This is a genomic window from Pseudomonas flexibilis (assembly GCF_000806415.1).
Lineage (GTDB): Bacteria > Pseudomonadota > Gammaproteobacteria > Pseudomonadales > Pseudomonadaceae > Serpens > Serpens flexibilis.
Window position 1 is genome coordinate 222,289 of sequence record NZ_JTAK01000002.1, and the last position, 57,265, is coordinate 279,553.

Genomic DNA, 57,265 nt, shown 5'->3' on the forward strand with positions numbered 1-57,265 from the left:
GCAACCGGCTCGCGCCGCGCTACGCGCCGGGGCGGCTCAAGCAGTGGCTGGGTATGCTGACGCGCGGTTACCCGGAGGCCGTGGGTCTGTTCGAGCGGATTCGCCGCGAGGAGGACTGTGACCGTATCGAGGACCTGTTGCGTGCCGAAGAGAAAGACGTCCTCCTTCGGGCGGGCTGACTTGCCGCTGCGCTATACACGACTATCGTGACAAAACGGTTACGACGCAGGTTCGCTGGTCGCATGGATGCACTCGGGTAGTACGCTGCGGGAGGGGAGGTCGTGCCGGCAAGCCGGAAGCGTGGGTGCCGCACCGGGATTCGTTGCCTGCGGATTGCCCGCGTCGCCTGGAAGCCCCCATGTCATTCCTGAAGCCTCTGCTGCTGCTCGCCTATCTTCTTTCCGGCCATGACTATTACCGGGGGCGCCTGGCCGAGCTCGAGGGGGTGGGCGCCACCGTCCTGTTTCTGGGAATGTTCGGCTTCCTGGTCGCTTGCCTGTTCCTGGCTGCCTACTGCCGGCAGGCGGTGCTGCGCTGGGGATACGCGCTGGCGCTGTTCGGCGCCGCGGTGTTCTTCGACGCCTACCACCGCGTGACCGTCGATTACCTGACCTACCCGCAGTTCGTTTCACTGCTGCATTCACATGCCTTCATCGACGAGGCGTACCATCAGTTTCGCGACAGCATCCTGCATGCCGGAGCCACCGGTGTGCTGCTGCTGCTCGGCATCGGTCTGAGGCCGGCTTCCGCGCCGGTACCTAGGTGGGTGGCGGGTGTCGCGCCCTGGGTGGGTCTACTGCTGCTGGCCAGTGTGCTGTTCGTGCGTGCCGGTGCAGGCGCCCGTGGCCTGCCGATGATGTATACGCCGCTGGCCTATCTGGGGCTGTACAGCTATGAGGCGCTGGGCGACACCGTGGGCGAGCGTCAGCCGGTCTCGCTGCCGCGCAGCGGCCGGGTCGTCGATCACGACATCGTGCTGATCATCGACGAGAGCGTGTCCGGCCATTACCTGGATATCAACCACCCGCAGGGAGTGACCAGCGGTCTGAAATCGCTACCATCCGGGGTGAGCCTGTTCAACTACGGTTATGCCGCCTCGATTGCCAATTGCAGTGCCGACACCAATGTCACCCTGCGCTACGGTGGCACCCGTGACGACTACCTGCGCATCAATTCCACCATGCCGTCCATCTGGCAATACGCCCGGCAGGCGGGGCTGCGTACGGTCTACATCGATGCCCAGCGTACCCATGGCGCCCTGCAGAACCTGATGACCAAGGACGAAGTGCTGGAGCTGGACGCCTTCATCCAGTACGACGACGTGCGGGTGCGCGATCGCGACATGGCGGTGGCCGACAGCCTGGTCGAGCTGCTCGGCAACGACCGGCCCGAGCTGATCCTGGTCAACAAGATGGGCGCGCATTTCCCGGTGCACGACAAGTTCCCTGACGAATTCCTGCGCTACCAGCCGGCGTTGCCGCGCGGCCGCTACCTGGACATCGGCGATACCGGCGAGCGGGACGGTTTCGATGGTCGGGCCGAGGACTGGCTGCGCTACCGCAACGCCTACCGCAACACCTTGCTGTGGAATGTCGGGGAATTCTTCTCGCGGCTGCTGGCACGGGCCGACCTGAGTCGCGCCGTGGTGTTGTATACCTCGGACCATGGCCAGGACCTGCACGAGCGCGGTAACCCGGGCCTGAATACCCATTGTGGTGGCGACCCGGTGGTGGAGGAGGGGCTGGTGCCGCTGGTTGTCCTGCAGGGCAGCAATCTGCAGACCCTGGACTGGGCGGCGGCGCTGGAAGCCAATCGCAACAATTCCAGCCACTACAACCTGTTCCCGACGCTGTTGCAGCTACTCGGCTACGAGCTGGAGGCGATACGGGTCACCTACGGCACCCCGCTGAGTCTGCACAGCGACGACGAGTTCACCTTCAATACCCGCTTCAATGCGCGCCTGGGTGCGGAGCCCGCCTGGAAGCGCATCGAGCTCGACGAGGTGGTGTCCCCGGACCTGTGACCTGACCCCGTTTTTGGCTTTTTTTGTAGGAGCGGACTTGTCCGCGAGCTCTTTCGTGCAATCCCCAAGAGCTCGCGAATGAATTCGCTCCCACGGGTGCGCTGGCCTTCGCCCTGGCAGTCGCCTTTGCCGTCGAGCGGCAAGCGGGTGCCGCCTGCCGCGTTTCTCGTCCAGGGTCATTGCTCTAAGTGCCTGAAATCAAAGGGTTTGGTCGGCTGGCACAGTGCTTGCTTTCCTTTGGGCAGGCAAGGCGACCGGCAACGGCGCCCGGCAAACGATTCGAGGAAGTGCACATGGCTATCAGTTTCGACAAGGCGCTGGGGATTCACGAGAAAGCTCTGAACTTCCGCGCGCAGCGGGCCGAGGTGCTGGCGAACAACATCGCCAACGCCGATACGCCGCACTACAAGGCGCGTGATCTGGAATTCTCCAGCGTGCTGGCCAGCCAGACCAGCAAGAACGGCACCTTCAACCTGAACCGCACCAGCGCCCGGCATATCGAGGGCGAGGGCGTGTCGTTCAGCGCCGAGTCGCTGCAGTACCGCACCCCGCATCACCCGTCCATCGATGGCAACACCGTGGACGCGCAGGTCGAGCAGGCCGCCTACACCAAGAACGCGGTGGATTTCCAGGCCAGCTTCACCTTCCTCAACAGCAAGTTCAAAGGCCTGATGTCGGCCATCAAGGGGGAATAAGCCATGTCGCTGACCAACGTATTCAACATCGCCGGTAGTGGCATGAGCGCCCAGAGCACCCGCCTGAACACCGTGGCGAGCAACATCGCCAACGCCGAGACCGTGTCCTCCAGCCTGGAAGAGACCTACCGCGCCCGCAAGCCGGTGTTTGCCACCGTGCTGCAGGAGCAGGTCAATCCGGCCGGCCAGTCGCTGTTTGCCGAGCAGGACGCCGCCGGTTACGGCGTGCGCGTCGCCGGCATCGTTGAGGATCAGGCCGAGCTGCAGGCCCGCTACGAGCCGACCCACCCGGCGGCGGACAAGGACGGCTACGTCTACTACCCGAACGTCAATGTGGTCGAGGAAATGGCTGACATGATCTCCGCCAGCCGCGCCTTCCAGACCAACACCGAAATGATGAATACCGCCAAGACCATGCTGCAGAAGGTGCTGACCCTCGGTCAGTAAGGTGAAGGATCATGAGCACCGTTAATACCAATACCTCGCAATCCATTCTCGACCAGTACCAGCTGAAGCAGAAGCCGAGCACCACCGGCGACAGCGCCCTGGGCAAGGATTCCTTCCTGCAGCTGCTGGTCGCGCAGATGGAAAACCAGAACCCGCTGGATCCGCAGGACAACACCCAGTTCGTCGCCCAGCTGGCGCAGTTCTCCAGCCTGGAAAGCATGAACAACCTGAACTCGACGGTGGAGTCCTTCATGGGCAGCTACCAGTCGTCCCAGGCGCTGCAGGCGTCCTCTCTGGTCGGTCGCTCGGTGATTGTCGAGACCGACAAGTCGCTGGTCGACACCAGCAGCAGCCTGACCGGCAACGTGATGATGCCGGCCAATGGCAGCAACCTGACGGTCAAGGTCTATGACGACAAGGGTAACCTGGTGAAAACCCTGCCCATGGGCGACTGGAGCGCCGGTACCGTCGATTTCATCTGGGATGGCGTCAACGAGCAGGGTGAGAAAGTGCCCTCCGGCAATTACAAGTTCGTGGCGGAAGCCGAAATCGACGGCACGCCCACCGCGCTGTCCACCTTCCTGCCGGCCACCGTCAACAGCGTTACCCTGGCGGGCGGCGAAATGTACCTGAACCTTGCAGGCATGGGGCGCTTGCCGCTCTCCAGCGTCCTGACCATTGGCCAATAACCGGATTCTGAAAGGAGTTTCACCATGTCGTTCAACGTCGCCCTGAGCGGTCTGGCCGCGGCCAACAAGGATCTCGCGGTTACCGGCAACAACATCGCCAACGTCGCCACCACCGGCTTCAAGGGTTCGCGCGCCGAATTCGCCGACGTCTACTCGGCCTCCATCCTCGGCACCGGCGGCAAGGTCGCCGGTTCCGGTGTGCGCACCGCTGCCATCTCCCAGCAGTTCACCCAGGGCAATATCAACCACACCGGCAACAGCCTGGACCTGGCCATCAACGGCAATGGCTTCTTCGCGTTGAGCGCCCAGGGGCAGATGATGTACACCCGTGCCGGTGAGTTCGGTACCGACAAGGATGGCTATATCCAGAACAGCTCCGGCTTCCGCCTGCAAGGCTACGAAGTGGGTGTCGGTGGGCAGATTCTGCAGGGCAAGAAGACCGATCTGCGGGTGGATACGTCCAACGTTTCGCCCAAGGCTACCAGCATCATCAACGAAACCATCAATCTGGACTCGACCGCCTCGGTGATCGATCCTGCGGTGCATCCCTTCGATCCTGCGGACCCGAATACCTTCAACTGGTCTACTTCGGTGCCTGTGTATGACTCGCTGGGTAACGTCCATACCCTGACCCAGTACTTTGCTAAGCGCAGCGGTAATGAATGGGAAATGTTGACCCAGATCGATGGCCTGAACCCTACGGTGCCGGTAGTTCCGAACGACTTTAGTGCCATGAGCACCACTCTGACCTTCAACTCGGCCGGCACCTTGGATACGGCACTGCCGAGCCCGACCAGTATTGATCTTACCGCCTGGGAGCCGGCTGAGCTGAATCCGGCCACAGGTGCCTGGCAGTCCAACGGCTCGGTCGCCAGTGCCACCGGGGTGCATGTCGACTTTAGCAACATGACTCAATACAACGCCGTCTCCGCCGTCACCAGCCAGAACCAGGATGGTTACGCTACAGGCCAGCTCTCCGGCCTGAACATCGACGAAACCGGCAACATGTTCGCCGCCTTTACCAATGGCCAGTCCAAGCTGATCGGTCAGGTGATGCTGGTGAACTTCTCCAACCCGCAGGGTCTGAAGCCGGTCGGCGGTACCGCCTGGGTGGAAACCTATGCCTCGGGCGTACCGATCGAGGGCATGGCCAAGACCGGCACCTTCGGTGCCATCCAGGCCGGCGCGCTGGAGGAATCCAACGTCGACCTGACCGCACAGCTGGTACAGCTGATCAAGGCGCAGAGCAACTACCAGGCCAACGCCAAGACGGTCACCACCCAGACCACCGTCATGCAGACCACCATCAACATGACCTGATGGTTGCGCGAATAAGGAAACGGGAGCCTGCGGGCTCCCGTTTTTTGTTTGGCCCGATGTAGGGTGGACAGCGCTATTCCTGTCCACCATCGCGCCGGCATGGCGCGCTCGGTGGATCGGTGAAGCGCGATCCACCCTACGATGCTGCAGCCCCCAAAAAGAAGCGTCGCGGCTAAAGCCCCTCCTACAGGTCATGTGCGGTACTTCGCATCTGGCACGATGCTTGCTCCTTCTCTGGCAAAGCCCGCAAGGGCGGCAAGAACCTGCCGGAGGATTGAAGTGGACAAGATGCTTTACGTGGCGATGACCGGTGCCAGCCAGAACACTCTGGCTCAGCGCCTGCACGCCAACAATCTGGCCAACATCTCCACCAGCGGCTTTCGCCGCGATTTCGAGCAGGCGCGTTCCATGCCGGTGTTCGGCGACAGCCTGCCGGCGCGCGCCTATGCCATGACCGAGCGCCCCGCCACCGATTTCACTCCCGGAGCGTTGCAGGAAACCGGTCGCGAGCTGGATATCGCCATCGAGGGTGACGGCTGGATCGCCGTGCAGACCCCGCTGGGCGAGGAAGCCTATGTGCGCACGGCCAGCCTGAAGATCGACTCCGTGGGCATCCTGCGCGCCGGCAACGATTTGCCGGTGATGGGCAATGCCGGCCCGGTGGTGATTCCGCCGGAGCAGAAGGTCGAGATCGGCCGCGACGGCACCATCAGCGTCCGCGCGCTGGGCGAGAACCCCAATGTGATGGCCGTGGTGGACCGCATCAAGCTAGTCAATCCGGACCCCGCGAACCTGGAAAAGGGCCTCGACGGCCTGATCCACCACGCCGGCGGCCCCGTTGAGGCCGACGCCAATGTCCAGCTGGTTTCCGGTTTCGTGGAGACCAGCAACGTGAATGCCGTGGCCGAGATGACCTCCATCCTGGCCCTGTCCCGCCAGTTCGAGCTGCAAGTGAAGTTGATGCGCACCGCCGAGGAAGATGCCACGGCGATGACCAAGGTCATGCAGATCAGTTGATTCGAGACGGCGCCAGGCGGCGCCGAATGAAGGAGATTTCCAATGCTTCCGGCCCTGTGGGTAAGTAAGACCGGTCTGTCCGCCCAGGACATGAACCTGACCACCATTTCCAACAACCTGGCCAACGTCTCGACCACCGGTTTCAAGAAGGACCGTGCCGAGTTCCAGGACCTGCTCTACCAGGTTCGCCGTCAGCCGGGTGCCAATACCACCCAGGACACCGAGCTGCCCTCCGGCCTGCAACTGGGCACCGGTGTGCGCATTGTCGGCACCCAGAAGAACTTCAACCCAGGCAGCCTGCAGACCACCGACCAGCCCCTGGACATGGCCATCAACGGTCGGGGTTTCTTCCAGATCCTCACCCCGGACGGCACCGTGGCCTACACCCGCGACGGTACCTTCCACCTGAACTCCGAAGGCCAGGTGGTGACCGCCAGCGGCTATGCGCTGGAACCGGCGATTGTCGTGCCGCCGGAAACCCAGACGTTCACCGTTGGCGAGGACGGCACCGTGTCCATCACCGTTGCGGGTGACGCCGCAGTGCAGGTGATCGGCAATATCCAGACCGCCGACTTCATCAACCCGGCCGGCCTGCAGGCGGTGGGTGGCAACCTGTTCCTGGAGACCGCAGCCAGCGGCGCGCCGCAGGTCGGTCAGCCGGGCGTGAACGGCCTGGGCAGCGTGCTGCAGGAAACCCTGGAGAACTCCAACGTCAGCACCGTGGAAGAGCTGGTGAACATGATTACCACCCAGCGCGCCTACGAGATGAACTCGAAGGTGATTTCCACCGCCGACTCCATGCTGGGCTTCGTGACCCAGCAGCTGTAAGGCTTCTCGCGGTTAGCGAGTTCCAGAGGTCGTATCCATGTTCCGGCTGCTACTGTCCCTGATGTTCCTGGTCCTGCTGAGTGGTTGCATGTCGCCGCCGCCCAAGCCCGATGAGCCGTACTACGCGCCTGTGCTGCCACGTACGCCGCTCCCGGTGGAGCAGAACAACGGGGCCATCTACCAGCCGGGCTTCGGCATGAACCTGTTCGATGACCGCAAGGCCTACCGGGTCGGCGATATCATCACCATCACCCTCAATGAGAAGACCCAGGCCAGCAAGAGCGCCAACTCCCAGTTGCAGAAGGACAGCAGCGCGAGCATCGGCCTGACCTCGTTGTTCGGTGGTGCGGTCAGCACCACCAACCCGTTCACCGGAGGTCGCATGACGCTTGGCGCCGAGTACGACGCCGAGCGCGACACCAGCGGCAGCAGCAAGGCCGGGCAGAGCAACAGTCTCACGGGCTCGATCACTGTCACCGTGGCTGAGGTGCTGCCTAACGGCATCCTGGCGGTGCGTGGCGAGAAGTGGATGACCCTGAATACTGGCGAGGAGCTGGTGCGTATTGCCGGCCTGGTGCGTTCCGAGGACATCGGCACCGACAACACCGTGCCCTCGACCCGCGTGGCGGATGCGCGCATCACCTATTCCGGTACCGGCGCCTTTGCCAACACCAGCCAGCCCGGCTGGCTGGACCGCTTCTTCATGAGCCCGCTGTGGCCGTTCTGATGAGGGCGGGTAGGCGCGGCGTTGGGCAGTCAGCGCTTTCCCTGGCCGCCAACGGTACGCGCGGAGTTCACCGGGATTGGTGGACAAGAAAAACGTTGTCCACCCTACGCCTTTCCACGGCGTGGTGGTGGTCACAAGGTAGGCAACAGGACGTAGGGCGGTCAGCGTTTTCCTGGCCGCCGACGGGAGTCGGCTCAATGATCAAATACCTGCTTCTCGCCCTTGGCCTGGTGGCCAGCCTGACGGCCCAGGCCGAGCGCCTCAAGGACATCGCCAGCATCCAGGGTGTGCGCAGCAACCAGTTGATTGGCTACGGCCTGGTGGTGGGCCTGAACGGCACGGGTGACCAGACCACCCAGACGCCGTTCACCCTGCAGACCTTCAACAACATGCTGACCCAGTTCGGTATCAAGGTTCCGGCCAACATAGGCAGCGTGCAGTTGAAGAACGTCGCCGCCGTGTCCATCCATGCCGACCTGCCGCCGTTCGCCAAGCCGGGCCAGACCATCGACATCACCGTGTCGTCCATCGGCAACGCCAAGAGCCTGCGTGGCGGCAGCCTGCTGCTCACGCCGCTCAAGGGGATTGACGGCAACATCTACGCCATCGCCCAGGGCAACCTGGTGGTTGGCGGCTTCGATGCCAGCGGCAACGACGGCTCGCGGATCACCGTCAACGTGCCGTCCAGCGGCCGCATCCCCTCGGGGGCTACGGTGGAGCGTGCGGTGCCGACCGCGTTCAGCCAAGGCAACAGCCTGACCCTGAACCTCAACCGTCCGGACTTCACCACCGCCAAGAACATCGTCGACCGCGTCAACGATCTGCTCGGCCCGGGCGTGGCCAACGCCATCGACGCCGCGTCGGTGCGCATCAGCGCACCGCTGGATCCCAACCAGCGTGTCGATTACATCGCCATCCTGGAAAACCTGGAGATCGATCTGGGCCAGGCCGCCGCCAAGGTCATCATCAACTCGCGCACCGGCACCATCGTCATCGGCCAGAACGTGCGCGTGGCGCCGGCGGCGGTGACCCACGGCAGTCTGATGGTCAGCATCAGCGAGGACCCGATCATCAGTCAGCCGGCGCCGTTCTCCGAAGGCGAAACCGTGGTGGTGCCCAACTCGCGCATCAAGGCCGAGCAGGAGCGCAACCCCATGTTCAAGTTCGCTCCGGGCACCACGCTGGATGAGATCGTTCGTGCCGTGAACCAGGTGGGCGCGGCGCCCAGCGACCTGATGGCTATTCTCGAAGCCCTCAAGCAGGCCGGCGCGCTGCAGGCCGAGCTGATCGTGATCTGACGGAGGCGCCATGAAGTCCCGAGTGCCCGGGGTTGGGGACAGCGGTGCCTACACCGACCTCAACCGCCTCAACCAGCTGAAGACCGGCAAGGATCGCGACAGCGAAGCCAACGTGCGCAAGGTCGCGCAGGAGTTCGAGTCGCTGTTCGTCAACGAGATGTTCAAGGCCATGCGCAGCGCCAACCAGGCGCTGACTGGCGACAGCTTCCTGAACACCGAAACCACCAAGCACTACCAACAGATGCACGATCAGCAGCTGGCAGTGACCCTGTCCCGCGAGGGCGGCGGCATCGGCCTGGCCGATGTATTGGTGCGCCAGATGACCGAGCGCAAGGGCAGCCATCGGCCCAATCCGTTCGCCACGCCGGATCAGGCGGTGCTGGGCCAGGTTGCCACCCCACTGGATGCGGCTGCTGCGACAGAGGTCGAAGCCGTGCGCGACGACCGCGCCGCCCTGCGTGCCCGACGCCTGACCCATCTGCCGGTGACGGTCAGTGCCCGCCGCGAAAACCCGCCAAACGTGTCCGCCGCGCCCATCGACGCTGTGCAGGATGGCAAGCCGCTGGTGGATCTGGGCTGGCACCCGTCGAGCGGCAATGTATTGCCGGGGCGCTTCGAGAGCCCTGAACAATTTGCCGCGGCCCTGCTGCCGATGGCCGAGAACGCCGCCCGCCGCCTGGGCGTCGATCCGCGCTACCTGGTCGCCCAGGCCGCGCTGGAAACCGGCTGGGGCGCCTCGATCATCCAGGGCGACAACGGCAGCAGTCACAACCTGTTCGGCATCAAGGCCCACGGCGGCTGGCAGGGTGCCAGCGCCGAAACGCTGACCACCGAGTACTACAACGGCCAGCCGGTGAAAGAGAGCGCGCGTTTCCGCGCCTACGACTCCTTCGCCCAGAGCTTCGAGGACTACGTGGACTTCCTGCAGGGCAACGGCCGCTATCAAGAAGCCCTCAAGTCCGCCGATAACCCGGACAGGTTCATGAGCGAACTGCAGAAGGCCGGTTACGCCACCGACCCGCAGTACGCCAGCAAGGTCAACCAGATCGCCCGCCAGTTGCAGACCTATCAGATGGTCGCCGCCGCCGGGTCGAACAAGAACAGTTAGGGAACTGAAACATGGCAGGTTTGCTTTCCATTGGTGTATCCGGGCTGCAGGCCAGCCAGGCCCAGCTGAACACTGTTGGCCACAACATCACCAACGCGGATACCGCTGGATATTCCCGTCAGCAAGTCATGCAGAAATCCGCGGGTGGCCAGTACATCGGCCCGGCCGGCTTCATTGGCAGCGGCACCACCCTGCAGGACGTGCGTCGCATCTACAGTGGCTTCATTGATACGCAGCTGCAGAGCGCCACTTCCCTGAACGGTGACACCAAGGCGTACCTGGAGAGCATCAATCAGGTCAACTCGCTGCTGGCCGACAGCGGCACGGGCGTGAATACCGTGCTAACCGGTTTCTTCGACGCGCTGCAGAACGTGGCCAGCAAGCCGTCCGACGAGGCCTCGCGCAAGCTGTTCCTGAGCTCGGCTCAATCGCTGAGCGACCGTTTCAACTCGGTACAGACCCAGCTCAAGGATCAGTCCGGCTACCTCAATCAGCAACTGGGCACCATGGCCAACAAGGTCAACGACCTGGCCAAGACCGTCGCCGAGTTGAACCTGGCGATTCGCACCGCCGGCGCCAACGGTGGCAGCCCGAATGACCTGCTCGATGCACGGGAGCAGGCGGTGCGTGAACTCAACGAGCTGGTGGGCGTGAAGACCGTCGACCAGGACGGCCAGTACGCCCTGTTCCTCGGTAATGGCCAGCCCCTGGTGATCGGCAATACCGCCAACCGGCTGGTGGCCGAGCCCAGCCAGGATGACCCGTCGCGCACTGCACTGATCTTCCAGACACCCACCTCGCGCATGGACGTCAGCAACGTGCTCACGGGCGGTTCCATCGGTGGTTTGCTGCGCTACCGCAGCGAAGTCCTGGACCCGGCCATGAACGAGCTGGGTCGCCTGTCTCTGGTGGTGGCCGACCGCGTCAACCAGCAGCTGGCCCAGGGCCTGGACCTGAATGGCAATTTCGGCGCCACGCTGTTCGGCAATATCAACGATCCGGCACTGCTGGGGCAGCGGAGTATTGCCCAGGCCGGCAACACGGGCACGGGCAATTTCGAAGTTTCCATCAGCGATACTAGTCAGCTGACGATTTACGACTATGAAGTGAAGTTTGAAACCGATACGTCGATCAGCGTGCGACGGTCCGACGGAACAGTCATGCCGGGCAGCCCGTTTGCTTTCGATCCCACTGTTGCGCCGAAACAAGAACTTACGTTCGATGGGGTCACCGTATCGTTCAGTGGCACTGCCCAGGAGGGCGATCGCTTCACGCTGATCCCCACCCGCCATGCCGCCGGCGACATCGATGTGGCGCTCACCGAGCACAAACGCCTGGGCTTCGCCGCGCCGCTGAACGCCGTCGCGGGCGGCGGCAACTACGGCACTGGCGGAATCACCCAGCCGGAGCTGACTACTCATCTGGACATCTACTCCCCGGACTTCGCCGCCCAGCAGATCGCGGTAAAGGACGCCATGCCGGTCAAGCTGGTGTTTGGTGATGTGGACCCAGCGACTGGCGTGCAGAGCTACAAGCTGTACGACGCGGCGGGTGGCGAGATCGTCGGCGCCGGCGGCAACTTCATTCCCGGCCACTCCAAGGAACTGTCGTTCACGCTAGGCACAGCCCCGAACACCGTCGAATTCACCACCACGGCCAGCGGTTCGCCGGCCAAGGGTGACAGCTTCACCATCGCCTTCAACCGCGACGGCCAGTCGGACAACCGCAACGCCCTGAAGCTGCAGGACCTGCAGAACGCGCAGACCGTTGGCGTTACCGGCGGCAAGGGCACCAGCTTCACTACTGCATACGGATCGCTGGTTCAGCAAGTGGGCGCCAAGACCGCCCAAGCCAAGGCTGACAACGGCGCCACCGAGGCGATCCTGACCCAGGCCAGCGCCACGCGCGAGTCGCTGTCCGGCGTGAACCTGGATGAAGAGGCGGCCAACCTGATCAAGTTCCAGCAGTACTACACCGCCTCCTCGCAGATCATCAAGGCGGCCCAGGAAACCTTCAACACGCTGCTCAGCGCGCTCTAAGGCAGGTAGACGACTATGCGACTGTCGACGAATCAGGTCTTCAACTCCCACGTGTCCAGCTACAACAAGGGCTACGCGGAGTTGAGCAAGACCCATCAGCAGCTGACGACCGGTGTACGCATCCAGACTCCGGCTGACGACCCGGTGGGTTCGGCACGCCTGTTGCAGCTGGAACAGCAGGCCAACCTGTTGGGCCAGTACAAGGCCAACATGACCGATGCCACCAATTCCTTGACCCAGGAAGAAAGCATTCTCAAATCGATGATCAATGTGGCGCAGCGCGCCCGTGATCTGGCTGGGCATGCGGGCAACGGTGCGTACAACGATCACAACCGCCAGGCCATCGCCGCCGAACTCAAGCAGATCGAGAACGAGCTATTTGGGTTGATGAACAGCAAGAACGCCAGCGGAGAGTACTGGTTCAGCGGCAGTCAGAGCGGTATCCAGCCCTACGTACGCAACGCAGACGGCACCTACAGCTATCAGGGTGATCACAGCCAGCAGTATCTGCAGGTGGCTACCGGCACACAGATCAGTATCAGCGACAACGGCTTTGATGCGTTCGAGAGTGCGAAGAACGTCAGTCGCACCGAGACCCGGCTTGATACCGCCGGCCCGAACGGCCAGCGTCTTTACCTGTCCCAGGGCACCGTCGCCACTCAGCGGGATTTCGATGGTGGTTTCCGCGCCGGTGCGCCGTATCGCCTGGAAATCAGTGGTGATGCTGCTACCGGCAACATCAGTTACGAGGTTTACGACAAGAACAACGTTCTTGTACCGGCCCAGGATGGCGGCGTGGGGTCCTACGATCCGACGCTTGAAAATCCCAAGATCAGCTTCCTGGGCGTCGAATTCACCCTGGACGCCATGCTGAAGGACGGCGAATCGGAAAGCGACTATGCCACCTTGCTTGACGGCCACAGTTTCGAGATCGGCATGGCGCCGGACCGTTTTGCGACTGTGGGCAGCAGCGCTTCGGCGCAGATCACCGACTCAACGGTCGTTGACGCAGACGCCTATGCGGCCGGTTTTCCGGCGGGCGGCGTGACCTTGACCTACGACGGCGCTGCCTATCAGGCCTTCGCGCAGCCGGGTAACGCCCCCATACCGAGCACCTTTGATGGCGTCAGCAACACACTGACGGTGGCGGGTGTCGAGTTCAGCTTTAGTGGCGCTCCGGTCGCAGGTGATCAGTTCAGCATCTCGGCCGACTCACAGGAAAACCAGAACATCCTCAACACCATCGCCCAGTTGCGCCAGGCCCTGGAACAACCGGCCGATGGCATTGAAGGCGGCAACCTGCGCATCCGTGAAGCCATCGCCACCGCGCTGGGCAACATCGACAGTGGGATGATGCAGATCGAAAGCACCCAGGCGCACATTGGTGCTCGCCTAAACAGCATCGACACCCTGACCCTGGAGAACGAGAGTCTGAGTGTTTACAACGCATCGACCCAATCGCTGATTCGCGACACCGATATCGCCGAGGCAACTTCCCGGCTGGTTCTGCAACAGACCAAGCTGGAGGCCGCTCAGGCCGCATTTATGCGGGTGAGTCAGTTGAGTCTGTTTGATCGGATGTAAGCGTTTGGGTGAAGTCATGAGCGGCGCGACTTCCTATGGATTTCGCGCCGCTTTTTTTATGCGGTAGATGTGTGTTTGCGAGATATCTGGCCAGTTAGTTACTCCAGGTCGCTGCCTGGCAGACATGATCATGAAATTTCAGGTGAAGTGATGGAAAGTATCCAGAAGGCCCGGCAGACAGCCGAGGCGCTTTTTTCGCAGGGTAGATATGCTGATGCGTTGAGCTTGTTGGAACAGCTTGAACGACTCGTAGGGCCTTTTGCCGAACTGGCCAATGACATGGCGGTTGTGCACTACCGGCTGGGTAATGTTCCCAAGGCCATGCATTATTTTCGCAACGCCTTATCCCTACAGGGAGAGGCGCAGCATCGGGTTTCGAATAATCTGCTGGCCATCATTGAAGAGATGAATGCTGGTGGTGTGGCAGTTCCACTGCAGCCAAGTTCTGTTTCCTGTGTGTGTCCCGTTTGCAACAGCCAGGGTATTCATTTCAAGCCAATCCCGGCAGCCTATCGTCAGATTGCCAGGAGTCACGGTTTCGAGCATTTCGGCAAGGGCGAGATGACGGCGCATGAAACCTACAGCTGCAGCGCTTGCGGTGCCTCGGACAGGGAGCGTCTGTACGCATACTGGATAAACCAACAAATGCAACATGGCGCGCTGCGACCAGGCGACAACGTCATTCACTTCGCTCCCGAGGCGTGCCTTTCCCGTGTTATGCGCAACAGCGGCTTCAAGTATGCGACTGCGGATCTCGGTATGGCAGGGGTTGATTATCAAGTTGACTTGCAGAACTTGCCCTTTGAAAGCGAGTCGTTTGATTTCTTCATTTGCAGCCATGTGCTGGAGCACGTTGCCAGTGATGATGCTGCGATCCAAGAGCTCCTGCGAGTAACCAGAAAAGGGGGATTCGGAATTCTCATGGCACCCATCATCGTGGGGCTTGAAACGACCCTGGAGGACCCGAACGTCACGGACCCCGCCGAGCGCTGGAGACTGTATGGGCAGGACGATCATGTGCGGCTATATGCACACGATGATTACGTGCGCAAGATCGAAGAAAATGGCTTCCTGCTTGATCAACTGGGAATCGACTATTTTGGTGAGGTTTGCTTCGAGCAACTGGGCTTGAAAAAGACCAGCGTCCTTTATATCGCCCGACGGCCCGGCTGAACATTTCCAGCCACTGCATGCTTTCGATTCGCCGGGTGGGTGGCAGGGTAATTGCACGTCGATTGACCTTGTATGGGTCGTCAGATAGTTGACGCACGGTAGGTGGCTGATCAATTTTCCAGCTGGCCGGTTATAAGACGGCTTCGTTAAATGACATAAAGGTGACCAATGGAGTCCGATTTTAAAGAGCACCCTAAAACGGTTGCGCAAGATGATTTCTGGGCGCAAGTGAAGCGCACTGTTAATGGTCAGCCGGTTTCTCAAGAACAGATCGACATGATTGTGGCACGGGTCAAGTCCGGTCTTATTCTTCAGCGTGGCGATAAGCTTCTGGATCTCGCTTGCGGTAACGGCGCGTTGTCCCGTTATTTTTTTGATGACTGTGATGAATTCTACGGGGTGGATTTCTCCGAAGTTTTGATTGAGCGCGCCAAGCATTTTTTTGAGGCAGCTCCCCAACGTTGTTTCCAGCTGGCTGATGTAGGTGACTACATTGTGTCAGAGAAGAGCCCCGAGAGATTTACCAAGGCCCTTTGTTACGGAAGCTTTTCTTATTTCCCGGAGCAGGTCGCGCGGTTGGTGCTGAGCACTTTGCACGGAAAATTCAAGCGAGTTGAACGTGTTTTTATCGGAAATCTTCCGGATCTGGATCGGTACCAACAGTTTTATACTGACGGGCTTGATCATGGGCACGAGTTAAAAGATTACGGCTCCAAGATTGGCATCTGGCGAAGCGAGGCAGAGTTCCGCTCAATGGCCGAGGATTGTGGCTGGGTCGCCGAATTCCAGAGAATGCCGAAAGAATATTACGCAGCTCATTACCGCTACGATGTGGTTCTGACGCGCAGGGTTTAGGTGGATAGATGATTGGCAAGCTGAGCAGTGCTGATTTTGCGGTCCTTGGCGGCAAGCCGTTGTTCGAGCGGCCAAGATCGACCTCGAGTCTGTACAGGCCTGACATAGAGAAGTTCCTCGAGTACTCGAAGGTGTTCTACGAGGCCCGGCAGTTCACCAATCGAGGTCCTCTGGTGCAGGAACTGGAGCGCCGACTTGCCGAGTTCCACGGGACTCGGCACTGTGTGTCCTTCTGCAGCGGCTTCTGGGCGCTGGTTTTGACCATCCGCTGCCTTGCCTTGCCAGGGCGCACCGAAATCGTCATGCCCTCGTTGACTTATCGACGCATGGCCGATGTTGCCGCCTGGGCTGGTTTGACACCTCATTTTTGCGACGTAGACGCCCAGAGCATGGCTCTGAGCCCGGAAACCGTGCGTCCGCATCTGAATGATAAGACTGCCCTCATCATGGCGGTGCATCCGATTGTTAATTGCTGCGATGCATCCGGGCTTGAGGCCCTCTCGGCGGAAACCGGTGTTCCGCTAATGTTCGATGCGGTTGAGTCAGTCTACGAGTATCTGGATGGGCGGAAGGTCGGTTCCTTCGGAATCGCCGAATGCTTTTCCATGCACGCCAGCAAGCTGCTCAATGGGTTCGAAGGTGGTTATGTAACTACCAATGATCCTGAGTTGGCGAACAGACTGATGCTCATGCGGGGGTTCGGTTTCAGCGGTCAGGACAATGTCGAAGAGCTGGGCCTCAATGCCAAGCTTAATGAAGTCCACGCGGCGATGGCGCTGGCGGCGCTGGATGAGCTGGAGGTGCTGGTTGGTGACAATCGAGCACGGTATAGAAGCTATCAGGTAGGGCTAAAGGAAATATCCGGCATTCGCCTTGTCGAGTTCGATGAGGCCGAACAATCAGGTTACAAGATTATTCTGGTTGAGCTTCTGGACGACTGGCCGCTTTCTCGTGAGCAGACCCTGAAACTGTTGAATGCCGAGAACATTCTGGCCAGGGCCTACTACGCCCCTCCGCTCCATAGGAAAAGAACCGAATACGAAACGATTTCCGGTACCTTGCCGGTAACCGAGTCGCTTGCCGAACGTTTCATGTTGCTGCCCTGCGGGCACCTTGTGTCCGAAGACGACATAAACCGAATTTCTCTGCTTTTGCGCTTCGTGCAAGAAAATGCCACGGACCTGCGCGGGAGGTTGGATCGTGAGTTGCCCTGAACTTGCCGTGCTGGGCGGAACCCCCCTTTTTGAAAAGCCTGTGCCCGTTGGCCAGCTCTACTTCCCCGAGTGGGAAAAGTACGAGGCGGCAATGCGTGGCATTTTCCAGAGACAGTACTACACCAATCAGGGACCCTTGACGCAGGAGTTGGAGCAAAGGCTTCAGGAGCGTCTGCAGGTGCGTCATGTCATCTGTGTCGTCAATGCGACGATCGGGCTGATGATGGCCGCCGACGCCCTTGGTTTACGTGGCAAGGTCATAGTGCCGGCCTATACCTTTATCGCAACAGCGCAATCCCTGAGTTGGACGGGGTCGGAGCCGCTGTTCTGCGATGTTGATCCAATCACCCATCAGCTCGATCCGGAATGCGTTGAACGCCTTCTGGAAAAGCATGGGGCTGAGGTCAGCGCGATCCTGGCGGTCAATCTTTGGGGGGATGCCTGTAGGCAGGATCGACTGGCCGAGCTGGCGCGGAAGTACGCTGTCCGGCTGTACTACGACTCTGCTCATGGTTTCGGCTGTGAGCTGGACGGTAAGCCGCTGGGCGGAGCAGGGGATCTTGAAGTCTTCTCGTTTCACGCGACGAAGGTCCTGAGTGCAGCAGAAGGCGGTTGCATCTGCACCAACGATGATGAACTGGCCGCGCGGTTGCGAAATATCCGCAGCAGCTACGGTGCTGGTCCGGCTCGCCAGGTCTTGCGTACCTCGAACGGGCGGATGTCCGAGGCACAAGCTGCTGTGGCGCTTCTCAGTCTCGAGTCCTTCGATTCAATCCTGGCGCGCAACGAAGCCATGTTCCACGCCTATCGCCAGGGGCTGGAGGGTATTCAGGGGGTGCGGCTGCTGACACCTGCGTCCGTCAGCAAGACCAACTATCAGTACGTTGTCTGCGAAATCGACGAGCGGGCGTTCGGGCTGAATCGCAATGAACTGCAGCAAGTGTTATCGGCGGAGAATGTCGTGGCGCGACGTTACTTCTACCCAGGATTGCATCGCTTCGTTCCTTACGCCGATCAGTTCCCTGATGCATCCGCGCGTCTACCGGTGACCGAGTATCTCTGCGAGCGCGTTCTCCAGCTGCCAATCGGTCAGATGATCGATGCAGAGGGAGCCGGACGAATAGCAGCAGCGATCCGTATGGCCGGAGCCTGTGCCGAGAGCATCCGTAGGAAGTTGAGGGAGGCGGCGTGAGGCTCGGAATCATGCAGCCCTATTTCTTTCCGTATCTGGGCCACTTTGCGCTAATTGCTCAAACGGATAGATGGGTAGTTTTTGACGTAACCCAGTACACGCCGAAGTCATGGATGTCGCGTAACAGAGTCCTGCATCCTGACAAAGGCTGGACGTACATTAATGTCCCGCTTGCCAATTCATCGATTTCCATAACCACATGCCAAGCTCAGGTGCTGGATTTAGCGGGGGTCCAGAAGTCGCTGCTGGGCAAGCTGTCGCACTATCGCCGAAAGTCCCCGTTCTATGATCAGGTAGTATCCCTGGTGAACAGGGTTTTTCATGATCTGGGCAGTGATCTGTTGGTTGATCTCAATACTCGAGCCTTGCAAGAGGTCTGTCGCTATCTGGAGCTCCCATTTAATTATTCCGTATGCTCCAGAATGGGCCTGGATCTGTCGGGGATCGAGGGCGCCGGCGAGTGGGCGCCTTCGATCAGCAAGCAGCTCGGGGCCGATGTGTATCTGAACCCCATGGGTGGACGCGAGCTGTTTGACCCACTCGATTTCACTGCGGGCAATACCCGCCTGGCTTTCTTGGAGTTTTCCCCCTTCGCCTATGAAACGGGTCCGTATCAGCATGAGTCGGGACTTTCCATTCTGGATGTCCTGATGTGGAACTCTCCAATCGATGTAGTCCGCGCCATCGAGAGTAACTCGAAAATTATTTACGCCTGATACGGGCCGGACTCAATTTTTGAAATAGGTTTATAAATGGAAATCAAGAGTCCTTTGGTCAGTATTGTAGTTCCTACCTACAAGCCAAGGTATTTCGAGGCTGCCCTGCAAAGCGCCTTGCTTCAGACCTATCAGAACATCGAAATCCTGATCAGTGATGACTGTCCTACGCAGGATATCCAGGACATTCTAAGTCGCTATCTGCCTTATAGTCCGAAACCCGTTCGCGTGATTCGGAATGAGCCGGGCCTGGGCGGCCTGATGAACTACACCCAATGTGTTACCGAGGCCAGAGGGCAATTCGTCAAGTTTCTGAATGACGACGATATTCTCATGCCGACCTGCGTCGAGCGGATGATTGGCGTGTTCTTGCAGTATCCCTCTGTCAGCCTGGTCACGTCGCGGCGGCTACTGATAGATGGGGCCGGTAGGACTCTTCCGGATATTCAGGCGACGCGTTGTCCCTTTCCGGGTGACAGATTGGTAAACGGTCGCGACTTGATCAGCTATCTGGCCGATTATCCAATGAACTTCATTGGAGAGCCCAGTACGGTTATGTTCCGCCGAGAGCATCTGGTGGATGTGAAGCCGAACGTATGCTGTCTGCAAGGGGAAACGATTCGGGCAATCAATGATCTGGCCATGTATGTGAACGTTCTGACGCACGGGGACTTCGCATATCTGGTAGAACCGCTTTCCTGCTTCCGTCAGCATGAAGAGCAGCGTCAGCAACAGTCCGACATCCTAGAGCTGTGGAAGAAAGCGGTTGTTCTATTCACCCGACAAATAAAGGCCATGGGGCTTTATCGCGGTGAGGGTAATGATATTGTGCGCGCTTCGCCAATGGGGCAGGTGCAATGGAAGTCGTTCGATTTGCAGAAGGTCATGGGTACTCGACCTGTGGCCGGCGAGAAAGTCCAGTTTTCTGTTGAGGGTTGGGTAAAGAAAAGAACCGTTCAGGAATACCAGCAGCCTCTCGTGGCCGAACGGCTTGCTGCTGCGCCGGTCGTTCGTCTGGGTGTGTATGTGCTTGGTGCCGGAAAGGGTACGGAGGCACTTCAGCGGACCCTCGCAAGTCTGGCTGTGGCACCCGGGAACCTGCGCTGCGAGATTACGGTGTTCGGGGAGTCTCCGTGTTCTGCGCAGATGCCTGCGAATGTTCGATACGTTCTGCCTGCTCAACAAACGGTCGATACGCTCAATGAGTGCATCCAGTCCGCCGCGCTGGATTGGGTAATTCTGGTGGAGAACGGTGTCGAGTTCACACCAGGCGGCCTGCATATGCTGGCAGTAGAACTTTCTGGCGGTTTGCCTTGCGATGCCGTTTACGCCGACGAGCTGGCTCGAGGCGACAATGGCGTTCTTGGCGCGCTGTTCCGGCCTGATTTCAATCTTGACCTGACCCTCAGTCTGCCAAGTGCGACTGCACGGCACTGGTTATTCCGGACAGAAGCGCTGCAGGCGCTGGGTGGGTTCGATGCGAGCTACTCCGACGCCTATGAATTCGATTTCATTGTTCGATTGTTGGAGGAGAGGGGGCCGGGAATCATTGGCCACCTGGATGAGCCATTGCTCATTGGCGAAGCCGGCATGTTGGTGACCGTGAACGACGAAGTTGCCATCCTGGAGCGCCACCTACAGCGTCGCGGGTATCCCGGCGGCAAAGTTCTGGCCGAGTTGCCCGGGCGTTACCGCCTGGTGTACGGCCATGAGGAAAAGCCGATGGTTTCCATCATCGTGCCGACCAAGGACCAGCTGCCAATGCTCCTGCGCTGCGTCACCAGCCTGCTGGAGAAGACGCGCTATCCGAACTTCGAAGTGCTGATCGTCGATAACGACAGCGAAACGCCGGAAGCCCGGGAGTGGCTTGATGGCGTCGATAAAATGAAGTCTGACAAGGTTCGCGTACTGCGTTACCCACACCCCTTCAATTATTCAGCTGTCAATAACATGGCGGCGCGTGAGGCGCGCGGGGAGTACCTCGTGCTCCTCAACAACGATACCGCCATCCTCCGTGAGGATTGGCTGGATGCGCTGATGAATCATGGGCAGCGTCCGGAAGTTGGCATCGTCGGCGCCAAGTTGCTTTACCCCAACGGGAAAATCCAGCATGCCGGTGTGATTCTGGGGCTGCGGGGACCGGCCGATCATCCTTTCATCGGGCGTGAGGGTGATGATGCCGGCTACATGCAGCGCATGCAGGTAGACCAGAACCTGAGTGCCGTGACGGCGGCCTGTTTGCTGATTCGTAAATCGGTCTATGACCAGGTGGGCGGCCTGGATGAGTCGTTCAAGGTTTCCTACAACGACGTGGACCTATGCCTGAAGGTGCGAGAGGCCGGCTACCTGATTGTGTGGACACCGCATTCGGTTGTCATGCATGTGGGCAATGTCAGTCAGAACCTTGTCGATCCCGCCAAGGCCGAGGCCAAACGCCAGCGCTTCATGGCCGAGCAGGACGCCATGTATGAGAAGTGGTTGCCTCAGATCGCCCGCGATCCTGCGTACAACCCCAACCTGTCGCTCGGCGGCAATGGCTTTGAAATCGAAACCGATGCCAATCTGACCTGGAGGCCGTTGAGCTGGCGGCCGCTGCCGATTGTGCTGGCCCATATGGCAGACGTGACCGGATGTGGTCAGTACCGGGTCATACAGCCGTTCAATGCAGCCAAGGAGGCGGGTCTCATCGATGGCACGCTGCTGGGCAGGCTGTTGAATGTTCCGGAGTTGGAACGCTACAGCCCGGACGCGATTGTCCTGCAGCGCCAGGTGACCGATGTCCAGTTGGAAATTATCGCTCGGACGAAGAAGTTCTCCCGGGCGTTCAAGGTCTTTGAGCTCGACGACTATCTGCCCAACCTGCCGCTGAAAAGTGTTCATCGGGCCAAGATGCCGAAGGACATTATCAAATCGCTTCGCCGTGGCTTGTCGCTAGTGGATCGCTTTGTGGTGTCGACCGAGCCGTTGGCCGAGGCTTTTGCCGGGATGCATGGTGACATTCGGGTCGTCAGGAACACCCTGAATCCAGGCTGGTGGCATGGTCTGAGCAGTGAGCGTCGGGTATCGAGCAAGCCGCGTGTGGGTTGGGCTGGCGGTTCCAGCCACACTGGTGACCTGGAGATGATTGCCGACGTGGTCAGGGAGTTGGCCAATGAGGTTGAGTGGGTGTTCTTCGGCATGTGTCCGGACAGGCTGCGGCCATACGTCCATGAGTTCCATCCGGGGATCGACATCGAGCAGTACCCGGCGGCCCTTGCGCGCCTGAACCTGGACCTGGCTATCGCACCGGTGGAGCAGAACCTTTTCAACGAATGCAAGAGCAATCTGCGCTTGCTCGAATACGGTGCCTGCGGTTTCCCGGTGGTGTGCTCCGATCTGGTCTGCTACCAGGGTGACTTGCCGGTGACGCGGGTGCGCAACCGCTTCAAGGACTGGGTGGATGCTATTCGCATGCATCTGGCCGACCTGGATGCCACGGCGAAGATGGGGGATGAACTTCGGGCTGCTGTTTGCAGGGACTGGATGCTGGAAGGGGAAAACCTGGAGCAGTGGCGCAACGCCTGGTTGCCCTGAGTCCTGCAAGGCACTTAAAAGCTCGCGGCTGAAGTCGCTCTTACCGGTTCAGCGCGGGCGCTGGCTTCGTGGGAGGGGCTTTGGCCGCGAGCGCTTGGCTTTCATGCAGATCACGCCCAGGCGCTCGTGAGTGGACTCGTCCCAAGGGAAGTGTGCCGCGCTTGGAGCGCTTCGGCTGATATCACCCGTTTGGCTGTCGAAAAACGTGCGCCAAAGCAAGTAATAGCTCCGTGATGGCTAAAAAAACACAGCCAGCCCTAAAGCATCCGAGAGAACCGACGATAACCCTTGTGACAGTTCTCCAGGCCACAACAGGCGCAAGCCCGGGGCGTGGGAACCTCTAAGCCCAACCCATGAGGACTCCATAAATGGCTCTCTCTGTTAATACCAACATCGCCTCTCTGAGCACTCAGAAGAACCTGAACCGTGCCTCGGACAACCTGTCCACTTCCATGCAGCGCCTGTCCAGCGGCCTGCGCATCAACAGCGCCAAGGACGATGCCGCTGGCCTGCAGATCGCCAACCGTCTGACCAGCCAGATCAACGGTCTGAACGTTGCCGTGAAGAACGCCAACGACGGTATCTCCATCGCACAGACCGCTGAAGCGGCCATGGGCGAATCCACCAGCATCCTGCAGCGCATGCGCGAGCTGGCCCTGCAGTCGGCCAACGGTTCCTACGGCGACGAAGACCGCGCTTCGATGCAGTCCGAGTACAGCGCCCTGACCGCTGAACTGAACCGTATCGCCGAAACCACCACCTTCGGTAGCCGCAACCTGCTGGACGGCTCCTTCGGCACCACCGCCTTCCAGGTCGGCGCCAACGCTTACGAAACCATCAACATCAGCATGGACAGCGTTGCTGCCAACAAGATCGGTTCCAACCAGGTCGGTTCGGCCAGCGGCGGCGCCGTGGGCACCACCCCCCTGGCATCCGGTACTGCCACCATCGTTGGCGGCGGCCAGGCTGTGACCGTGTCCTATGACGCCAGCGGCTCGGCCAAGAGCATTGCACAGGCTCTGGACGGTGCCATCGGTGGCCTGACTGTTTCCGCTCGTACCGTTGTCACCCTGGACGGCGATGCACTGAGCTCCGGCTCCGTGGGTAACTTCAAGCTGACCGTGGGCGAAGAGTCCATCGAGATCCTGGGTGCCACCAGCGAGCAGCAGCTGTTCGAGCAACTGCGCGACAACGCCAGCAAGCTGAACGTGACCGTTGCCTACGACGGCAAGGAAATCACCGTCATCAACGAGGCCGGCGAGAACTTCGAAATCGGTGCGGCATCGGGCGTTGCCTTCTCCGCAGGCGGTATCCAGGTTTCCGTTCAGGCTGGCGACGACACCAAGACCGCTGCTACTGCCCTGGTAGACACCCAGATCATCCGCGGCGAAGTCAACGTCGACTCCTCCAAGGCGTTCTCCATCAGCGGAACCGGCTCTGCCGCCACCCTGTTTGGCTCCACTCCGGTTTCGTCCACCCTGTCGACCGTCAAGGATTCCGACATCCGCAGCGCTGATTCGGCTCAGCAAGCCCTGTTCGTTCTGGACAAGGCCATCGCTCGCATCGACTCCCAGCGCGCTGACCTGGGTGCCGTGCAGAACCGTCTGGACAGCACCATCAACAACCTGACTGCGATCGCCGAGAACTCCACTGCTTCTCGCGGCCGCATCCAGGACGTTGACTTCGCCAACGAAACTGCCGAGCTGACCAAGCAGCAGACCCTGCAACAGGCATCCACCGCGATCCTGGCTCAGGCTAACCAGCTGCCGTCCGCCGTGCTGAAGCTGCTGGGCTAATCCCCCTGCGCTAGGAGAGGGGGCGCCTTGTGCGCCCTCTCTTTTGATGGAGAAATAGGCTGATGGACGTTGGACTGAATATCAACGCCTTCTATACGGCGCACATATCCCAGGCGAGTGAGGCCGAACAGGCCGGCAAGAGCGTCCGGGAAGAAAAACGGCAATATCCGATCGAGTCCGAACGCGAGCGCGTAGTGGAGGCGATCAAACGAATTCAGGAGTTCGTTGATGAAACGCAGCGTGGCCTGCAGTTCTCCATCGACGAAGACACCGGGCGCACCGTAGTCAAGGTGATCGCTCGGCACAGTGGCGAAGTGATCCGCCAGTTGCCTTCAGAGGAAGCGCTGGAACTCGCCAAGCGGTTGCAAGACGCTGGCGGCATTCTCTTCAGCCGCCAGGTTTGATTCTTATACAGGTGCGTGGGGACGAATCCGCCCCCATGAATAGCGGCAGTCTGGTTCGAGAATGCCTTGTGGCAGGCCAGGCGCTAGGAAAACAGAGAGGGTGACAGCATGGCGGTCAGCACGATTACCGGTCTGGGTTCAGGTCTGAATATCAATGATCTGGTGAAGGCGCTGGCCAATGCGGAAAAGGCGCCGAAGCAGACCCAGATTGACCTTCAGAAAGCGCGCACCGATACGCAGCTTTCGGCAGTTGGAATGCTGAAGAGCGCGGTGGAGACGTTCGAGGCTGCGCTGGCGGGGCTCAAGTCGAGTGCCACGGCCTTCGATGGCTACAAGGCAAGCTCCTCGAAGACCGATGTGGCCAAGGTCAGCATGGGGGCCGGAGCGGTGGCCGGTTCGTACAAGTTGGAAGTGACCCAGTTGGCGACCGCGTCGAAAGTCGCCTCGGCAACCCAGGCTTCCACCACTTACGCCACTGGTGGCAAGCTGACCGTCAGCGTGGGCAGCAACGATTACAGTGTCAGCATTGACGACGGCGCCAGCCTGACGGATGTCCGCAACGCCATTAACGATCAGCTGAGCGGGGCGGGTATCTCGGCGAACATTATCAGCGATGGCAATGGCGGATCGCGTCTGGTGCTGGCCTCCGAAACGACCGGCGCAGGTACCGACATCTCTGTGGTGGGCGAGAACGATCTGTCTGCGTTGAACATTGTCGGAACGGACGCGCTTGATGGTGCTGTTCCCGGGAGCGCTGGCTACATCACTCCGGCTGCTGATGCCACGTTCAAGATCGACGGTCTTGAGATGTCCAGCAAGACCAACACGGTCACCAACCTCAGTGGTCTGAGCATCAAGCTGGAAGAGGCGGGCACCACGACCCTGTCGGTGGCAGCCAATGCTGATGGCATCGCAGGGTCGGTCGAATCCTTCGTGATGGCCTACAACACGCTGCTGACTGTCACCAATGGTCTGACCAAGGTCACTCAGACCACTGACGCCAATGGCAACGCCACGACCCAGGCGGGTGCGCTGGTGGCGGACTCGACGCTGCGCTCGATGATGTCGCAGTTGCGCAGCGCGCTTTCCAATCCGGTAGAGGGTGCGGGCGAGCTGAAGGTACTTGCTCAGTTGGGCGTCAAGACAAACCGCGACGGTACCCTCGCGCTCGACAAAGACCAGTTGAAGAAAACCGTGGCCTCCAATCCGGAAGGTATCAAGGCATTCTTCACCGGGGAGAAAGGGTTGTTCAATCGCATCGGCGACATTACCTCGGTGTACGCCGGCAAGGACGGCTTGCTGGCCTCGCGCGAGAAAAGCCTGACCGATGCCAAGGATGCCCTGGCTACTGACCAGACCAAGCTGGACCTGCGCATTGAAACCCTGACGACCTCCCTGTTCAAGAAGTTCAACGCCATGGACAGCCTGGTCGCGCGACTGAATGCCACCAGTCAGAGCGTGCTGGCCACCCTGAACGCGCTGAACAAGAAAGGCAGCGACGACTGACCGGCGGCAGCGCCATCCGCCCCAGGGGCGTATCAAGGAAACGAGTTCATGCAAGAAGCCATCGAGAAACTGGAATCCACCCAGCGTGCCCTGCGCGAAGCGCTGGAGCGCCAGGATTGGGAGGCGATCGGCGAGCTCGATTCGCTGTGCCGTCAGGTCGTTGATGACGTGATGGCGCAGGGCGGCAAGGGTGACCCTGAGGTGCTTGAGCGTCTCGGCGAGCTATTGGCGCTGTACCGTGAGGTGCTGGAGGCGTGCGAGGCCGAAAAGCAGCAGGTGGGCTCAGAACTGCGCCAGCTGCGCCAGGCCAGCGCCGGCGCCCGGGCGTATCAGGACGCAGAGTGACTGCCTGGCACCGGTAGGAGGCCCTTCAGCGGCGAGCGTTTGGATGCCGCCGCACCTGCGCTCCGTAGGGTAGGAGCTCGCGCAGCGATTTCCTATCGGTTCCGCCGGTACGCGCTCGCCGCTGCCGCGCAATAGGGGTCTGTCAATCTCGGCCAAAGTTTTTAGGGCGAAAGGCGGTTCGACGAGAGCCTGCGCCGGTCGTATGGGCGCCTTTGCCATTGGGTCCCATCCGCCTTTCATCCTCTTCCTCTAAAGCTTGCCGATAGTGGGCCGATACCCTAGGCGTAGTCCGACCGTTCAGGAGTTGCGCATGTATTCCCGTTCCGCCCTTCAGCAGTACCAGCAGGTCAACGCCCATGCGCAGGTGTCCGAGGCCAGCCCGCACCGCTTGATCCAGATGCTGCAGGCCGGCGCGCTGGACCGCATCGCCCAGGCCCAGGGCGCCATGTCGCGGGGGCAGACCGAGATGAAAGGCATGCTGATCGGCAAGGCCATCGACATCATTGGCGGTCTGCGCGAGGGGCTGAACCTGGAAGCCGGTGGCGAGCTGGCCGCCAACTATGACCGCTTGTACGACTATATGGCGCGGCGGTTGATCGAAGCCAACCGCAAGAACGATGTCCGTATCCTCGAAGAAGTGGCGGGGCTGATGCGTGAACTGAAGGCGGGCTGGGATGGCATCGCTTCGCAACTGACCAAGTGATTTGCAAACCCCGCTACGGCGGGGTTTTCTTTTTGGCAGGTATTCCTGGCGCCAATTGACATTAGAAGTGTTAATGTCATCACATTTCCATCAGTCATATTTCTGGCATTTTTTGATCTGTGACAGGGCCGTTAGACAAAAGTCATTTTTGCTAGTCAGGAAATTGACTTGAGACAGTCTTTTGACTTTAAATGGCCGCCATCCTGCCATCGGCCCCTAGGGGTCGGAACGTGTAAAAAAAGAATCCAGGCCAGAAGTCAGACATGTGGCGTGAAACCAAAATCCTGTTGATCGATGACCGTGCCGAGCGTCGCCGAGACCTGGCGGTCATTCTGGGCTTCCTGGGTGAAGATCTTCTGGCGTGCGGCTCGGCGGATTGTCGGGAGCACATGGGCGCAGCGATCGCTGCCAAGGAAATTCTCTGCGTTCTGCTGGGACAGGTGGACGCCCGTGGCGGCGTCCTGGAGCAGATCAAGCAGCTGCACGCCCTGGACGAACTGCTGCCACTGGTGTTGCTGGAAGAGCCCGCCGACATGGCGCAGTGGCCTGAAGAGCAACGCCGCCGCGTACTGAGCGTGCTGGACGATCCGGTCAGCTACAACCGTCTCAATGACACGCTGCACCGGGCACAGGTCTATCGCGAAATATACGATGAGGCCCGCGATCGGGGCCGGCAGCGCGAGCCGAACCTGTTCCGCAGCCTGGTCGGCACCAGTCGCGCGATTCAGAACGTGCGGCAGATGATGCATCAGGTCGCCGACACCGAAGCCAGCGTGTTGATTCTCGGCGAATCCGGAACCGGCAAGGAGGTGGTGGCCCGCAACCTGCACTATCACTCCAAGCGCCGCGGCGCGCCGTTCGTGCCAGTCAATTGCGGGGCCATTCCGGCCGAATTGCTGGAGAGCGAGCTGTTCGGCCACGAGAAGGGCGCGTTCACCGGTGCCATCTCCAATCGCATCGGGCGTTTCGAGCTGGCCCAGGGCGGCACCCTGTTCCTCGACGAGATCGGCGACATGCCGCTGGCCATGCAGGTCAAGCTGCTGCGCGTGCTGCAGGAGCGAACCTTCGAGCGCGTGGGCAGCAACAAGACGCAGCAGGCCGATGTGCGCATCATCGCCGCGACCCACAAGAACCTGGAGCAGATGATCGCCGAAGGCGCCTTCCGCGAGGATCTGTACTACCGCCTCAATGTCTTCCCCATCGACATGGCTCCCCTGCGCGAGCGGGTGGAAGACATCCCGGTGCTGATCAACGAGCTGATACTGCGCATGGAGCACGAGAAACGCGGCTCCATCCGCTTCAACTCGGCCGCGATCATGTCGCTGTGCCGCCACGACTGGCCGGGCAACGTGCGTGAGCTGGCCAACCTGGTCGAACGCATGGCGATCATGTACCCGTATGGGGTGATCGGTGTGTCCGAGCTGCCAAAGAAGTTTCGGCACGTGGACGACGAGGAAGAGCACTTCACGGCGTCGATCCGCGAGGAGTTGGAGGAGCGGGCGGCCATCGGTGGTGCCATGCAGCCAGCCCTGTCGGCCACTGCCACACTGCCGCCCGAGGGGCTGGATCTCAAGGAGTACCTGGGCAACCTGGAGCAGGGCTTGATCCAGCAGGCCCTGGACGAGGCCGGCGGCGTTGTCGCCCGGGCCGCCGAGCGCCTGCGCATCCGCCGCACCACGCTGGTGGAGAAGATGCGCAAGTACGGCATGAGTCGCCGCGAAGACGAGGCCTGAAGGTTTTTCTTCGCCCTCTCCCGCAAGGGGAGAGGGTGCCGTCGCGGCTAAAGCCCCTCCCACAAAAGCGAAAGCCTGCACACATCCCTAGGAGCGGGTTCAGTCGCGAGCTTCTGGAGCATCGCGGCTGAACCCGCTCCTACCCGAATCCTATGTCTGTTCCTGATCCAGCGGCTTGCTCTTCCAGCCCTGGCCGCCGGGCAGCAGCAGGTTGAGCAGCAGGGCGGTCAGCGCCGCCAGCGAGATGCCGGACAGGGCGAACTCCGGGGTACCCAGCTTCATGCCGCCAATGCCGAACACCAGCGTCACCGAGACGATGATCAGGTTGCGCGGCTGGGACAGGTCCACCTGGTTGCGGATCAGGGTGTTCAGGCCGACCACGGCAATGGAGCCGAACAGCAGGCAGAGGATGCCGCCCATCACCGGAACCGGGATGCTCTGCAGCGCTGCGCCGAACTTGCCCACGAAGGCCATCAGGATGGCGAACACGGCTGCCCAGGTCATGACCTTCGGGTTGTAGTTCTTGGTCAGCATCACGGCGCCGGTCACTTCCGCATAAGTCGTGTTCGGCGGGCCACCGAACAGGCCGGCTGCTGAGGTCGCCAGGCCGTCGCCGAGCAGGGTGCGGTGCAGGCCGGGCTTCTGGATGAAGTTCTTGCCGGTCACCGAGCCGATGGCGACCACGCCGCCGATGTGTTCGATGGCCGGGGCGAGCGCCACCGGCAGCATGTAAAGAATGGCCCCCCAGTGGAATTCTGGCGCGACGAAGTTCGGCAGGGCCAGCCAGGGCGCGGCGGCGATGCCCGAGGTGTCGATGATGCCGAAGGCGGCGGACAGGGCGCAGCCCACCATAATGCCGGCCAGAATCGGCACCAGGCGGAATAGCCCGCGTCCCAGCGTGGCGACCAGCAGCGTGGCAAGCAGCGAGGCCATCGAAATGGTGATGGCGGTCGCGTAGGGGATTGCGTTCTCGCCGCTTCCACCCATGGCCATGCCCACCGCGACCGGCGACAGGGCCAGGCCGATGGAGATGATCACCGGAGCGATGACCACCGGCGGCAGCAGTCGGTCGATGAAGCCGGCGCCGCGCAGTTTCACCGCGAAACTGAGCAAGACATACACAACGCCGGCGGCGATGATGCCGCCCAATACGGCCGGCAGACCCACTTCACCCTTGATCGCCATGATCGGTGCGATGAAGGCGAAGCTGGAGGCCAGGAATACCGGCACCTCGCGGCGGGTCACCAGCTGGAACAGCAGGGTGCCGATGCCCGCGGTGAACAGCGCCACGTTGGGGTCCATGCCGGTCAGCAGCGGCATGAGCACCAGGGCGCCGAAGGCCACGAACAGCATCTGCGCGCCGGCAATCCCCTGGCGCAAAATCGGGTCCTTGAAAGTGTCGCTCATGCTCAGCTGTCCTTTTGCTTGGTGCCGAAGATCTTGTCGCCGGCATCGCCCAGGCCGGGAATGATGTAGCCGTGTTCGTTAAGCCCCTGGTCGATGGAGGCGGTGAAGATCTGCACGTCCGGGTGGGCCTTTTCCACCACCGCGATGCCTTCCGGCGCAGCCACCAGCACCATGGCGCGGATTTCCTTGCAGCCGGCCTTCTTCAGCAGGTCGATGGTGGCGACCATCGAGCCGCCGGTGGCCAGCATGGGATCGATGATCAGCGCCAGGCGCTCGTCGATTTCCGGCGCCAGCTTTTCCAGGTAGGTGTGTGCCTGCAGGGTTTCCTCGTTGCGGGCGATGCCCACCGCGCTCACCTTGGCGCTGGGAATCAGCTGGAGCACGCCATCCAGCATGCCGATGCCGGCACGCAGGATCGGTACCACGGTAATTTTCTTGCCGGCGATCTTCTCGACGGTGACCGTGCCGTTCCAGCCCTGGATCTCGTAGTTCTCCAGTGGCAGGTCATTGGTCGCTTCGTAGGTGAGCAGTGCGCCCACTTCCTGGGCAAGTTCGCGGAAATTCTTGGTGCTGATATCGGCCCGGCGCATCAGGCCGAGCTTGTGGCGGATCAGCGGGTGGCGGATCTCTCGGATAGGCATGGAGGTTCTCCGGCAGGGGGCGGGCAAAAAATCGCGCTAGGGTAAAGCAAATAGCATGCAGGTATCAGCAAAAAAACGGTCTTTGTCGGTGGCTGCGGCAGATTCTCGTCAAGGGGGGGCGCTTCACGAAGACTGTACGCAACCGGTGAGCACCGAAACTTGCCTGATGGCTGCTCGGGGCATACCTTTCGCGCTTCGTTTTTGCCGAATCCCAGCAGCAAGAGGATTTTTTTCATGCCCGATCTCGCCCACATTCGCCAGGTGATGGCCGAAGCCGACTGTCTGTACAGCAATGCGCAAATCGAGGCCGCCATCAGTCGGGTGGCCGAGGACATCAACACCAACCTGGCCGAACGCAATCCGGTGGTGTTCTGCGTGATGAACGGTGGGCTGATTTTTGCCGGCAAGCTGCTGACCCAACTGGATTTCCCGCTCGAGCTTTCCTATCTGCACGCTACGCGCTACCGCAACGAAACCAGCGGCGGCGAACTGTTCTGGAAAGCCAAGCCGGAAGTGTCGTTCATGGACCGCGACGTGCTGATCATCGACGACATTCTCGACGAAGGGCACACCCTGGCGGCGATCGTCGACTTCTGCCGGCATGCCGGTGCCCGCGAGGTGCACACCGCCGTACTGATCGACAAGGTTCATGACCGCAAGGCCCGTCCGGACCTGAAGGCCGATTATGTCGGTCTGCCCTGCGAGGATCGCTACATCTTCGGCTACGGCATGGACTACAAGGGTTACTGGCGCAACGCCGCGGGCATTTTCGCCGTCAAGGGTCTGTAACCGGCTTATTGGGCAGCTGCCCCTACGGCAGCAACCACAACCGCCGCTCCCCGTACACGTGGGTCTGGTTTTCTGCGCGGAAGGGAAACACCTGATAGTCGGCGTCCAGCCACGCCTGAATGCCGTCTGCGTAATGCGGGCTGGCAGGATTGCCGGACTGGCCGCTGCTGTTGAGGCCTTGCATAGGCTCCTCCGCCGCGAAATCCACGACGATGCGCATGGCCGGGATCAGCCAGGTGTCGAAGGATTCGCCCCAGCGATAGGCTGCCACGTTCAGGGTGCTGTGATCGCCGCCGGCCGGATATGGACCGCGATCCACGTAACCGGCAAGTGCCTTCAGGCCATGGCGCTGGGTGAAGCCCAGGTAGGGGGCCAGCTTGCTGCCGTCGGTGACCCAGTGGTAGCGGTGCAGCGCATCCCAGCGCCAGGCTTCGCGATCGTTGCCCAATCGCTGCTCCAGCAACGCCGTGGCGGCCGCCAGGCTGCGGGCCAGGATGGCGGGCTTGTCCTCGGCTTCCGCAGTGCTCGTGTCGTCCCAGAACGGGCTGTCGTCGCGTCCCAGCAGGTGGTCGGCCTGGGCCGAGTAGGACGTGTTGGCGGCCTGCACCAGCGCTTGCCAAGCCGGATCATCTTCCGGTCCCAGTTCGTCGAGGAAGATCTGCCGCGCGCTTTCATGCAGGAAGGCGGCGTAGAGCGCGGCATCCGCCGAATCGGCCGTCAGCGCGCCGTCGAAGGCCAGCAGGCGTTCCAGGGCCTCACGGGCACGGGATTGTTCGGGGGGCGCCAGGGCCAGCAGCGCGCTTTCCAGCGCTTCGGCCATGGCGGGCGCGCGCAGCATGGCCTGCAGCTTGAGGACGAATGGGCTGGTCTGGTCGTACTGCAGGGCAATCATGCTGTCGCGATCATGGGGGCCAGCGGCCAGCACCTGGGCCAGGCGCTCGGCGCGCTCCGGGTAATACCAGGAGCTGCTCAGGCGCACCGGAAAGTCCGCCGGCACGCTGCGATGGTTCGCCGTCCCCAGCCAGCCGCTCTTCGGATTCCGGGCGCTGGGGTGACGAGCCGGGTCGACATAGCCCTTCCAGCCGTAGCGGTCGTCCCAGCCCGGCGAGGGCAGCAGTCCCTGCCCGCGGGCGCGTTGCGGATAGCGTCCGGTGACCTGCCAGCCGATGCTGTCGGCATCGGCGAACAGGATGTTCAGCGCCATGGCGCGCACGCCACGGCTGGCCTCGAAGGCGTCGGTCACCGATTTGGCGCGCGACAGGGCGAAGAACGCATCCACGCTCTGGTCAGTCTCGTTCTGAATGCTGCGGTAGGCCAGCCCGTAGCCGCTCTGCAGGGCTCGGGGTTGCAGCATATGGCGGGGTTCGGTCAGCACGGCATTGAGCAGCGGACCGTTGCGTGTTTCGTGGATGATCTCGCTGACCGGTTGCTGCCCTTTGATGATGAAGGTTTCCCGGCGCTGCCGGGTGGGTTGCCACTCGCCTTCGGCCAGGTAGAGCCATTGTCCGTCACGCCCCTCGACCAGTTGCTCCAGGAACAGATCCTGGTTGTCGCCCATGACCATGGTCATGCCCCAGGCCAGCGAGCCGTTGAAGCCTGCGACCACGGCCGGGAGGCCGGCGATGGCGACGCCGGCGCCCTGCAGCTCCGGCGTGCGCAGGTGCACATAGTTCCAGTAGGACGGCATGGCCAGCGGCAGATGGGTGTCGTTGGCCAGCAGGCTCTTTCCGGCCGTGCTTCGGGCGGGGGCAACGGCCCAGTTGTTGGACGCGGCGGCCCCCAGCAGACGGGTTGCGGCGATCTTCTGGCCGGTTGCAGCCAGCTCCCCGAGGCCGGGAATGGGTGCTTGCAGCGTCAACTCGGCCAGCTTGGCCGTTTCATCGAAGGGCAGGGGTTCGTCGGGATAGACGGGCAGCAGCCAGGCCAGTCGTTCTGTGCCTACCCTCTGGGCCAGCGCCAGCGCGGCGATTTCTTCCTGCAGGTTGGCGGCCAGCCCGAAGTTGAGCAGGCAGAACACCAGGAGCGAGGCCCTCGGGGTCCAGGGCTCGGGGTGGTGTCCGGCGGCGTCCAGATCCAGGGGCAGGCGCCCCTGGTGGAGGGCCAGGTAACGGTTCACGCCCTGCGCATAGCGTTCCAGCAGGTGCATGACCTCGGGGGACACGCCACGTTGCAGCGCCTTGGCGGCCCGTTCCAGATCCACGGTGCGCATGAAGCGGTCGATGTCCAGCACGCCGGCGCCCAGCATCTCGGCGAGCCGCCCGGCGGCCATCAGCCGCATGCCCTCCATCTGCGCCAGGCGGTCGGTGGCATGCACGTAGCCGAGGGCGAATGAGGCATCGGCCAGGCTGTCGGCTTCGATGAAGGGCATGCCCAGCGCGTTGCGGCGCACCGACACTGGCTTATGCAGTCCTTCGAGGGTGATGCTGCCTTGTTCTGGCGGCAGGGTATCGCGATAGTGGCCGTCGAGCAGCGCATGACAGCCGCCCACCGCCAGCAGGAGTGTCAGGGCAAGGGCGCGAAGCAGAGGCGGGGTCATAAAAGCATCCATGCGGGGAGGGCGGACACCATTTCCATGGCCACCCTGTCAAAAACAACCTGACCGCTCAGCGTCAGGCGTACCCAGATTAGCCCAGTCGCTGCTCCAGCAGCCATTTCGCAGCCGTCCGCAGCGCCTCGCCATGTTCGCGCTCCATGGCGGCGAAACGGCTGCGGTATTGGGTGCGTTCCTCGGCGCTCAGTGCCTGCCAGGCGGCATGGGTGGGCACGTCGGCGGTGGCCGCGTAGAGGCTGTGGAACACGGCGCTGTGAGCGCTCTGGCTGAGCGTGGTGTCGTAATTGTCGATCAGCACCTTGATGCGGATCGCGCCTTCGATCATCGGTAACTGGCCGTCAAGCAGGCTGCTGGCGAGGATGCGCAAATCCTCGCCGAGCCGCTCGCGCTGTTGGCGGTCCTGTGCCTGTTGCTGGCGCTGGCGCTGCCAGACCTGCCGCCACAACCACAGGGCATAGCCTGCCAGCAGGCCGATGATCGCCAGCGCGGCGATCAGCAGTGGCAGCGGGAACTCAGGCACCGTGGCACTTCTTGTATTTCTTCTGGCTGCCGCAGGGGCAAGGGTCGTTGCGGCCGATGGCCTTCAGCGGGTTGCGTGTCGGCTCCTGCGGGGCATGGTTGCAGTGCGGGCCGTGCACATGGCCGTGATCATGCTCATGGTCGTGGTCGCAGTGCGGACCGTGGACATGGGGTTGTTGCGTCATGGAGCTACTCCGGTATGTGGTCGCGGGGGATTATCTCGCCGCTGCGGGAAAACCGCACGTCCCGTCCGAACAGCAGCCCGGCCTTCAGAGTGCCCTCCAGCCGGTACTGCACGGGCTGGTCGGGTTTCTCCAGGAGCCGGGTGATCTCGCGAATATGCCGCCACAGGTTGGTGTGCAGGTTGGCGCCGAAGCGACGCACGTCATTGCCCGGAACGATCAGGGAGCGTTCATCCTGATTCCGCGCCAGGGGAATGTCATTGAGAAACAGGCTGTAGCTCAGGTTGCGCACCGGCAGGCTGCGGGAGTTCGGATTGCTGATCTCGAAATGCAGACGAAACAGTTGTTCGTCGAGACGCGCTTCGATGGTTTCCACCCGCAGCAGGCGGATTTCCGGATCCTGGAAGGAGCCGCTCATCCATGTGGAGCAGCCGCCTAGCAGGGCGAGACCGAGCAGCAGGCTGGCGACGAGTGCGTTCTTGGCCAGGGGCATGGGCATGGGACACGGCTGTGAAGTGCGCTCGATTGTAGCGGCCGGCCGCCAGTATTCCTACCGTAATGGTCAGAGGATCAAAGGTAAGAAGCACAACATTTCTTGAACTTCAGCCCACTTCCACAGGGACAGGGGTCGTTACGGCCGGCCTGCAGCGGTACGGTGGGATCGATGAAGTACCAGCGGCCGTCACGCTGCACGAAAGCCGAGCATTCTCGGTGGCTGTGATCGCCGTTTGCATCGTGCCAGCGGGCAGTAAAGGTCACACGCGCGTGTTCGGGGGTACCGCCCAGCACCTCGGCCTGCTCCACTTCCAGGCCGAGCCATACGCTCTGCGCGCTCCAGGCTGCCATGGCCTCACGGTCCAGGCCCGCCTGCTGTGCCGGCAGGGTGGTGGTGACCAGGTAATCGATCAGACCCAGAACGTAGGCGCTGTAGCGCGAGCGCATCAGCTGCTCGGCGCTGGGGGCCGGCAGGCCGGCGTGATAGCGGCCGCAACAGGTGGACAGCGGCTTGCCGCTGGTGCAGGGACAGGCGGGGGACATGGTGCTCACTCGCGTTCGACTCGGGTGCCAATCATAGGTGAAGGCGGGCGCCGAGCGGGACGCGCAAGTGTCCGCGCGTGCCATTGGTCGTAAGTGCCTGCCGCCTGCGTCTGCGAGTCCCTGTGTAATGAAGTTGTCTCGGGCGCTGTGCGCTAGCGCGCATTCAATGTGCTGCTTAACTCACTGGCTATCGGCAACACCGATTATCCAGGAGAACGTGATGAGCATCGTTAGAAACGCGATACCGTTGGTGGTGCTGACCGGCGTGCTGAGTGGCTGCGCCGGCATGCAGAAGAGCGACTGGCCGACCTGCGCGGCGGTCGGCGGCGTTACGGGAGCGGCGCTCGGCGCCTTCGAGAGCAGCAGCTACGCGGGTTGGGGCGCGTTGATCGCCGCTGCCACGGCGGGCGGCTATTGCTGGGCGCAAGGCCAGGGCCAGGAACAGGAGGTCGTGACGCTGGTGGAGATCGAAGAGGAAATCATCGAGCCAGCACCCGCGGAGACCCTGCGGGTCGAGCTGGATGTGAAATTCGATTTCGACCGTCAGGTCGTCAAGCCGGAAAGCTACGCGGATATCCGCGACGTAGCGGAGTTCATGAAGCAGTTCCCGCAGACCACCACGGTGGTGGAAGGACACACCGATTCGGTGGGCACCGAGGCCTACAACCAGAGTCTTTCCGAGCGTCGGGCCATGGCCGTGCGTGAAGTGCTGGTGAGCGAGTTCGGCATCCAGTCCGGCCGGGTCGATGCCATTGGCTTCGGCGAGGCCCGCCCGGTGGCGGACAACGACAGCGAAGAAGGTCGGGCCATCAACCGCCGCGTGGAAGCGGTGGTCGAGGCGCGAGTGGAATAAGACGCTGCCGGGGGCATGTGGACGCGGACTTGTCCGCGAGCTTTGTTCCTCAGGGCGCCTCTGGCCGGGCGTCCCTGGCCGGACGCCCCAAAGCTCGCGAATGAATTCGCTCCCACAGGCTCGGTGCACTCCTCTTAGAACAACCGCGTCCCGGCAATCGCCATCACTACCAGTCCGATCGACAGGTTGATGCCCACCAGGCGGCGGATGCGGCCGAGCACCACGCCGCCGGTCGGCCAGTCCTGCGCTTCCACCGCCTTGCGCAGCTGCGGCAGCTGCAACAGGCTGACGCGCAGGAAGAGGGCCAGCATTGCCAGGTACAACCCGAGCATCGCATGCACGTAGCCGGGTGCCGCATCGAAACCGGAAAAGCGCAGGTGCATCATGGCCAGGCCGCTGATCGGTAGCACCAGCACGGCCGCCCATACCCAGGCGAAGAAGCGCAAGAACACGTCGAGCCACAGGCGCAGGCGCTCCGGCGGCTGCAGCACGGCGACGGCCGCCGGGCGCAGGATCATCCAGGCGAAGAACATGCCGCCGACCCAGGCCAGCGCGGCCAGCAGGTGCAACACGTAGAGCAGGGTAAAGGTGGGCATCGGGTGATTCTCCGCTGTCAGGGCGTAGGGACTTTGGCCGGGGGCGGGTATCATAGCCACCCCGAAAAGTACTGAAAATATATACAGCGCGATGCTCAGCAGCGAACTCAAGTCCCAGATCCAGGGCGCCTACTCCCGCTTTCTCGACAGCAAGGGCCTCAAGGCCCGCTACGGCCAACGGCTGATGATCGCCGAGGTGGCCAAGGTGCTGGGCGCCATCAAGACGGATGACGAGGGTCGCCGCGACGGCGAGCCGGCGGTGGTAGCCATCGAGGCCGGCACCGGCACCGGCAAAACGGTGGCCTACAGCCTGGCCGCCATCCCCGCGGCCCGTGCCGCCGGCAAGCGGCTGGTGATCGCCACGGCCACGGTGGCGTTGCAGGAGCAGATCGTCCATAAGGACCTGCCGGATCTGATCCGCAACAGCGGCCTGAATTTCAGCTTCGCCCTGGCCAAGGGGCGCGGCCGCTACCTGTGCCTGTCACGGCTGGACCTGCTCATGCAGGAAGGTCAGGCGCAGAGCGCCACGGCCCAGTTGTTCGAGGAGGAGGGTTTCCGCCTCGACATCGACGAGGCCAGCCAGAAGCTCTACACGCAGATGATCGAGAAGCTGGCCGGCAACCGCTGGGACGGCGACCGCGACAGCTGGCCCCAGGAGCTGGAGGATGCCGTCTGGTCGCAATTGACCACCGATCACAGCCAGTGCACCGGGCGGCACTGCCCGAACTTCCAGCAGTGCAGCTTCTACCGCGCCCGCGAAGGCATGACCAAGGTGGACGTGATCGTCACCAACCACGACATGGTGCTCGCCGACCTGGCCCTCGGCGGCGGTGCGGTGTTGCCCGATCCGCGTGAAACCCTTTATGTGTTCGACGAGGGCCACCACCTGCCGGACAAGGCTATCGGCCACTTCGCCCATTTCAGCCGCCTGCGCTCCACCGCCGACTGGCTCGGCCAGGTGGAGAAGAACCTCACCAAGCTGCTGGCCCAGCATCCGTTGCCTGGCGAGTTGGGTCGCCTGATCGAAGGCGTGCCGGAGCTGGCGCGCGAGCTGCGCAGCCAGCAGCAGTTCATGTTCGCTGCCTGCGAGCAGGTGGCGGAATTTCAGACCGGCGAGGACGTGGAGGGGCGCGAGCGTCCCCGGCATCGTTTCCCGGGCGGCGTGGTGCCCGAGCACCTGCATGAGCTGGGCATCGAACTGAAGAAAGGCTTCTCACGGCTGACCGATGTCTTCACGCGCCTGAGCGAACTGCTCAAGGAGGCCATGGACGGCGATGCCGGCGCCGGTCTGGCCAGTCACCAGGCCGAGGAGTGGTATCCGCTGTTCGGCAGCCTGCTCAGCCGCGCCCAGTCCAACTGGGAACTGTGGACCGCCTTCACCGGCGAGGATCCCGAGGACAGCCCGCCGATGGCGCGCTGGCTGACCCTGGCCGAGAACCATGACATCGAGGTGAATGCCAGCCCGATCCTGGCCGCCGATACCCTGCGGCGCAACCTGTGGAACGTCGCCCATGGTGCGCTGGTAACCTCGGCGACCCTGACCGCGCTGAACAGTTTCGACCGTTTCCGCATGCGCGCCGGCCTGCCGCGCGCAGCGGTCACGGCGGTGGTGCCCAGCCCGTTCAAACATGCCGAGGCGGGCGTGCTGCGTGTTCCCGACCTCAAGGCCGATCCGCGTGACAGCGCCGCCCATACGGCGGCCATCGTGCGCGAGCTGCCGGGCCTGCTGGAGGGTGCGCGCGGCGCGCTGGTGCTGTTTTCCTCGCGCAAGCAGATGCAGGAGGTGTTCGACGGCGTCGAGCGTGACTGGCGCAGGCGTGTGCTGATCCAGGGCAACCTGTCCAAGCAGGAAACCCTCAACAAACACAAGGCTCGGGTCGATGATGGCGAGCCCAGCGTGTTGTTCGGCCTGGCCAGCTTCTCAGAGGGCGTCGATCTGCCGGGCGCCTATTGCGAACACGTGGTGATTGCCAAGATCCCCTTCGCAGTGCCGGACGACCCGGTTGAGGCGGCGCTGGCCGAATGGATCGAAGCACGCGGCGGCAATCCGTTCATGGAGATTGCCGTGCCCGATGCCGCGCTCAAGCTCGTGCAGGCCTGCGGCCGGCTGCTGCGCACCGAGCAGGACCGCGGCGTGATCAGCCTGCTGGACCGCCGCGTGGTGACCCAGCGCTACGGCAAGGCGATCCTCAATGCGTTGCCACCTTTCCGGCGGCAAATCGACTGATTTTTCACGCTTTTCTTACCGGCTACCCCCTTCTCGGCGCGCGGGCTGTTCAAATTCTGCGCAGCGTGCTAAAACCCAACGGCAATGTTGGTCTAGCCGCTTGAAAAAGAAGGGAAAACCATGACCAAGTCGGAGTTGATCGAACGGATTGTCACGCACCAGGGGCAGCTGTCGTCGAAAGACGTCGAGCTGGCCATCAAGAGCATGCTGGAACAGATGTCGGAAGCCCTGGCGACCGGCGAGCGGATCGAGATCCGCGGCTTCGGCAGCTTCTCATTGCACTACCGCGAGCCCCGCGTAGGCCGCAACCCCAAGACCGGTCAGTCGGTCAACCTCGACGGCAAGTTCGTGCCGCATTTCAAGCCCGGCAAGGAACTGCGGGATCGGGTGAATGAGGAAGGTGAGAGTGTCGATTGAATAATCGAGTCCGCCTAGCAACCGCTTGGGTGCCTGCGTCGGTTCGCTGTACTCGTCCCATAGATGCTCGTAATTTTCAACGGTCTCGCTAGTTGGAATCAGCGATGGCCCGTGGCAGGATGCGGCTTTTTTCAAAGCAACTCGAGGTAGACCTGATGCAGAAACAAGAGGGCGACGCCCGCGCCTATCAGAACGATGAAATCGATCTGGTAGAGCTGGTGAAGGGGCTGTGGGCGCAAAAGTGGCTCATCGTCGCCGTGACGGTTCTGGTTGCTGCCTGTGCAGGTGCATATGCCTTCCTTGCCAAGCCGGTTTATGAAACCAGAGCGAGTTTGTTACCTCCCAATCTGTCTGATATTGCCGAATACAATCTGGGCCGTAGCGAAGCTAAGTTAACGCTTTTTAGCGTTGCGGATGTTTATTCAGTTTTTACGAATAACCTTGCATCTGAATCACTGCGCAGAGAATTTTTCCAGCAGGTTTATCTGCCCTCTCTGGAAGAAACGGGAAAAAACGTGGCCGAAGACCAGCTGTGGAATAGCTTCAACGAGCAGCTGACGGTTAGCGCGCCCAGGAAGCAGCAGCCCACTTATTGGGAAGTCAAGCTGCAGCATAAGGATCCGCAGCAGGCGGCAGAGTGGGTGAATCTTTTTGTTGCTAAGGCTTCGGAGAAAACCGAACAAGATATGCAGCAGAACGTGAAAAGCGAAATCGACATTCGTGTTCAGTCGGTGATGCGCCGGATCGAGGCTCTGCGTAATACGGCCAAACAGCGTCGGCAAGATCGGGTTGCCCAGCTTGAGGAGGCTTTGGACATCGCTGAGGGCACAGGAATTGAATCTGTTCAGGTCAGTACTTGGCAGAATTTCTCCGCCCCTGAATATATGCGAGGCGCTAAAGCCATTCGCTTGGAGCTTGAGGTTCTGAGAAAGCGCCAATCCGATGATCCCTTCATTACGGAGCTGCGTAGCCTTCAGGAAAGCCTTGATTTCCTCAAGGGTGTGGATGTTTCGCCAGACAACGTGGCGGCATTTACCCTGGATAATGCCGCGCAGGTTCCGGAAACCCCGATCAAGCCGAAGAAGGCCTTGATCCTGGCTCTAGGCCTGGTACTCGGCGGCATGCTGGGCGTGTTCATCGCCTTGGTGCGCGGTATGGTGCGCGGGGCGCTGGCCAAGCAATCGCGTGCGCCTGTCACGGTTTGATCCTCTTCCCCGGGCAGTCCTCTGCGGGCTGCCCGCTCCCCACGCTGGAGCCTGCGCCACCGCCCCTGTTACCATCGCGCCTTCGATTTGTCCCCCCCTTTCGAGAGTCGCCATGACCACCGTTCGTACCCGCATTGCGCCGTCGCCCACCGGCGATCCGCACGTCGGCACTGCCTACATCGCCCTGTTCAACCTCTGCTTCGCCCGTCAGCACGGCGGTCAGTTCATTCTGCGCATCGAGGACACCGATCAGGTGCGTTCGACCCGCGAATCCGAGCAGCAGATCTATGACGCGCTGCGCTGGCTGGGTATCGAGTGGGACGAGGGCCCGGATGTCGGCGGTCCGCACGGTCCGTATCGGCAGAGCGAGCGGGGCGCGATCTACAAGAAATACTCGGACGAGCTGGTCGCCAAGGGCCACGCCTTCCCGTGCTTCTGCTCCGCCGAGCGCCTGGATGCGGTCCGCGCCGAGCAGATGGCCAGCAAGGAAACCCCGCGCTACGACGGCCACTGCATGCATATCGCACCCGAGGAGGCGCAGCGTCGCGTCGCCGCCGGCGAATCGCACGTGGTGCGCATGAAGGTGCCGAGCGAAGGCGTCTGCGTGGTCAAGGACATGCTGCGCGGCGAAGTGGAGATCGGCTGGGATCGCATCGACATGCAGGTGCTGATGAAGGCCGATGGCCTGCCCACCTACTTCCTGGCCAACGTGGTGGATGATCACCTGATGGGCATCACCCACGTGCTGCGCGGCGAGGAATGGCTGCCGTCCGCGCCCAAGCTGCTCAAGCTGTACGAGTACTTCGGCTGGGAAGCACCGGTGAACTGCTATATGCCGCTGCTGCGCAACCCGGACAAGAGCAAGCTGTCCAAGCGCAAGAACCCCACCTCGATCACCTTCTACCAGCGCATGGGCTTCCTGCCGCAGGCGATGCTCAACTACCTGGGCCGCATGGGCTGGTCGATGCCGGACGAGCGCGAGAAGTTCACACTCGACGAAATGATCGCCAACTTCGACATCACCCGCGTGTCGCTGGGTGGCCCGATCTTCGATCTGGAAAAACTCTCCTGGCTGAACGGCCAGTGGTTGCGCGAGCTGCCGGTGGAGCGCTTCGCTGCGGAAGTGCAGAAGTGGGCGTTCAATCCCGAGTACCTGATGCAGATCGCCCCGCACGTGCAGGGCCGGGTGGAAACCTTCAGCCAGATCGCGCCGCTGGCCGCGTTCTTCTTCTCCGGCGGGCTGAACCTGGACGCGTCGCTGTTCGAGCACAAGAAGCTGTCGCCCGAGCAGGTGCGCCAGGCCATGCAGCTGGTGCTGTGGAAGCTCGAAGCCCTGCGCCAGTGGAGCAAGGACGGCATCACCGCGGTGATCCAGGCGGTGGCCGAGTCCATGGGCCTCAAGCTGCGCGACCTGATGCCGCTGATGTTCCCGGCCATCACCGGCCAGGCCAGCTCGGTATCGGTGCTCGACGCCATGGAAATCCTCGGTCCGGACCTGACTCGTTTCCGCCTGCGCCAGGCCATCGAACTGCTCGGTGGCGTGTCGAAGAAGGAAAACAAGGAGTGGGAGAAGCTGCTGGCGGCCATCGCCTGATTCAGTGTTTCCTGTGATTCATGGGGGCCGGCATCGCTGGCCCTTTTCATTACTGCAGTACGGGAGTCGTCTCGCATGTTTGAAATCCAGCCCATGAGCCCGGAGCGTTACCGCAAGGAAACCCGCACCATCACCCTGGCCATCCTGGCCATCTTCGTGTTGCTGGGACTGACCTCGGCCACCGTCGCTGTGAAACTGTTCGGCGAGCCGGGCGGCGACAACTTCCGCTGGAACCTGCTGGGCGTGCTGACCGGCCTGGCAGCGACCGTGGCCATTGTGCGCCTCAAGCTCTGGTCGACGCCCTGGATGGCGCCGGCGGTGTATGGCTGGCTGCTCAAGCGCAGCCTGATGCGCGTCACCAATCAGATGCACCAGGTCAAGGCCGGTGTGGAGGCTGGAGATCCGGCGGCGATGAAGCTGCTGCGCTTCTACCACCTGGGCGCGACCCAGATGTTTCAGCTCGACGGCAACCTCACCGAGCTGAGCCAGATGGTGCGCGAGATCGACCAGCACCGCGAGGCCATGGAAGCGCAGGGGCTGGATATCGAGCAGAGTCGTCTCGATCCGAGTTGGTTGGAAGCGGTGAAGCGCTTCAAATAGATATTGAGCCGCCATGCGCCTCGTGCCCACTGGTCAGGCGGCCAGCGGGGCAACGGAATGGCTTCAAGGGTTTGGCTAGGCTCAGGCTACGGTGACCGGGGACTGACCCTCTCGTTGCTGTCGATGCTGGAGGCGCATGACATGGCCAGATTCTTGAAAAGCTTTCCCTCGCTGATGCTCGCGACCGCCTTGTTGGTCTTTGCGAGCCTGTTCAATCCCGCAAGCGCCGCTACTGCCGAGGAGTTGACCGCCGAAGCTCAGCTGGCGCTGAAGGCGCTTTATCGGACCCAGCCCTTTGCCGAAACCATTTCGCGCAATGCCGCGGCTGTTCTGGTCTTCCCGAAGATCGTCAAGGCCGGCCTGGTGTTCGGCGGCAGTTACGGCGAAGGCGTGCTGTTCCGGGACTCGAAAGCCGCTGGCTACTACAACTCCGTGGGTGGCTCCTGGGGATTGCAGGTCGGTGCGCAATCATACGGCTATGCACTGTTCCTGATGACCGACAAGGCCGTGGATTACCTGCGTCAGACCAAGGGCTGGGAAATCGGCGTGGGGCCGACCGTGGTCGTGGTCGATGAGGGCGCGGCCAGGAACCTGTCGACCTCGACCCTGAAGGATGATGCCTATGCCTTCATCTTCGACCAGCAGGGGCTGATGGCGGGTCTCAGTATCGAGGGCACCAAGATCACGCCCATCAAGCCCTGAACGGCCTGCCCGCGCTAGCGCTCGACCCGCTGCAGCGCGCCCTCCTTGCTCAGGTGCAGGCGCAGGAAGTCGTCAGCCAGGAACAGGGTTCCCGGATAGCGCGCCTTGGCTTCGTCGTGCAGCTCGTCGATGCAGGCGCCGCGCCCAGGCGCCTGCTGATAGCGGGCACTGAAGTGGGTGAGCACCAGGTTCGGCAATCCGGCCTCCTGCGCAAACGCGGCCACCGCCGCGGCGGTGCTGTGACCGAAACTGCCGCGCGCGTCGTTGACGGCGGCCTCGGTGAAGGTTGCCTCGTGCACCAGCACCTGGGCGCCTCGGCAGGCGTCCGCCAGCAGGGCGGGCGTGTCGTTGTCGCCGCCGACCACGATGACGCGTGGCGGCCGGCCGGGCAGCAGGTAGTTCTCGCTGCGCAATCGGCGTCCCTCGTGCTCGGCGTCGAAGCCCCGCGCCAGCTGGCCCCACAACGGACCCCGGGGAATCGCTTCGCGCTCCAGGCGCGCGATATCCAGTGTCGTATCCGGCCGTGCCTCCTCGAACCGATAGGCGAAGCTGGGGCTGCGATGGGACAGTGCGGTGCGGCGCACGCGCATTTGCGGCGTGCGCCATTCCTGCAAGGTTTCGACCGCGTGGAAGACCAGCGGGTAGGGCAGATGCGTCTGGCTCATGGCGAGCGTGGCGTGCAGCCAGGCCTCGATGCCCTGCGGCGCGATGATCTCCAGCGGCGCCTGGCGACCCTGCAGCGCCGCGCTGGCCAGCAGCCCGGGCAGGCCGAAGCAGTGATCGCCGTGCACGTGAGTGATGAAGATGGCGCGCAGCGCCGACAGCGACAGCGGCGTGCGCAGCACCTGGTGTTGCGTGGCCTCGCCGCAATCGATCAGGTACCAGCCCTTGCCATTCCCCTCCAGCAGCCCGAGCCCGCTGACATTGCGCGCCCGGGTCGGCGTGCCGGAGGAGGTGCCGAGAAACAGCAGGTCCATGGTTCAGCCCAGCGGACCTTCGAAGGTCCACTGCTCCTGGGGATGGCGATCGCTGGCCTTCTCGCGGGCCTGCAGCGCTTCCGGCAGCTGCGCCGCGTCACCCTGGTAGCCGATGGCGATGAAGGCGTTGATCGCCAGGTTGTCCGGCACCCGCAGGTAATCCCGCGCGCGCACGTTGTCGAAGCCGCCCATGGCATGGGTGACCAGCCCCATGGACCGGGCCTGCAGCGCCAGGCTCATCCAGGCGGCGCCGGCGTCGAAGGCATGGCTGGCGAACGGTTTTTCGCTACCGTCGCTGCCCACATAGGAGGTGGTGGACAGCAGCGCCACCAGCGCGCCGGCGTGCTTCGCCCAGACCTGGTTGCCTTCGGCCAGCAGATCCACGAAGCGCTCGAACAGCGGCGTGCCCTGGAGCGCATAGCAGAAGCGCCACGGCTGCACGTTCATCGCCGACGGTGCCCAGCGTGCCGCTTCGAACAGCGCGCTCAGCTGCTCCCGGCAAAGCGCCTGGCCGGTGAAGGCGCGGGGCGACCAGCGGCCGGGGAAGCTGGCATCGACGGGATGCTGTGGCTGTCGGGTATTGCTCATGCCGTACTCCTGGCAATGGGAAAGGGACGATTAACGCAAAAAGTCCGGGCGGTGCCAACGTTGTGGTGCGTGCCTGAGCGCGCGCAAGCCGGTATCTTTCCGCCACTGACAACCGCTCAAGGAGAGCCCGATGAGCCTGCACGGCGACTACGACGCCCAGAACATCTTCGCCAAGATCATTCGCGGCGAAGCCCCCTGCTACAAGCTGTACGAGGACGAGTATGTGCTGGCGTTCCTCGATCTGTTCCCGCAGTCCCGTGGCCACGCGCTGGTCATTCCGAAGCAGGCGGCGGCGCGCAACCTGCTGGACATCGACGCGGACAGCCTGGGCAGGCTGGCCCTGGCCACCCAGAAGGTGGCGCGCGCGGTGGCCGAGGAGCTGGAGCCGGCCGGCATCCAGATTGCTCAGTTCAACGGCGCCCCGGCCGGGCAGACGGTGTTCCACATCCACTTCCACATCGTGCCCCGCTACGAAGGTCAGGGCCTGGGCGTGCATGCGGCGCAGAAGGGTGACGAAGCCGATCTGAAGGTTCTGCAGGAACGCCTGGCCAAGCGCCTGGCGGGCTGAGGTTAACGCCACCTAGGGCGGTCAGCGCTTTCCTGGCCGCCGTTAGTCCGGCGGGGGCCCCATGGTGGACAAGGAAAACGTTGTCCACCCTACGAGGCCGGCACGAACGAAGGGCGGCCAGCGTTTTTCCGGCCGCCGCCAGGTGGCCCGTGATGGCCCTCAGGCCTGTCCGGCGCGGCGCAGCAGCTGCTTGCAGCGCTCCGACAGGTGCACCACCCGCAGCTGCTTGCCGGTCCGTGCATAGCGGTCGCGCAGCACCTTGAGCGCCTCGATCGCCGAATAGTCGACGAACGACAGGTGCTTGCAGTCCAGGGTGACCTGCTGCGGATCATTGGTCGGGTCGAACAGCTCCAGGAAGCGGGTCGTCGAAGCGAAGAACAGCGTGCCGTGGGGCAGGTAGAGTCGGCTGCCGTCGGCCTGGTCGTGGCTGTCCGCGTACAGCTCGCGCCCCTGCTGCCAGGCGAAGTTCAGCGCGGCGATGATGATGCCGCACAGCACCGCCATCGCCAGGTCGGTGAACACCGTGATGAGGGTCACCGCGACGATCACCAGCGCATCGTTGCGCGGCACGCGGTTCATCACCCGCAGCGAGGCCCAGGCGAAGGTCTGCTGCGCCACCACGAACATCACGCCCACCAGCGCCGCCAGCGGGATCTGCTCGATCAGCGGCGACAGGAACAGCACATACAGCAGGATCATCACCCCGGCCACCACGCCCGACAGGCGCCCGCGCCCGCCGGAGCCCAGGTTGATCATGGTCTGGCCGATCATTGCGCAACCGCCCATGCCGCCGCACAGCCCTGAGGTGAGGTTCGCCGCGCCCAGCGCCACGCATTCGCGGTTGGTATGCCCGCGACTCTGGGTGATCTCGTCGGTGAGGTTGAGGGTCAGCAGGGTTTCCAGCAGGCCGACCAGTCCCATCAGCACGGCATACGGCGCGATGATGCGCAGCGTGTCCAGGGTCCATGGGACGTCGGGCAGGGCAATGCTCGGCAGGCCCCCGGCCATCGGCGCCATGTCGCCGAGGGTATGGGTCGGCAAGGCGAAGAACCAGGTCGCCGCGCCCAGGCCGAGGATCGCCGCCAGGGCCGAGGGAATGGCGCGGGTCAGGCGCGGCAGCAGATAGACGATCAGCATGGTGGCCGCGATCAGCCCCAGCATCCAGTACAGGCTCGGGCCGCTCATCCACTGGCCATCCACCTTCAGGTGTTCGAGCTGCGCCAGCGCAATGACGATCGCCAGGCCGTTCACGAAGCCGAGCATCACCGGGTGCGGCACCATGCGGATCAGCTTGCCGAGCCGCAGCACGCCGAACAGCACCATCAGCAGTCCGCTCAGCAATACCGTGGCCAGCAGATACTGGGCGCCATGCTCGACCACAAGGGCGATGATCACCACCGCCATCGAGCCGGCCGCCCCGGACACCATGCCCGGCCGACCGCCGAACAGTGCGGTGATCGTGCAGATGATGAAGGCGCCATACAGGCCCATCAGCGGATTGAGCTGGGCCACCAGGGCGAAGGCGATGCACTCGGGCACCAGGGCGAACGAGGTGGTCAGTCCGGCCAGTACATCGGCGCGGAGCCGGGTGAGTTTCATGAGGTACCTGAAAGCAGTTGGCGCAGCCAGAGACGGCCGCAGGCAGAGCGGGAACGGCGCGGATGGTAAAGGAAGCGGAGCAGGGTGCCTAGTTCGCGTGAGGGGTAACGGTCACTCGCCCAAGGTGTTCAGCATCCGGGTGGCCAACGCCTCCTGGCCGTGCTGACGGAGCTGCTCGGCGGCCCCCTTGAGATCACGGGACTCACGGTTCTGGCTGAGCTTGGCCTTGCCTTCCAGCCGGACGATCTCGATTTCCAGTCCGACGATGGCGGCCAGCATCTGGTCGATGTAGGCCGGGCTGGAATCGGTCATCTTCCAGGGCTTTTCCTGCTCCAGGCGCGCCTCATGGGTGCGAGTCAGGCGGGCCACCACGCCGCGCACGAAACGGGCGTCGTCGCGGATGCGCAGACGGCCGTGGGCATGCACCACGCGGTAATTCCAGGTCGGCACCAGCCGGTGGGTTTCCTGTTTGCTCGGATACCAGTTGGGCGAGATATAGGCGTCCTCCGCCCGGAAGATCACCAGCACCTCGGCGCCATCGGCAACCTCCTGCCAGATGGGATTGGCGCGCGCCACGTGGGCCAGCAGACGGTCGGGCCGGCCGGCTTCGACCAGCAACTCGAAGGGCAGGTGATTGGCATCCAGCCCGGCCGCGCCATGTGTCACAAGGATGCCCAGCGGGTACTGGCGGATCAGGTCATGGAGTTCATCGAGCCGCTGCTCGGCAAAATGTGCTGGGACGTACATGGCGGGCTCCTGGGCGGCGACGGCTGAAACTGGCAGATCAGCCGGGCCAAGAACAAGCCCCGCCTGACAATTTTGTTCAAGACCCACCACGGTGCGGTCCTTAACCTGCGCCGTCTATCGCAACCAAGAGGACGCACGTGGTGGAACTGTACTTGTCCATGGCCGCCTTTGCCCTGGCGGCGTCGATCACTCCCGGACCGGTTAATCTGGTCGCGCTGGGCAGTGGCGCACGCTTCGGGTGGCGGCCCAGTTTGTGGCACGTCAGCGGCGCAAGCGTCGGATTTGCCGTGCTGTTGCTGCTGATCGGCCTGGGGCTGCACAAAATGCTGGAGCGCCTGCCGGTGTTGTTGGTGTTCATCCGCTTCGCCGGGGTGGCCTTCTTCCTGTACATGGCCTGGCAGCTGGCGGCGGATGATGGCGTGCTGTCCCCGGAGGCGGAGGGTCGGCGGCCGGGCTTCTGGGCGGGAGCAGTGATGCAGTGGCTCAACCCCAAGGCCTGGCTGGCCTCGCTGGCCAGCATGGGGCTGTTCGCAACGGAGGGGGGCGTGGGCCGGATCTGGGCCTTCACGCTGTTGTACTTCCTGATCTGTTACCTGTCCGTGGCCAGTTGGGCCTGGGCGGGCAGTCGCCTGGGACGTCACCTGCAACAGCCGGAGCGCATGCGGCGCTTCAATCGCCTGCTGGCGCTGTTGCTGGTGGCCAGTGCCGGCTACCTGTTGGTGGATTGAGCGGCGCGGTACTGACCGGGGGTTGCCGCCAGATGTTTCTTGAAGGCCCGCTGAAAATGCGCCTGATCGGCAAAGCCGGCGCTCAGTGCCGCATCGGCCAGGCTCAGGCCCTGGCGTAGCAAGTGCTGGCCGTGCTGGACGCGCCGGTTGATCAGGTAGGCATGCGGAGTCAGGCCGTAGTGCCGGCGGAAATCCCGGATCAGCTGGGAGGGGGACAGGCCGGCAGCCGTGCAGAGGGTGTCCAGGCTCAATGCCGAAGTGCCCTGCGTCGCGATGAGCGCAGCGGCTTGCTCGCATTGCCCCGACCGCTCGATCGCCGGACAGGTAGCCTGCGTCAATAGCAGGCGCGTGAAGAATGCCTCGGTAGCCGCCGCCTTGGCCTGCGCGGAAACCTGAGCATCCAGCAGGCGGGCGTGGAGCTGGAGGAGTGCGTCATAGAGCGCCGGATCGTCCAGGTGGATGGCCGCCAGCGGCTGGAAGGTGCCGTCTTCGCACAGCCCCAGCGCGCGTTGCCGTTCGCCCAGCCAGGCGGCCTCCACGTACAGCATCAGATAGGCCCAGGGTTGCCCGGCGATGGGATTGCAGGCATGCACCACCTGGGGGTTCATCAGCACCAGGCTGCCGGCGCCGATCCGCATCCGGACGTCGCCATTGCGGTAATGACAACCCCCGGCGGTGATGGCGCCAATCGAGAAGCACGCATGGGCATGGGCGGCATAGCAGACCTGGCGGCCATCGCCTACCGAGCGCGCCTCGATGAAGGGCAGTCGGTCATCGCGCCAGAAACGCGGGCGGGTTTCGTCATGGAGCATGGTGTCATTCGTCCTGAGGCGGCGGTGCAGCAGCGCTGGCTGCGGTCATTGGGAGATACCCTAGCAAGCGGGCGTGCCATGGTCAGCGCCACCTTCCGCTTCTACGCGCAGCTCAACGATTTCCTGCCGGCGGCACGGCGCGGGCGGGCGTTCAACTGCCGCTGCGCGCGGGCGGCCACCGCCAAGCACATGATCGAGGCACTGGGGGTGCCGCATACGGAAGAGGGGCTCATCCTGGTGAACGGCCAGCCAGCGGGCTTCCAGCGGCTGATCCACGATGGCGACCGGCTGGCGGTGTATCCGCCGTTCCTGTCCCTGGACGTCGCACTCTTGCTGCGGGTGCGCGCGCCGCGCTTCATCGCTGACGTGCACCTGGGCGGGCTGGCGCATCTGCTGCGCATGGCCGGCTTCGACACCCTGTATCACAACGCCTTGACGGACGACGAAATCGCCCAGCTGGCGGCGGAGCAGGAGCGGATCGTGCTCACCCGTGATCGTGAGCTGCTCAAGCGGCGCGCCATCCGCCACGGTTGCTACGTGCGGGCGCTCAAGCCGCCGGCGCAACTGGAGGAGGTCTTTGAGCGACTGGACCTGGCCGGGAGACTGCGGCCCTTCAGCCGCTGCCTGACCTGCAACCTGCCACTGCGACCGGTGGACAGGCAGGCGGTGGAGGACCGCCTGCCACCCGGGGTGCGGCGCCGCTACACGGCGTTCTGGTACTGCGTGCACTGCCGGCGGGTGTACTGGAAGGGCTCGCACTGGCGCAACATGTGCCGGTTGCTGGAACCGCTGCTGCGGCGCGCTCAGCGCGCCAGCGGGCGCACGCCGTCCAGATAGGCGCGGCCCTGGCGCTGCACGGTGGCGGGGTCGTTGCGTTCCGAGGCGATGTGCACGGCTTCCAGGTTCTCGGCGATCTGCTTGAGGTCCTGGTCGATCCGGCGCAGGGCATTCTCCAGCGTGTAGCTGAGCAGGTGAACTTCGTCCAGTTGTTGCGACGTCATTGGCTGGGCGATCAGCGCTTCCAGCTTCTGGTTGTGGCTGACCAGATTGTTCACCGCCTCGGCCAGCGTATCGGCGGGCAGGCCCTTGGCATGGGCCATGCGTTCGCTGGCCAGCGCGCCGGCGGACAGGCAGGTGGCGAGGGTGAAGACGAGGGTGCGGGCGATTGCGTTCATGGTGGAGCCTCGGATGGGAAGTGTGCGTATACGCTAACCCGATGCAAATGCGAACGCATTGCATTAAATCAAGAAAAGTGAAAATCCACCCGTAGGGCGGTCAGCGTTTTTCTATCCGCCAGGAGGCGACGCCAAAGCTCGTCCGGGCGACCTTGGGTCGCCTTGGTGGACAAGAACAATGTTTTCCACCCTACAAGGGTTTTGGCGCCGGCCGCAGCCAGAAGCTCGCGGCTGAAGCCCCTCCTACAGGGGCGAGGGCAATGCCTCGTTGTGGTGGGAGGGGCTTTGGCCGCAATGCACCGTTAGATCACGGCCTTGATGGCTTGTACGACGCGGCCGATGTTGCCCTGGTTGAGGGCGGCCACGCAGATGCGGCCGGTGCCGACGGCGTAGATGCCGAACTCGGTCTTCAGGCGCTCCACCTGCTCGGGCGAGAGGCCCGAATAGGAGAACATGCCGCGCTGCTGGGCGACGAAGCCGAAGTCGCGGCCGCTGTCGGCCAGGCCCTGCACCATGGCCTGGCGCATGGCGCGGATGCGCTCGCGCATCTCGGTCAGCTCGGCTTCCCACAGGGCGCGCAGCTCGGGGCTGTTCAGCACGTTGCCGACCACGGTGGCGCCGTGGGTCGGCGGGTTGGAGTAGTTGGTGCGGATCACGCGCTTGACCTGCGACAGCACGCGCGCGGCTTCTTCCTTCGAGCCGGTGACGATGGACAGCGCGCCGACACGCTCGCCGTACAGGGAGAACGACTTGGAGAAGGAGCTGGAGACGAAGAACTGCAGGCCGGAGTCGGCGAACAGGCGCACCGCTTCGGCGTCCTGGTCGATGCCGTCGCCGAAGCCCTGATAGGCGATGTCCAGGAAGGGCACGTGCTCGCGCTCGCGCAGCACCTCCAGCACGGCCTTCCAATCGGCCAGGGTCAGGTCCACGCCGGTCGGGTTGTGGCAGCAGGCGTGCAGCACGATGATCGAGCGGGCCGGCAGGGCCTTCAGGTCGGCCAGCATGCCGGCGCGGTCCACGCCCTGGGTGGCGGCGTCGTAGTAGCGGTAGTTCTGCACCGGGAAGCCGGCGGATTCGAACAGCGCGCGGTGGTTTTCCCAGCTCGGGTTGCTGATCGCCACGGTGGCGTCGGGCAGCAGGCGCTTGAGGAAGTCGGCGCCGGTCTTCAGCGCGCCGGTGCCGCCCAGCGACTGGGTGGTCACCACGCGGCCGTCGGCCAGCAGGGCGGAGTCGGCGCCGAACAGCAGTTTCTGCACGGCGCTGTCATAGCTGGCCAGGCCTTCGATCGGCAGGTAGCCACGCGGCGCGCTGGCGGCCAGACGGGCTTTCTCGGCTTCGGCAACGGCCTTGAGCAGCGGAATTCGGCCTTCTTCGTTGTAGTACACCCCCACGCCCAGGTTGATCTTGGTGGTGCGGGTATCGGCATTGAACGCTTCGTTGAGGCCCAGGATGGGGTCGCGCGGTGCCATTTCTACTGCGGAGAACAAACTCATGGTGACGGAGCTCGAAGAAGGAGGGTGGGGGCCATGCAATCGCCCTGGGCCGGAGGCGCTAGGGTGCTGCGCAAACGGGGCGGTATTATGGCCACAATTTTTCCCAGCCGCGATATCCCGCAGGCGCTTTTGCCGCATCGTCGAAGACCGACGGCCTGCCGGCTGGCGCGTCATTCGAGGTGCCCATGTCCGAGTCCCTGTTCACCCTGGAAACCCGCTACACGCCCGCCGGCGACCAGCCGGAGGCCATCCGCCGGATGGTCGAGGGCCTGGAGGCCGGGTTGTCCCATCAGACCCTGCTCGGCGTGACCGGTTCGGGCAAGACCTTCAGCATCGCCAACGTCATCGCCCAGGTGCAGCGTCCGACCATGGTGCTGGCGCCGAACAAGACCCTGGCCGCGCAGCTGTACGGCGAGTTCAAGGCGTTCTTCCCGCATAACGCGGTGGAGTACTTCGTTTCCTATTACGACTACTACCAGCCGGAAGCCTATGTGCCGTCCTCCGACACCTACATCGAGAAGGACGCCTCGATCAATGACCACATCGAGCAGATGCGCCTGTCGGCCACCAAGGCGCTGATCCAGCGGCGCGATGCCATCATCGTCACCACCGTGTCCTGCATCTACGGCCTGGGCAGTCCGGAAACCTACCTGAAGATGGTGCTGCACGTGGACCGCGGCGACCGCCTGGACCAGCGCGAGCTGCTGCGCCGACTCACCGAGCTGCAGTACACGCGCAACGAGATGGACTTCGCCCGCGCCACCTTCCGGGTGCGCGGCGACGTGGTGGACATCTTCCCGGCGGAATCCGAGCTGGAGGCGGTGCGCATCGAGCTGTTCGACGACGAGGTGGAGAGCATCGCCGCCTTCGACCCGCTGACCGGCGAGGTGATCCGCAAGCTGCCGCGCTTCACCTTCTTCCCCAAGACCCACTACGCCACGCCGCGGGAAACCCTGCTGGAGGCCGTCGAGCACATCAAGGTGGAGCTCAGGGATCGTCTCGACTACCTGCAGGGCAAGGGCAAGCTGGTGGAAGCGCAGCGCCTGGAGCAGCGCACCCGCTTCGACCTGGAAATGATCATGGAGCTGGGCTACTGCAACGGCATCGAGAACTACTCGCGCTACCTGTCCGGGCGCGGCCCGGGCGAGCCGCCGCCGACGCTGTTCGACTACCTGCCGGCCGATGCGCTGCTGGTGATCGACGAATCCCACGTCTCGGTGCCGCAGGTCGGCGCCATGTACAAGGGCGACCGCTCGCGCAAGGAAACCCTGGTGGAATACGGCTTCCGCCTGCCGTCGGCGCTGGACAACCGCCCGCTGCGCTTCGACGAGTGGGAAGCCATCTGCCCGCAGACCATTTTCGTCTCCGCCACGCCCGGGCCCTACGAGGCCGAGCATGCCGGCCGGGTCATCGAGCAGGTGGTGCGTCCCACCGGCCTGGTCGACCCGGAGGTGGAAGTGCGCCCGGCCAGCACCCAGGTGGACGACCTGCTGTCGGAGATCAACAAGCGCGTGGCGGTCGACCAACGCGTGCTGGTCACCACGCTGACCAAGCGCATGGCCGAGGACCTCACCGACTACCTGGCCGACCACAACGTGCGGGTGCGCTACCTGCACTCGGACATCGACACCGTCGAGCGGGTGGAGATCATCCGCGACCTGCGTACCGGCGCCTTCGACGTGCTGGTGGGCATCAACCTGCTGCGCGAGGGCCTGGACATGCCCGAGGTGTCGCTGGTAGCGATCCTCGACGCCGACAAGGAAGGCTTCCTGCGTTCCGAGCGCTCGCTGATCCAGACCATCGGCCGCGCCGCGCGCAACCTGCACGGCAAGGCGATCCTCTATGCCGACAACATCACCGGCTCCATGCAGCGCGCCATCGACGAAACCGAGCGGCGGCGCAACAAGCAGCTGGCCTTCAACGAGGCGCACGGCATCGTCCCACAGGGCATCAAGAAGGACATCCGCGACATCCTCGAAGGCGCCGTGGTCCCCGGCGCGCGCAGCGGCAAGCGCAAGGCGCTCAAGGCTGCCGAGGAAGAGGCCCGCTACGACGCCGGCCTGCGCTCGCCGAGCGAGATCAACAAGCGCATCCGCCAGCTGGAGGAGAAGATGATGCAACTGGCCCGCGACCTGGAGTTCGAAGCGGCGGCACAGGTACGTGACGAGATCCAGGCGCTAAGGCAGCGGTTGTTGCAGGTGTAAGGGGGGGGCACCGTGCGGCGTAGGGTAGTCAACGCATCGCGTTGACTACCCTTGGCGGAGGGTTACTTGCCTTCCGCCTGCGCCAGTGCACGGTTCAGGGCGCTGAACAGGGCGCGCAGGCTGGCGGTGGTCAGGTTGCCGTCGACACCCATGCCGTGCAGCGGACGGCCGCCCGGCAGGCGCACCTCGATGTAGGCGGCGGCCTTGGCCTGGCTGCCGGCGCCGATGGCGTGCTCGCTGTAGTCCATCACCTCCAGGCGCACCGGCAGGGCGGCGACCAGCGCTTCCAGCGGGCCGTTGCCGGTACCGATCCAGCGGTGGGTGGCGCCACTGGCTTCGCCGACTTCCACTTCCACCTGGCTGATGCCGTTCTCTTCCTGCAGGCGATGGTTCTTCAGGCTGTAGGGGGCGGCGGCCTTGAGGTATTCCTGTTCCAGCAGCTCGTGGATCTGCTGGGCGGTCATTTCCAGGCCCAGGCGATCCATTTCCTTTTGCACCACCTGGCTGAACTCGATCTGCATGCGGCGGGGCAGGCTGATGCCGTACTCCTGTTCCAGGAGATAGGTGATGCCACCCTTGCCGGACTGGCTGTTCACGCGGATCACCGCCTCGTAGTCACGGCCGATGTCGGCCGGGTCGATCGGCAGGTACGGCACTTCCCATACCGCATCGGCCTTCTGCTGGGCGAAGCCCTTGCGAATGGCGTCCTGGTGGGAGCCGGAGAAGGCGGTGTGCACCAGGTCGCCCACATAGGGATGGCGCGGATGCACCGGCAGCTGGTTGCATTCCTCGACCACCTTGCGCACGGCGTCGATGTCGGAGAAGTCCAGTTGCGGATCGACGCCCTGGGTGTACATGTTCAGCGCCACGGTCACCAGGTCGACGTTGCCGGTGCGCTCGCCGTTGCCGAACAGGCAGCCTTCCACGCGGTCGGCGCCGGCCATCAGGCCCAGCTCGGTGGCGGCCACGCCGGTGCCGCGGTCGTTGTGGGTATGCAGGCTGACCAGCACGCTGTCGCGCTTGTCGATATGGCGGCAGAAGAATTCGATCTGGTCGGCGTAGATGTTCGGGGTCGCCGCCTCGATGGTAGCCGGCAGGTTGAGGATCAGCTTCTTGGTCGGGGTCGGCTGGAACACCTCAATCACCGCGTTGCACACCTCCACCGCGAACTCGGTCTCGGTGGAGCTGAACACTTCCGGCGAGTACTCGAAGCGCCAGTCGGTCTCCGGGTTGGCGTCGGCCAGGCCCTTGATGATTCGGCCCGCTTCGATGGCGATCTGCTTGACGCCGGCCTTGTCCTGCTTGAAGACGATCTTGCGGAAGCTGGGTGCGGTGGCGTTGTAGTAGTGGACGATGGCCTGCTTGGAGCCCTTGAGCGATTCGAAGGTGCGCTCGATCAGGTCCTGACGGGCCTGGGTGAGTACCTGGATGGTCACGTCATCCGGAATGTGGCCGCCTTCGATCAGCTCACGCACGAAGTCGAAATCGGTCTGCGAGGCGGACGGGAAGCCCACTTCGATCTCCTTCAGGCCCACGGCGACCAGGGTCTTGAAGAAGCGCATCTTCTTCTTGGCGTCCATCGGCTCGATCAGCGACTGATTGCCGTCGCGCAGGTCGGAGCTCAGCCAGATCGGTGCACGGTCGATCACCTTGCTCGGCCAAGTACGGTCGGGGAGGTTGATCTGCGGGAACGGGCGGTATTTCTGCGATGGATCTTTGAGCATGGTCATGGCTTTTCTCTGCATCGGCGGCCGGCCTGCGCGGCGCGGACGGGAATCATCGGAAGCGGAATGTGCGCAAAGCTAGTGCTTGCGTAGTAGTCGGTGCAAGCATTGTTTGAAAATTGATGTATTCATCCAAAAAACAATTACAAAGCGCAATTTAATTGCGCAAAACCGCCAGTCCAGCGAGCCGCTTGCGGCGCTGTGTCGCACTGGTCAACCTTGCCACGCGTTGTAACCATCCTCGCAAAGCCCCGAGTACAGGCCTATCCGTGAGAAGCAGGCAGCACACAACGAACGTCGGAATCTGGCTTGGCCTGTTCGCCATGCTGATGATTCACGTCGGC

At 62.8% G+C, this 57,265-nt stretch carries 54 protein-coding genes (2 of these 54 running past the window's edge); 38 read left to right on the top strand and 16 right to left on the bottom strand.

Annotation, left to right across the window (positions count from 1 at the left end):
- The 25 genes from PT85_RS04815 to PT85_RS04935 form a co-directional block, all read left to right on the top strand.
- Positions 1-179 carry the 3' end of a tRNA dihydrouridine synthase gene (locus tag PT85_RS04815; RefSeq protein WP_039606086.1) on the top strand. It extends 793 nt beyond the left edge of the window, so 179 of the gene's 972 nt are visible here — the last part of the coding sequence; its start codon lies off the left edge, out of view; it ends in the stop codon at positions 177-179.
- Positions 180-358: 179 nt separating this feature from the next.
- Complete coding sequence (locus PT85_RS04820) at positions 359-2,023, top strand: sulfatase-like hydrolase/transferase (protein WP_039606087.1); 1,665 nt, start codon at positions 359-361, stop codon at positions 2,021-2,023.
- Between the two features lie 293 nt (positions 2,024-2,316).
- A complete protein-coding gene (gene flgB, locus PT85_RS04825) occupies positions 2,317-2,718 on the top strand; it encodes a flagellar basal body rod protein FlgB (protein ID WP_027589442.1) in 402 nt (133 codons plus the stop codon).
- A gap of 3 nt (positions 2,719-2,721) precedes the next feature.
- Positions 2,722-3,165, top strand: coding sequence for a flagellar basal body rod protein FlgC (gene flgC, locus PT85_RS04830; RefSeq protein ID WP_027589441.1), 444 nt, complete (start codon positions 2,722-2,724; stop codon positions 3,163-3,165).
- Positions 3,166-3,176: 11 nt separating this feature from the next.
- Entirely contained in the window at positions 3,177-3,854 is a 678-nt protein-coding gene (locus PT85_RS04835; protein WP_027589440.1) for a flagellar hook assembly protein FlgD, read from the top strand.
- A 24-nt stretch (positions 3,855-3,878) separates the two neighbouring features.
- Entirely contained in the window at positions 3,879-5,174 is a 1,296-nt protein-coding gene (flgE, locus tag PT85_RS04840; RefSeq protein WP_027589439.1) for a flagellar hook protein FlgE, read from the top strand.
- Positions 5,175-5,453: 279 nt separating this feature from the next.
- The gene (locus PT85_RS04845; RefSeq protein ID WP_027589438.1) at positions 5,454-6,191 is read left to right on the top strand and encodes a flagellar basal body rod protein FlgF; all 738 of its coding nucleotides are present in this window, start codon (positions 5,454-5,456) and stop codon (positions 6,189-6,191) included.
- Positions 6,192-6,233: 42 nt separating this feature from the next.
- The gene (gene flgG / locus PT85_RS04850; RefSeq protein ID WP_027589437.1) at positions 6,234-7,019 is read left to right on the top strand and encodes a flagellar basal-body rod protein FlgG; all 786 of its coding nucleotides are present in this window, start codon (positions 6,234-6,236) and stop codon (positions 7,017-7,019) included.
- 37 nt (positions 7,020-7,056) lie between these two features.
- Entirely contained in the window at positions 7,057-7,746 is a 690-nt protein-coding gene (gene flgH / locus PT85_RS04855; protein WP_027589436.1) for a flagellar basal body L-ring protein FlgH, read from the top strand.
- A gap of 197 nt (positions 7,747-7,943) precedes the next feature.
- Positions 7,944-9,044 (top strand): flagellar basal body P-ring protein FlgI, encoded by a 1,101-nt coding sequence (locus PT85_RS04860; protein WP_027589435.1) that lies wholly within the window; start codon positions 7,944-7,946, stop codon positions 9,042-9,044.
- Between the two features lie 10 nt (positions 9,045-9,054).
- Positions 9,055-10,152 (top strand): flagellar assembly peptidoglycan hydrolase FlgJ, encoded by a 1,098-nt coding sequence (flgJ, locus tag PT85_RS04865; protein ID WP_039606088.1) that lies wholly within the window; start codon positions 9,055-9,057, stop codon positions 10,150-10,152.
- Between the two features lie 11 nt (positions 10,153-10,163).
- Positions 10,164-12,191 carry a flagellar hook-associated protein FlgK gene (gene flgK, locus PT85_RS04870; protein ID WP_039606089.1) on the top strand — a complete coding sequence of 676 codons (2,028 nt, stop codon included), beginning with the start codon at positions 10,164-10,166 and terminating at the stop codon, positions 12,189-12,191.
- A gap of 15 nt (positions 12,192-12,206) precedes the next feature.
- Positions 12,207-13,775, top strand: coding sequence for a flagellar hook-associated protein 3 (locus PT85_RS04875; protein WP_039606090.1), 1,569 nt, complete (start codon positions 12,207-12,209; stop codon positions 13,773-13,775).
- A 150-nt stretch (positions 13,776-13,925) separates the two neighbouring features.
- Positions 13,926-14,948 (top strand): methyltransferase domain-containing protein, encoded by a 1,023-nt coding sequence (locus tag PT85_RS04880; protein WP_052199830.1) that lies wholly within the window; start codon positions 13,926-13,928, stop codon positions 14,946-14,948.
- A gap of 168 nt (positions 14,949-15,116) precedes the next feature.
- Positions 15,117-15,803 (top strand): class I SAM-dependent methyltransferase, encoded by a 687-nt coding sequence (locus tag PT85_RS04885; protein ID WP_039606091.1) that lies wholly within the window; start codon positions 15,117-15,119, stop codon positions 15,801-15,803.
- An 8-nt stretch (positions 15,804-15,811) separates the two neighbouring features.
- Entirely contained in the window at positions 15,812-17,017 is a 1,206-nt protein-coding gene (locus tag PT85_RS04890; protein ID WP_039562195.1) for a DegT/DnrJ/EryC1/StrS family aminotransferase, read from the top strand.
- Complete coding sequence (locus PT85_RS04895) at positions 17,004-18,209, top strand: DegT/DnrJ/EryC1/StrS family aminotransferase (protein WP_052237611.1); 1,206 nt, start codon at positions 17,004-17,006, stop codon at positions 18,207-18,209. Before PT85_RS04890 ends, PT85_RS04895 begins: the two co-directional genes overlap by 14 nt.
- 11 nt (positions 18,210-18,220) lie before the next feature.
- Entirely contained in the window at positions 18,221-18,925 is a 705-nt protein-coding gene (locus PT85_RS04900; protein WP_039606362.1) for a WbqC family protein, read from the top strand.
- Between the two features lie 36 nt (positions 18,926-18,961).
- The gene (locus tag PT85_RS04905; RefSeq protein ID WP_039606092.1) at positions 18,962-22,498 is read left to right on the top strand and encodes a glycosyltransferase; all 3,537 of its coding nucleotides are present in this window, start codon (positions 18,962-18,964) and stop codon (positions 22,496-22,498) included.
- 368 nt (positions 22,499-22,866) lie between these two features.
- Positions 22,867-24,294: a flagellin gene (locus PT85_RS04910; RefSeq protein ID WP_039606093.1), complete on the top strand. Its 1,428-nt coding sequence runs from the start codon at positions 22,867-22,869 to the stop codon at positions 24,292-24,294.
- A gap of 62 nt (positions 24,295-24,356) precedes the next feature.
- The gene (locus PT85_RS04915) at positions 24,357-24,698 is read left to right on the top strand and encodes a flagellar protein FlaG (protein WP_039562198.1); all 342 of its coding nucleotides are present in this window, start codon (positions 24,357-24,359) and stop codon (positions 24,696-24,698) included.
- Positions 24,699-24,806: 108 nt separating this feature from the next.
- Positions 24,807-26,204 (top strand): flagellar filament capping protein FliD, encoded by a 1,398-nt coding sequence (gene fliD, locus PT85_RS04920; protein ID WP_039606094.1) that lies wholly within the window; start codon positions 24,807-24,809, stop codon positions 26,202-26,204.
- 48 nt (positions 26,205-26,252) lie between these two features.
- Positions 26,253-26,549, top strand: coding sequence for a flagellar protein FliT (fliT, locus tag PT85_RS04925; RefSeq protein ID WP_027589413.1), 297 nt, complete (start codon positions 26,253-26,255; stop codon positions 26,547-26,549).
- 310 nt (positions 26,550-26,859) lie between these two features.
- Positions 26,860-27,252 (top strand): flagellar export chaperone FliS, encoded by a 393-nt coding sequence (gene fliS / locus PT85_RS04930; protein WP_027589412.1) that lies wholly within the window; start codon positions 26,860-26,862, stop codon positions 27,250-27,252.
- Positions 27,253-27,515: 263 nt separating this feature from the next.
- A complete protein-coding gene (locus PT85_RS04935) occupies positions 27,516-28,985 on the top strand; it encodes a sigma-54 dependent transcriptional regulator (RefSeq protein ID WP_039606095.1) in 1,470 nt (489 codons plus the stop codon).
- Positions 28,986-29,135: 150 nt separating this feature from the next.
- On the opposite strand, the gene PT85_RS04940 is transcribed toward PT85_RS04935, so the two are convergent.
- A complete protein-coding gene (locus PT85_RS04940) occupies positions 29,136-30,392 on the bottom strand; it encodes a uracil-xanthine permease family protein (RefSeq protein WP_039606096.1) in 1,257 nt (418 codons plus the stop codon).
- A 2-nt stretch (positions 30,393-30,394) separates the two neighbouring features.
- Positions 30,395-31,033: a uracil phosphoribosyltransferase gene (upp, locus tag PT85_RS04945; protein ID WP_027589409.1), complete on the bottom strand. Its 639-nt coding sequence runs from the start codon at positions 31,031-31,033 to the stop codon at positions 30,395-30,397.
- Between the two features lie 234 nt (positions 31,034-31,267).
- Here upp and PT85_RS04950 point away from each other — a divergent pair, with 234 nt between their 5' ends.
- Complete coding sequence (locus PT85_RS04950) at positions 31,268-31,822, top strand: hypoxanthine-guanine phosphoribosyltransferase (protein WP_027589408.1); 555 nt, start codon at positions 31,268-31,270, stop codon at positions 31,820-31,822.
- 22 nt (positions 31,823-31,844) lie between these two features.
- On the opposite strand, the gene PT85_RS04955 is transcribed toward PT85_RS04950, so the two are convergent.
- The 5 genes from PT85_RS04955 to PT85_RS04975 all read right to left on the bottom strand — a co-directional run bounded on the left by PT85_RS04955 (position 31,845) and on the right by PT85_RS04975 (position 36,112).
- On the bottom strand, positions 31,845-34,358 hold the full coding sequence (locus PT85_RS04955; protein ID WP_234702665.1) for a penicillin acylase family protein: 2,514 nt from the start codon (positions 34,356-34,358) through the stop codon (positions 31,845-31,847).
- Positions 34,359-34,446: 88 nt separating this feature from the next.
- Entirely contained in the window at positions 34,447-34,893 is a 447-nt protein-coding gene (locus PT85_RS04960) for a DUF2489 domain-containing protein (protein WP_197058160.1), read from the bottom strand.
- Complete coding sequence (locus PT85_RS04965) at positions 34,886-35,077, bottom strand: SEC-C metal-binding domain-containing protein (protein ID WP_039606098.1); 192 nt, start codon at positions 35,075-35,077, stop codon at positions 34,886-34,888. Before PT85_RS04965 ends, PT85_RS04960 begins: the two co-directional genes overlap by 8 nt.
- 4 nt (positions 35,078-35,081) lie before the next feature.
- Positions 35,082-35,573 carry an LEA type 2 family protein gene (locus PT85_RS04970; protein ID WP_051587329.1) on the bottom strand — a complete coding sequence of 164 codons (492 nt, stop codon included), beginning with the start codon at positions 35,571-35,573 and terminating at the stop codon, positions 35,082-35,084.
- A 71-nt stretch (positions 35,574-35,644) separates the two neighbouring features.
- On the bottom strand, positions 35,645-36,112 hold the full coding sequence (locus PT85_RS04975) for a YchJ family protein (RefSeq protein WP_039606099.1): 468 nt from the start codon (positions 36,110-36,112) through the stop codon (positions 35,645-35,647).
- A 220-nt stretch (positions 36,113-36,332) separates the two neighbouring features.
- On the opposite strand from PT85_RS04975, the gene PT85_RS04980 reads away from it, so the two are divergent.
- Positions 36,333-36,965 (top strand): OmpA family protein, encoded by a 633-nt coding sequence (locus PT85_RS04980; protein WP_074467495.1) that lies wholly within the window; start codon positions 36,333-36,335, stop codon positions 36,963-36,965.
- Between the two features lie 134 nt (positions 36,966-37,099).
- Here PT85_RS04980 and PT85_RS04985 read toward each other — a convergent pair whose 3' ends face one another.
- Positions 37,100-37,561, bottom strand: a complete 462-nt coding sequence (locus PT85_RS04985) for a CopD family protein (protein ID WP_039606100.1) — start codon at positions 37,559-37,561, stop codon at positions 37,100-37,102.
- Between the two features lie 91 nt (positions 37,562-37,652).
- On the opposite strand from PT85_RS04985, the gene dinG reads away from it, so the two are divergent.
- From dinG to PT85_RS05015, 6 genes are all read left to right on the top strand, one after another.
- Entirely contained in the window at positions 37,653-39,788 is a 2,136-nt protein-coding gene (gene dinG, locus PT85_RS04990; protein WP_039606101.1) for an ATP-dependent DNA helicase DinG, read from the top strand.
- 120 nt (positions 39,789-39,908) lie between these two features.
- A complete protein-coding gene (ihfB, locus tag PT85_RS04995) occupies positions 39,909-40,205 on the top strand; it encodes an integration host factor subunit beta (protein WP_039606102.1) in 297 nt (98 codons plus the stop codon).
- 155 nt (positions 40,206-40,360) lie between these two features.
- On the top strand, positions 40,361-41,410 hold the full coding sequence (locus PT85_RS05000; protein WP_039606365.1) for an LPS O-antigen chain length determinant protein WzzB: 1,050 nt from the start codon (positions 40,361-40,363) through the stop codon (positions 41,408-41,410).
- 112 nt (positions 41,411-41,522) lie between these two features.
- A complete protein-coding gene (gltX, locus tag PT85_RS05005) occupies positions 41,523-43,004 on the top strand; it encodes a glutamate--tRNA ligase (protein WP_039606103.1) in 1,482 nt (493 codons plus the stop codon).
- 75 nt (positions 43,005-43,079) lie between these two features.
- Positions 43,080-43,604, top strand: a complete 525-nt coding sequence (locus tag PT85_RS05010) for a DUF3087 domain-containing protein (RefSeq protein WP_039606104.1) — start codon at positions 43,080-43,082, stop codon at positions 43,602-43,604.
- 141 nt (positions 43,605-43,745) lie between these two features.
- Positions 43,746-44,306, top strand: coding sequence for a lipid-binding SYLF domain-containing protein (locus PT85_RS05015; RefSeq protein ID WP_039606105.1), 561 nt, complete (start codon positions 43,746-43,748; stop codon positions 44,304-44,306).
- Between the two features lie 14 nt (positions 44,307-44,320).
- On the opposite strand, the gene PT85_RS05020 is transcribed toward PT85_RS05015, so the two are convergent.
- Both PT85_RS05020 and PT85_RS05025 read right to left on the bottom strand, forming a co-directional pair.
- On the bottom strand, positions 44,321-45,283 hold the full coding sequence (locus tag PT85_RS05020; protein WP_039606106.1) for a ribonuclease Z: 963 nt from the start codon (positions 45,281-45,283) through the stop codon (positions 44,321-44,323).
- A gap of 3 nt (positions 45,284-45,286) precedes the next feature.
- Positions 45,287-45,871, bottom strand: coding sequence for a nitroreductase family protein (locus PT85_RS05025; RefSeq protein ID WP_039606107.1), 585 nt, complete (start codon positions 45,869-45,871; stop codon positions 45,287-45,289).
- 130 nt (positions 45,872-46,001) lie between these two features.
- Here PT85_RS05025 and PT85_RS05030 point away from each other — a divergent pair, with 130 nt between their 5' ends.
- Positions 46,002-46,439 (top strand): HIT family protein, encoded by a 438-nt coding sequence (locus PT85_RS05030; protein WP_039562780.1) that lies wholly within the window; start codon positions 46,002-46,004, stop codon positions 46,437-46,439.
- Between the two features lie 159 nt (positions 46,440-46,598).
- On the opposite strand, the gene PT85_RS05035 is transcribed toward PT85_RS05030, so the two are convergent.
- Complete coding sequence (locus PT85_RS05035; RefSeq protein ID WP_027589390.1) at positions 46,599-48,038, bottom strand: SulP family inorganic anion transporter; 1,440 nt, start codon at positions 48,036-48,038, stop codon at positions 46,599-46,601.
- A gap of 111 nt (positions 48,039-48,149) precedes the next feature.
- Positions 48,150-48,785, bottom strand: a complete 636-nt coding sequence (locus tag PT85_RS05040) for an FMN-binding negative transcriptional regulator (RefSeq protein WP_039606108.1) — start codon at positions 48,783-48,785, stop codon at positions 48,150-48,152.
- A gap of 140 nt (positions 48,786-48,925) precedes the next feature.
- Here PT85_RS05040 and PT85_RS05045 point away from each other — a divergent pair, with 140 nt between their 5' ends.
- A complete protein-coding gene (locus PT85_RS05045; protein WP_039606366.1) occupies positions 48,926-49,513 on the top strand; it encodes a LysE family translocator in 588 nt (195 codons plus the stop codon).
- Here the strand turns inward: PT85_RS05045 and PT85_RS05050 are convergent.
- On the bottom strand, positions 49,495-50,325 hold the full coding sequence (locus PT85_RS05050) for an AraC family transcriptional regulator (RefSeq protein WP_039606109.1): 831 nt from the start codon (positions 50,323-50,325) through the stop codon (positions 49,495-49,497). The genes PT85_RS05045 and PT85_RS05050 overlap by 19 nt on opposite strands.
- Before the next feature lie 78 nt (positions 50,326-50,403).
- Here PT85_RS05050 and PT85_RS05055 point away from each other — a divergent pair, with 78 nt between their 5' ends.
- Positions 50,404-51,162, top strand: coding sequence for a Mut7-C RNAse domain-containing protein (locus PT85_RS05055; RefSeq protein ID WP_039606110.1), 759 nt, complete (start codon positions 50,404-50,406; stop codon positions 51,160-51,162).
- Here PT85_RS05055 and PT85_RS05060 read toward each other — a convergent pair.
- Entirely contained in the window at positions 51,129-51,500 is a 372-nt protein-coding gene (locus PT85_RS05060; protein ID WP_027589386.1) for a DUF6746 family protein, read from the bottom strand. The two genes, PT85_RS05055 and PT85_RS05060, sit on opposite strands and share 34 nt — an antisense overlap.
- Positions 51,501-51,802: 302 nt before the next feature.
- On the bottom strand, positions 51,803-52,993 hold the full coding sequence (locus tag PT85_RS05065) for an amino acid aminotransferase (RefSeq protein ID WP_039606111.1): 1,191 nt from the start codon (positions 52,991-52,993) through the stop codon (positions 51,803-51,805).
- Positions 52,994-53,178: 185 nt separating this feature from the next.
- Between PT85_RS05065 and uvrB the strand changes: the two genes are divergently transcribed.
- Positions 53,179-55,197 (top strand): excinuclease ABC subunit UvrB, encoded by a 2,019-nt coding sequence (uvrB, locus tag PT85_RS05070; RefSeq protein WP_027589384.1) that lies wholly within the window; start codon positions 53,179-53,181, stop codon positions 55,195-55,197.
- 62 nt (positions 55,198-55,259) lie between these two features.
- On the opposite strand, the gene leuA is transcribed toward uvrB, so the two are convergent.
- Positions 55,260-56,927 carry a 2-isopropylmalate synthase gene (gene leuA / locus PT85_RS05075; protein ID WP_027589383.1) on the bottom strand — a complete coding sequence of 556 codons (1,668 nt, stop codon included), beginning with the start codon at positions 56,925-56,927 and terminating at the stop codon, positions 55,260-55,262.
- Between the two features lie 317 nt (positions 56,928-57,244).
- Between leuA and PT85_RS05080 the strand changes: the two genes are divergently transcribed.
- Positions 57,245-57,265: the beginning of a DUF2946 family protein gene (locus PT85_RS05080; RefSeq protein ID WP_052199863.1), read on the top strand. Its footprint extends 405 nt past the window's final position; 21 of the gene's 426 nt are visible here — the first part of the coding sequence; its start codon is at positions 57,245-57,247; the stop codon falls past the right edge of the window.

Bases quoted from the DNA above. Each gene is read 5' to 3' on its own strand.
- PT85_RS05050 (WP_039606109.1), bottom strand. From the start codon at position 50,325: ATGCTCCATGACGAAACCCGCCCGCGTTTCTGGCGCGATGACCGACTG.
- ihfB (WP_039606102.1), top strand. From the start codon at position 39,909: ATGACCAAGTCGGAGTTGATCGAACGGATTGTCACGCACCAGGGGCAG.
- PT85_RS04980 (WP_074467495.1), top strand. From the start codon at position 36,333: ATGAGCATCGTTAGAAACGCGATACCGTTGGTGGTGCTGACCGGCGTG.
- PT85_RS04885 (WP_039606091.1), top strand. From the start codon at position 15,117: ATGGAGTCCGATTTTAAAGAGCACCCTAAAACGGTTGCGCAAGATGAT.
- PT85_RS04935 (WP_039606095.1), top strand. From the start codon at position 27,516: ATGTGGCGTGAAACCAAAATCCTGTTGATCGATGACCGTGCCGAGCGT.
- PT85_RS05025 (WP_039606107.1), bottom strand. From the start codon at position 45,871: ATGAGCAATACCCGACAGCCACAGCATCCCGTCGATGCCAGCTTCCCC.
- PT85_RS04910 (WP_039606093.1), top strand. From the start codon at position 22,867: ATGGCTCTCTCTGTTAATACCAACATCGCCTCTCTGAGCACTCAGAAG.
- fliD (WP_039606094.1), top strand. From the start codon at position 24,807: ATGGCGGTCAGCACGATTACCGGTCTGGGTTCAGGTCTGAATATCAAT.
- PT85_RS05030 (WP_039562780.1), top strand. From the start codon at position 46,002: ATGAGCCTGCACGGCGACTACGACGCCCAGAACATCTTCGCCAAGATC.
- PT85_RS05000 (WP_039606365.1), top strand. From the start codon at position 40,361: ATGCAGAAACAAGAGGGCGACGCCCGCGCCTATCAGAACGATGAAATC.
- flgH (WP_027589436.1), top strand. From the start codon at position 7,057: ATGTTCCGGCTGCTACTGTCCCTGATGTTCCTGGTCCTGCTGAGTGGT.
- PT85_RS05040 (WP_039606108.1), bottom strand. From the start codon at position 48,785: ATGTACGTCCCAGCACATTTTGCCGAGCAGCGGCTCGATGAACTCCAT.
- PT85_RS05020 (WP_039606106.1), bottom strand. From the start codon at position 45,283: ATGGACCTGCTGTTTCTCGGCACCTCCTCCGGCACGCCGACCCGGGCG.
- flgG (WP_027589437.1), top strand. From the start codon at position 6,234: ATGCTTCCGGCCCTGTGGGTAAGTAAGACCGGTCTGTCCGCCCAGGAC.
- fliS (WP_027589412.1), top strand. From the start codon at position 26,860: ATGTATTCCCGTTCCGCCCTTCAGCAGTACCAGCAGGTCAACGCCCAT.
- leuA (WP_027589383.1), bottom strand. From the start codon at position 56,927: ATGACCATGCTCAAAGATCCATCGCAGAAATACCGCCCGTTCCCGCAG.
- PT85_RS04820 (WP_039606087.1), top strand. From the start codon at position 359: ATGTCATTCCTGAAGCCTCTGCTGCTGCTCGCCTATCTTCTTTCCGGC.
- flgE (WP_027589439.1), top strand. From the start codon at position 3,879: ATGTCGTTCAACGTCGCCCTGAGCGGTCTGGCCGCGGCCAACAAGGAT.
- PT85_RS05060 (WP_027589386.1), bottom strand. From the start codon at position 51,500: ATGAACGCAATCGCCCGCACCCTCGTCTTCACCCTCGCCACCTGCCTG.
- PT85_RS04955 (WP_234702665.1), bottom strand. From the start codon at position 34,358: ATGACCCCGCCTCTGCTTCGCGCCCTTGCCCTGACACTCCTGCTGGCG.
- PT85_RS04890 (WP_039562195.1), top strand. From the start codon at position 15,812: ATGATTGGCAAGCTGAGCAGTGCTGATTTTGCGGTCCTTGGCGGCAAG.
- upp (WP_027589409.1), bottom strand. From the start codon at position 31,033: ATGCCTATCCGAGAGATCCGCCACCCGCTGATCCGCCACAAGCTCGGC.
- PT85_RS04965 (WP_039606098.1), bottom strand. From the start codon at position 35,077: ATGACGCAACAACCCCATGTCCACGGTCCGCACTGCGACCACGACCAT.
- dinG (WP_039606101.1), top strand. From the start codon at position 37,653: ATGCTCAGCAGCGAACTCAAGTCCCAGATCCAGGGCGCCTACTCCCGC.
- PT85_RS04835 (WP_027589440.1), top strand. From the start codon at position 3,177: ATGAGCACCGTTAATACCAATACCTCGCAATCCATTCTCGACCAGTAC.
- PT85_RS04950 (WP_027589408.1), top strand. From the start codon at position 31,268: ATGCCCGATCTCGCCCACATTCGCCAGGTGATGGCCGAAGCCGACTGT.
- PT85_RS04905 (WP_039606092.1), top strand. From the start codon at position 18,962: ATGGAAATCAAGAGTCCTTTGGTCAGTATTGTAGTTCCTACCTACAAG.
- PT85_RS04970 (WP_051587329.1), bottom strand. From the start codon at position 35,573: ATGCCCATGCCCCTGGCCAAGAACGCACTCGTCGCCAGCCTGCTGCTC.
- PT85_RS04875 (WP_039606090.1), top strand. From the start codon at position 12,207: ATGCGACTGTCGACGAATCAGGTCTTCAACTCCCACGTGTCCAGCTAC.
- PT85_RS04915 (WP_039562198.1), top strand. From the start codon at position 24,357: ATGGACGTTGGACTGAATATCAACGCCTTCTATACGGCGCACATATCC.
- PT85_RS04880 (WP_052199830.1), top strand. From the start codon at position 13,926: ATGGAAAGTATCCAGAAGGCCCGGCAGACAGCCGAGGCGCTTTTTTCG.
- PT85_RS04975 (WP_039606099.1), bottom strand. From the start codon at position 36,112: ATGTCCCCCGCCTGTCCCTGCACCAGCGGCAAGCCGCTGTCCACCTGT.
- flgJ (WP_039606088.1), top strand. From the start codon at position 9,055: ATGAAGTCCCGAGTGCCCGGGGTTGGGGACAGCGGTGCCTACACCGAC.
- PT85_RS05015 (WP_039606105.1), top strand. From the start codon at position 43,746: ATGGCCAGATTCTTGAAAAGCTTTCCCTCGCTGATGCTCGCGACCGCC.
- PT85_RS04860 (WP_027589435.1), top strand. From the start codon at position 7,944: ATGATCAAATACCTGCTTCTCGCCCTTGGCCTGGTGGCCAGCCTGACG.
- PT85_RS05010 (WP_039606104.1), top strand. From the start codon at position 43,080: ATGTTTGAAATCCAGCCCATGAGCCCGGAGCGTTACCGCAAGGAAACC.
- flgK (WP_039606089.1), top strand. From the start codon at position 10,164: ATGGCAGGTTTGCTTTCCATTGGTGTATCCGGGCTGCAGGCCAGCCAG.
- PT85_RS04985 (WP_039606100.1), bottom strand. From the start codon at position 37,561: ATGCCCACCTTTACCCTGCTCTACGTGTTGCACCTGCTGGCCGCGCTG.
- flgB (WP_027589442.1), top strand. From the start codon at position 2,317: ATGGCTATCAGTTTCGACAAGGCGCTGGGGATTCACGAGAAAGCTCTG.
- PT85_RS04940 (WP_039606096.1), bottom strand. From the start codon at position 30,392: ATGAGCGACACTTTCAAGGACCCGATTTTGCGCCAGGGGATTGCCGGC.
- PT85_RS05035 (WP_027589390.1), bottom strand. From the start codon at position 48,038: ATGAAACTCACCCGGCTCCGCGCCGATGTACTGGCCGGACTGACCACC.
- gltX (WP_039606103.1), top strand. From the start codon at position 41,523: ATGACCACCGTTCGTACCCGCATTGCGCCGTCGCCCACCGGCGATCCG.
- flgC (WP_027589441.1), top strand. From the start codon at position 2,722: ATGTCGCTGACCAACGTATTCAACATCGCCGGTAGTGGCATGAGCGCC.
- PT85_RS04900 (WP_039606362.1), top strand. From the start codon at position 18,221: ATGCAGCCCTATTTCTTTCCGTATCTGGGCCACTTTGCGCTAATTGCT.
- PT85_RS05065 (WP_039606111.1), bottom strand. From the start codon at position 52,993: ATGAGTTTGTTCTCCGCAGTAGAAATGGCACCGCGCGACCCCATCCTG.
- uvrB (WP_027589384.1), top strand. From the start codon at position 53,179: ATGTCCGAGTCCCTGTTCACCCTGGAAACCCGCTACACGCCCGCCGGC.
- fliT (WP_027589413.1), top strand. From the start codon at position 26,253: ATGCAAGAAGCCATCGAGAAACTGGAATCCACCCAGCGTGCCCTGCGC.
- PT85_RS05055 (WP_039606110.1), top strand. From the start codon at position 50,404: ATGGTCAGCGCCACCTTCCGCTTCTACGCGCAGCTCAACGATTTCCTG.